The organism is Mesorhizobium calcicola, assembly GCF_042682105.1.
Lineage (GTDB): Bacteria > Pseudomonadota > Alphaproteobacteria > Rhizobiales > Rhizobiaceae > Mesorhizobium > Mesorhizobium calcicola.
In genome coordinates this window covers 172,623-229,493 of record NZ_JBHUGY010000028.1, presented here as the reverse complement: position 1 = coordinate 229,493, position 56,871 = coordinate 172,623, and the positions used below count along the sequence as shown (strand labels likewise).

Sequence of the window (56,871 nt, the reverse complement as noted above, 5' to 3'; positions counted from 1 at the left end):
TCCAACAGGGCCTTGTCGACGAACTGCTGCGACGCTTTGTTGCCGTTGGCGTAGAGCACATAGTTCGACGATTTGGCGATCACTTCCGGCTTCATCATGTAGTTGAGGAATTCGAGCGCCTCGGCGACATGCGGCGCATCGGCGGGGATCGCCATCTGATCGAACCACATCTGCGCGCCTTCCTTCGGCACGGAATAGCCGATTTCGACGCCTTGCTTGGCCTCGACCGCACGGTTGCGGGCCTGGAACACGTCACCCGACCAGCCGACGGCCAGGCAGATATCGCCATTGGCGAGTGCGTTGATGTATTCCGAGGAGTGGAATTTGCGGATGTAAGGCCGGATCTTGAGCAGGGTCTCCTCGGCCTTGGCGATATCGTCAGGCGAGGTGCTGTTGGGGTCGAGACCGAGATATTTCAGCGCCGCCGGTATGATGTCGGCCGGTGAATCCAGCACGTAGACGCCACAGTCCTTCAACTTGGCCAGACTGTCGGGATTGAAGAACACATCCCAGCTGTCGATCTTGTCACTGCCGAGTGCCGCCTGCACCTTCTTGATGTTGTAGCCGATACCGACCGTGCCCCACATGTAGTTGACCGAGTATTCGTTGCCGGGGTCGTATTTGGCGGTTCGCTCCGCAACCGTGTCCCACATATTGGCAATGTTCGGCAGTTTCGACTTGTCGAGCTTCTGGAACACGCCGGCCTGGATCTGGCGCGCGAGGAAGTTGCCGCTGGGCACGACGACGTCATAGCCGCTGCCGCCGGCAAGCAGCTTGGTTTCCAGGATTTCGTTGGAATCGAAGGTGTCGTAGACGACCTTGATGCCGGTTTCTTTGGTGAAATCGTCGATGATCGAACTGTCGATATAATCCGACCAGTTGAAGACGTTGACGACGCGGTCTTCGGCATGGCCGCCGACGGTAAAAAGCGTCAGAAATACCGAGGTCGCCGAAAGCCAGAGCGCTTTGCGGATCATGCTATTCTCCTTTGGTGAGTGTTCCTTCGCCGGCTCTTCGCGAACCCCGCGCGGCCGGGCATTTGTTTCAGACTATTGAGCTTTCCAGAAAGCGACAAGCGCGAACCGCCGACACCATGCAGGCGGTTCGATGAGCGGCAGGTGATGGCTCTGTGTCTCTGCAGCGGCCCGGGTGGCGTGCCGATGCCGTCAAAGGCTTTCGCCGTGGCGCGGGCAGAGATACGACGATGTGATCCGGTCTCGATCTGACCGGCAGGGAGACTTGGCAAGATACGCCTGTCTTGTTGTTGCCGTAGTCTCAGCCTGCCCGCGCGGCAGCGAATTTGTCAATGGCAAAGCTGCACGCCGCATCAATTAGGCGACGGCACCCCGGTGACCCCCGCGCGCTCGGGCCGTGTCTGGCGCTTGAATTCGAGCCCGATATGGACGAGCAGGGCCGTGACCACCACCGCGCCACCAAGGATGGTGCGTCCCGACGGCACCTCGGAATGGACGAGCCAGACCCATATCGGGCCGAGGATCGGTTCGAACGTGCCGAGCAGTGCGCCGACGGCCGCCGGGATCAGCCGCGCGCCGGTGGCGAAGAAGACAAGGCCGAGACCGAGATTGACCACGCCGAAGGCAAAGAGAAAGCCCATGTCGCTGGCTGACACGGCGAATGTCGATGCCTGCGAGGCAGCAAAGCCCGCCGCAAGCATGGTGCCGAGGCAGGTCGCCGGCGTCATGCGCACGCTGGAAAACCGCCGGGTGATGACGGTGGCGATCGAGAACATGAGCGCGATCAAGAGCGCCAGCCCGTCGCCTATCGGCGAGACTGCGCCATCAAGGGATTCCGACACCATGATGGCGACGCCGGCGATGACGGCGGCAATCGCCAGCCAGGTCGCGACAGTCACCCGTTCGCGAAACAACGCCCAGGCAAACAGTGCCGCCAGAAGCGGCACACCCGCCTGCATCAACAGGATATTGGCGACGGTGGTGTAGGCAAGTGCGACGACGAACGCGGTCGATGCGGTGGCGAAGCAGGCTCCGACGGCAAGGCCGGGCAGACCCATGTCGCGGAACAATTTCAGCATGCCGCGCCAGCCGTCGCGCCAGGCCATGAAGCAGATCAGGAAGGCCGCCGCCCAGACGGAGCGCCAGAAAATAACCGTCCAGCTGTCGCCGACGGTGATGAAGCGGGCAATGGTGCCGCCGAAACTCCACATCAGCGCCGAAAAGAACACCAGAAGCATGCCGGCGCGTTCCTCGCGCGGCGAAACGGCTGGCGATGCGATATTGGTCATGGCTGCCACTGTCTGCGTTTCCGGCGCTGCACGATGCGCAATGGACGACAGAACCGTGCCATTTTCGCCTAATGCATCGGCGGCGATCGGGCGTGATCCAGCTGCACGTTCCCTTTGGCGCACTGGCGAGACGCCTGGACCCCCACCTAGAGCGGCTCACCGTTTCACGGAAACGCCGAACCGCTCTATCTGTTTGTTTTGACGCAATTCCCTGAGGGAAAGCGCTACGCGCTTTTCCCGGGAAAACCGTTTCACACTTTTCCTGGAATTGCTCTAGGAGGAAGTGTTCTTGTTGCCTCGAACGAGCCGCCAAAGGCCGGCCAACGGAATCAGGAGAATCAGTCCGAATTTCTTCAGTGCGATGAGCGCTACCGCCAGCAGGCCAGCCTTTGCCGCCAACTTGCCAGCTATGAGGCCTCCAATGCCGACTGCCGCGACCGTGTCGAAGCCCGGCCTGAAATCGACGTACTTCTTGCCGGCATTGAAGGTAGCAAGGCCGAGCACTTCGTCCAGGCTTTGCCTTATCTCCGGCAATTGCTCCACCGTAGCGATATAGCTCATCACGAAAACGCCCTCTCTGCCGAGAAAACGCACATCGTAGTTGAGCGTATGGACAGCTTCGTCGCCGAACTGCAGCTCCTTGGCCCAGTGCAGACGCTTGTTGACGGCATCGTAGACAGGCGGCGAGGCCCAACCGACCAGCGTAACGGGCGGAAAGCCATCCTTCACTCGCTGGTCATTGGCCGACAAGGTGTCCGCCTGCATGCTGCGCAGCAATTCGCCGTAGTCGATGGATTTGGCGTCGTTATCGTCCACGTAGCCTATTTTCTCCCAGCGCAACTCTATTCCCCAATTGTTGTCGGCAATGGGATCGTATGCCGCGGGAAAGATCATGCCGAGCGAGTCGACACCGGAATCGGGTGGGTTGCTCCAGGCCTCGGTCAGGACGGCGACCGTGTCCTTCTTGTTTAGAAGTAGAACTTGCCCTTGAGGTCCAGACGCACACCTTCGGCGAGGTCTATCGCGCCGGTTTTCGGATCGATCTTGTCGAGGAATGCCTTGCCGGCGTCGTTGTACTTTTGGTAGGACTTGAAGAAAGTCGACGACTTTTCCGCGGAGGCAGGTCCGACTGAAAAAGCGAGTGCCAAACTTAGCCAAAAAACTGTCTTGCCCATCGATGATCCCCCGATCTTTATGTGACTGCCTTTTGATATCCTGTCGCCAATGTTCAAGCAATATTGTAACCGTTACGCCGCAATCGACAGCCAGGCGTCTTTCGCAAGTACACACATGGTGTAGTTGTTCCGCGAAGAAATCGTGACTTACTGGAAGTCGAAGGCACTCAAGCCGGTCACCATCTCGTCGAGGCCGAGCGGACGCGTCACCGGCGGCTCGGCGCGCGCCAGGCAGCCGACGCGTTCGCAAAGCCGGCAGGCGGGTCCGACCGGCGTCGCCGCGCCGGGAAGTGCCGCGCCATAGACGATGTCGTCGCGAAAGCCGATGTCGCAACCAAGCAGCAGCGCCGTGCGGCGCGGACGCTCCGAGAAGGCGCCCTGCGGTCCTTCCAGTGTGCGGGCGATGCACAGGAACTCGGCGCCGTCGGGCATTTCCACCGCCTCGACGAAGATCTGGCCGGGCTGGGTGAAAGCGGCATGCACGGGCAGCTTTGGACAGCCGCCGCCGAAGCGGCTTTGCGGAAAGCCCTGACTGCCGGCCTTGCGGAAGCGGTTGCCGGCATTGTCGACCTCCAGCATGAAGAACGGCACGCCGAGCGCGCCCTGTCGCTGCAGCATGGTCAGCCGGTTCGCCGCCTGTTCGAAGGAGACGCCGAAGCGCGAGCGCAGAACGTCGATGTCATAGCGGGCGCGCACGGCAGCCGCATGAAAGGCCTGGTAGGGCATCATCAGCGCGTGCGCCGCATAGCGGCCGAGTTCGAAACGGGCGAGACGGCGGGCCTCGTCCGTGGTCAATTTGAGCGCCTGGATCTCGCCGGCGACCGCAACCGTCATACGGATCAGGCAAGCCTCCATCGCCACCTCGCGCAGCTGGTCGAACGGCGACAGGCGTTCGGACAGGAACAGGCGCTGCGAGTGCCGATCATAGCGGCGGCGCCAGTTCGGCATGGTGGCGACCGGCAGCACCTTGACCACGATGCCGTATTCGCGCTTCAGCCAAGCCTTCAACGCACCGAACAGATCGTCGCCGGGATCGAGCACCGAGGTGAACGCCGCGGCCTCCTCCTCGAGCACAGCGAAATGGTTGGGCCGGCGCTCGAAGATCTCGTGCACCTCGTCGATCGGCAGGCGGGCGCCGGAAAGCGCGGTCGCCCGACCTTCGCGCGCCAAGAGCTCGTTGAGATCGGACAGGCGCTCGGCCTGCTCGCGATAGGCGCGGAACAGTTTTATCACCGCCGCGGACGCATTGGGCGCGGCCTCGGCAAGCTCGATCAGTTCCTGGTCTCCCGGCAACTCGCCGACCAGCAGAGGGTCGGTGAACACTTCCTTCAAGGCAGCGACGGAACCCCTTGCCTCGCCCTGCAGTTCGTGCGGATCGACCTTGTAGACGGAGGCCAGTTTCAGGATCAGCTGCACCGTCAGCGGCCGCTGGTTGCGCTCGATCAGGTTGAGATAGGACGGCGAGATGCCGAGCCCCTCGGCCATCGCCGTCTGCGTCAGGCCCTTGGCGTTGCGGATGCGGCGGATCCGCGGCCCGGCAAAGATCTTCTGGTCAACCATCGACTGTCCTTGACAAGAATTTACACAACTTTCGCGGCAATCTCGCTTCGCCCCAACTTTTACAATCATGACAAATTTACAGCGACCCCCTGTCAAACGCAACACAGGTTTTCTTTTATTCTCAGCGGGTTTTCCTGATTCTCCTGGCCAATTTCGCGTTGCAATGTAAATTCAGTCATATTCCGGCGCGCTGATGATTGGTGCCCGGACACGGGTGCAGCAATCCTTTGGAGTGACCAATGACTGATTTTTACAACCTCGTCCCATCGGCGCCGGAAGGTCGCTTCGACGGCATCGAACGGCCCTACTCTCCGCAGGATGTGAAGCGGCTGCGCGGTTCGGTGCAGATTCGCCAGAGCCTCGCCGAAATGGGCGCCAACCGGCTGTGGAAGCTCATCCATGAGGAAGACTTCGTCAACGCCCTCGGCGCCATGTCCGGCAACCAGGCGATGCAGCAGGTGCGCGCCGGGCTGAAGGCGATCTACCTGTCGGGCTGGCAGGTTGCCGCCGACGCCAACACGGCTGGCGCGATGTATCCGGATCAGTCGCTTTATCCGGCCAATGCAGCGCCCGAACTGGTCAAGCGCATCAACCGCACGCTGCAGCGCGCCGACCAGATCGAGACCTCCGAAGGCAACGGGCTTTCGGTGGAGACCTGGTTCGCGCCGATCGTCGCCGATGCGGAAGCCGGTTTCGGCGGGCCGCTCAACGCCTTCGAGATCATGAAGGCATTCATCGAGGCGGGCGCCGCCGGCGTCCACTACGAGGATCAGCTGGCGTCGGAAAAGAAGTGCGGCCATCTCGGCGGCAAGGTGCTGATCCCGACCGCGGCGCACATCCGCAACCTCAACGCCGCGCGCCTGGCGGCGGACGTGATGGGCACGCCGACCCTGGTCGTCGCGCGCACCGATGCGGAAGCCGCCAAGCTGCTCACCTCCGACATCGACGAACGCGACCAGCCTTTCGTCGACTATGGCGCCGGGCGCACCGTGGAAGGCTTCTATCACGTCAGGAACGGCATCGAGCCCTGCATCGCCCGCGCCATCGCCTATGCGCCTCACGCGGACCTGATCTGGTGCGAGACCTCGAAGCCGGATCTGGCACAGGCCAGGAAATTCGCCGAGGGCGTGCGCAAGCATCACCCCGACAAGCTGCTCGCCTACAATTGCTCGCCATCGTTCAACTGGAAGAAGAACCTCGACGACGCGACGATCGCCAGGTTCCAGAAGGAGCTCGGCGCGATGGGCTACAAGTTCCAGTTCATCACGCTCGCCGGCTTCCACCAGCTCAACTATGGCATGTTCGAACTGGCGCGCGGCTACAAGGCACGGCAGATGGCGGCCTATTCAGAGTTGCAGGAAGCGGAGTTCGCGGCGGAGGCCAATGGCTACACCGCGACCAAGCACCAGCGCGAGGTCGGCACCGGCTATTTCGACGCCGTGTCGATGGCGATCACAGGCGGCCAGTCGTCGACCACCGCCATGCATGAATCGACCGAGCACGCGCAATTCAAACCGGCCGCCGAATAGCGAACAGAAGAGCACTGAGGAAACGCCCAACAGGGCTTGAGACACAAGGAGAAGACCAATGGCATCGATAAGCCGCGTCAAGGAACGCGCCGAAGAACAGTCCACGACGATGAGCGTCGACCAGCAGGCGACGATCCGCATGCTGGCCAACGATCTGCACCGCCTCAACCAATCGGTGATGAAGGCGGTCGAGGCAGGCGTCTCGGTGGAGCTCGTGCGCTCGGCACGGCATCACGGCGGCGACGGCAACTGGGGTGATCTGCTGATCCCGGTGATCGTCACGCAGCAGAGCCGCGGCTGATCGAATTCGTACAACCGACCCTTCACCTGCGCTGTCTCTGCGCAGGTGAATTTTCTTTTTATGAAACTCGCCTGTGGACAGGTCAGTACAGTAGCGTTGCTTGAAATTCACTGCTCACGGGATGATTTCGCGGCCTTTTATTTCAACTTGACATGGGCGGCGATCTCACGCCAATTGCTCCCCAGATTCAACTCTGCATTGAATAGGGGCGAGCTTCTTGGCCGACTTGTGTGCCCGGTGAATCGCGAAGGCGAGACTCCAAGACATCCGAATTTGGTTGCCCGCGGATCGAGCGCCGAGACGATCCGTGATCCGTCGCAGGTGCTTGTCGTCGGGAGATCGCCAATCAATCGCGTGGTGATTTCGAAGATCGTCGAGCGATCCGGGCTCAAGCCAATCTCGGAATCCCCCGACACGGCGGCAAGGATCTTGCGGTCGCTCATTCCCGGTGCCGTTGTCCTTGATGGCGGCGCCGACAACAAGGACTGCGACAATCTGATGTCCAGCATCGACGCGTTGCGGCGGACCTCGGGTACATCGCTGCCGCCAGTGATCCTGCTTTCAACAAAGAACGGCACGCCGGAAAGCCTGGGCCTGTCGAGCGTCATCGACGCGGTGGTCGCCAAGCCGATCACACCCGAAAGGCTGCAACCGGTGATCGATCGCCTGATCAACGGCTAGAGCAATTCCAGAAAAGTGTGCAACGGTCTTCCCGGGAAAAGCGCATAGCGCTTCCCTGGGGAATTGCGCAAAAACAAATAGGCAAGCCCTGCGATCAGCCCGGATTGCCGATGCTCTCGATCAGTCCGGGCAGCTGTCCGAGATCGGATATCTGGCGGAACCGTGGCTCGGCTACCGGAGCTTCGACATGCTCCAGCACCCAGGTCAGTTCATGCGGTACATGGACACCCCAACCGCCGGCCTCGATGGCCGGCACCACGTCCGACTTCAGCGAATTGCCGACCATCATGCTTTTTGCCGGACCATCGCCGTGGCGGCTGAACAGGCGGGCATAGGTGGCGGCACTCTTGTCGCTGACGATCTCGATGGCGTCGAACAGGTCGCCCAGGCCTGACCCAGCCAGCTTGCGCTCCTGGTCGAAGAGGTCGCCCTTGGTGATCAGCACAAGGCGGAATGCGCCGGCAAGCTTCTCGACAGTCTCGCGCGCATGCGGCAGGGCCTCGATCGGATGGCTCAGCATTTCACGGCCGGCGTCGAGAATCTCTGATATGACCGAGGCCGGCACACGGCCTTGGGTGACCTCGATCGCCGTTTCGATCATCGACAGCGTGAATCCCTTGATGCCGAAACCATAGACGGCAAGGTTGCGCCTTTCGGCCTCCAGCAATCGTGCCGAGATCTGCTCCGCTTCGCCATGATCGGCAAGCATAGTCGCGAAGCGCTTCTCCGTCATGCGGAAGAACTGCTCGTTCTGCCAGAGCGTGTCGTCGGCATCGAAGCCGATCGTCGTCAGTTTGCTGTCGTGCCGCATGCAATTTCTCGGTTCTCGATTGAGATTGGGACGGCCGAAACTAAGCCGATTGGCGTGATTTTCAACCGCATCGGCGAATGCTCGGCGCGGCTCCCCTTCCCTTCCATAGGGGCGCACAGCTATACTCGACAATCCGCAACCCCAATCTGGTGAATGATGCCGCCTGCAAAAAAGGAAGTCCGTCCGTCGAGCCGCGGAGGACGGGCGCGCACGCCTGCCTTCGTGAAAAACCGACGTGGCGTCAAGAACTGGAAGGAAGTCAGCGCCTGGCTGGAATGGCGCGGCATCGAGGACATCGAGTGCATCACACCTGATCAGGCCGGCGTCGCACGCGGCAAGATGATGCCATCGAAGAAATTCACCTCCAACACCTCGCTGGCATTGCCGTCGGCCGTGTTCATGACGACGATTTCCGGCGGCTACCCCGAGGATGGCAACGGCTTCCATTATCCCGAGGACGACGGCGACCTTAAGCTGATGCCGGACCTGTCGACGCTGACGGTGGTGCCCTGGGAAGAAGACCCGACGGCCGCGGTCATCTGCGACCTTGTCCATCAGGATGGCCGCTCGGTCGAGTTCACGCCGCGCAACGTCTTGAAGCGCGTGCTTGCCGCTTACGACAGGCGCGGCCTCAAGCCGGTGGTGGCGCCGGAGATCGAATTCTATCTGGTGCGCAAGAACCCCGATCCGGACTATCCGCTGACCCCGCCGGTCGGCCGTTCTGGGCGCGCGATCGGCGGCGGCGCCGGCTATTCGATCGCCGGCGTCAACGAATTCGACGAACTGATCGACGACATCTACCATTTCTCCGAAGGTCAAGGCCTGGAGATCGACACGCTGATCCATGAGGAGGGTGCCGGTCAGCTCGAAATCAATCTGCGCCATGGCGACCCGATCGAGCTTGCCGACCAGGTGTTCATGTTCAAGCGCACCATTCGCGAGGCGGCGCTCAAGCATGAGATCTATGCCACGTTCATGGCCAAACCCATCCAGGGGCAGCCTGGCTCGGCCATGCACATCCATCAGTCGATCATCGACAAGAAGACCGGGCAGAACATTTTTTCGGCGGAGGACGGCTCGGAAACCGAGGACTTCTTCCATTTCATCGGCGGCATGCAGAAGCATGTGCCGAACGCGCTGGTGATGTTCGCGCCCTATGTCAATTCCTACCGCAGGTTGACGCAGGCGGCGTCGGCTCCGGTCAACAACAAATGGGGCTATGACAACCGCACCACGGCATTCCGCGTGCCGCGCTCGGACCCGGCGGCACGGCGTGTCGAAAACCGCATCCCCTCCTCCGATGCCAATCCCTATCTGGCGCTGGCGGCATCGCTTGCCTGCGGGCTGATCGGCATCACCAACAAGATCAAGGCCGAGCCTCCCGTGCTGACCACCGCCAACGCGGCCGAAATCGACCTGCCGCGCAGCCTGCTGGAAGCCGTCGACCTGTTCGAGGGCGATGAGGAGCTCTGCGCGCTCCTGGGCAAATCCTTCGCCGCCACCTATGCCGCGATCAAGCGGGCGGAGTTCGAGACGTTCATGGAAGTGATCAGTCCGTGGGAGCGGGAGTATCTGTTGCTCAATGTTTGAGGGGAATAGGGGAGTAAGGCAGTAGGGCAGTAGGGTGACAGACGATGGGGAAGATCGAGTCGTACAGGGATCTGATCGTCTGGCAGCAGGCAATGGACTTGGCGGTATCAATCTACGAGGCGACAAAGCCTGGCCGAAAGAAGAACTCTACGGAATGACAACTCAGCTTCGTCGGGCAGCTACCTCAGTGCCCGCCAACATCGCTGAGGGTTACGGTCGAGAGAGCCGAGCTTCCTATCAGCAATTTCTGAGGATCGCGCAAGGATCCCTTAAGGAGCTGGAGACTCATCTACTGATTGCGCAGCGCGTTGGAATCGCCTCCCTTGAGGCAGTCGAACCTTTGATGACCCGCAGCGAAAGCGTTGGGACGCTCTTGCGACTTCTGATCCGCAAATTGTCACCTGAATAGCTCCTACCTACTGCCCTACTGCCCTACTGCCCTACTGCCCTACTCCATTGAGAATCATGCCCTACCAATCCCCGATCTCTCCCGGCCGTTCCTGGTATGAAGACACCGCCGGACCACGGCCTGAATACCCGGCGCTGGACGGCGACCGGACATGCGACGTGGTCATCATCGGCGGTGGTTTCACCGGCTTGTCGGCGGCTGCGCAACTGGCCAAGGCAGGCACCAACGTCGTTTTGATCGAAGCGCATCGCTTCGGCGATGGTGCCTCCGGGCGCAATGGCGGCCAGCTCGGCACCGGCCAGCGCGCCTGGGTCGAGGAAATGGAAGCGGAGTACGGCTTCTCCCGCGCCAAGGCGCTGTTCGATCTTGCCGAAGAGGCGAAAGCCCATCTCCTTGAATTCGCCGCCGCCAACCAGATCGATATCGACTATATGCCGGGCCAGCTCTCGGTGGCGCACAAGCCGCGCTATGTCGACGACTACAAGGCGCATGCCGAGATCATGGCAAGCCGTTTTTCCTACCCGCATATTTCCTTCATGGATGCGAAGGAGACGGCGGAGCGGCTGGGCTCGACCGCCTATTTCGGCGGCACGCGCGACACCGGCACCGGCCACATCCACCCGATGAAGCTTGTGATCGGCACGGCGCGGGTGGCGGCGCAAGCCGGCGCGCGGCTGTTCGAAGAGACACCATCGAACGGCATCGTTTCCAGCGGCGGCAAGGTCAAGGTTTCGACACCGAGAGGCACAGTGACAGCGCAGAAATGCCTGATCGCGGTCAACGCCTATGGCGGCACGCTCGAACCGGTGAGTGCCGCGCACATCATGCCGATCGGTTCGTTCATCGGCGCGACGGTGCCTCTGGGCGCGGACTCGAAAGTGCTGCCGGGCGGCGAGTCGGTTGACGATTCCCGCTTCGTTGTGCGCTATTTCCGCAGATCGAAGGACGGGAGGCTGCTGTTCGGCGGACGCGAGGTCTATGGCGTCAACGATCCGAAGGATATCCACATCCACATCCGCCGTCAGATCGCGGACCTCTATCCGGCACTCAGGGATGTCGAAATCACGCATGGCTGGGGCGGCTATGTCGGCATCACGGTGCCGAGAAAGCCGTTCGTGCGCGAAGTGATGCCCAATGTGATCTCGGCCGGCGGCTATTCCGGCCACGGCGTCATGTTGGCGAACTTCTTCGGCAAGCTCTATGCCGAAACCGTCGCCGGCAACCGTGACCGGCTGAAGCTGATCGAGGATCTGAAAATCCCGCCGTTCCCCGGCGGCCGGCGCTTCCGCACGCCGCTGCTGTTCCTGGCGCTCAACTGGTTCGCGCTGCGGGATCGGATCTAATGCATGTCGCGCAAAAGCGCGTCGCCTGAATCCGTTCAAACGCGACTTTAGTCGCTCTGATCCAATGTCATTCCAATGTCATAATGTAATATTTGTTGCCTGAGCGACGCATTGCGGAATTCCCGGCAAAGGCGCAGAATCCGCTATGCTGGCGTACTGATGCCACAATTGCGGGCGAAAGGTGCCGCTTCTGGGCGATTGTTCGGGGATTGCTGCGGGCCTGCCCGCGTTGATTTTGGGACCGATGCTGATCGAACACGCAACTTGCGATATTTGATCGAAAGAACATCGGCCCGCTTATGGAGGTGGCAAGAGTGAAAGAGCCCTTCAGTTTCGGTGCTCCGGAACGTCGGCGCTTTGCCATGCAGTTCGGATACGACATGCGGCCGTCCTTCTGGCAGGAAGTCCGTTCGAACTCGCATCTGGTGATCGCCGCGGTCGGCACCGCCGCACTGCTTGGCGTCGCCGCGGTGGCGCTGTGGCTGGCATTGCCGGCCAATGAAAGGCAAGCGGCAGCGAGCCCCGAGCAGATCATTCCAACCATTCCGGTAAAGACGACGAAAATAGCTCCGGCGGGAGCTGCAGTGGCTGCGGCAGCCGTGCCGCAGGCGGCGCCCAAGTCCGACAAGATTTCACCGACCGTGGCGGCCGCGAAAGCCACCATACCGGCGCTGCCAGCCAATGATCCGCGCTGGACCAGTTCGCAGACGAAAGCCGCGTCCGCCGCCGGTACGGCTGCTCCCGGCCAGGCGGCGAACCAGGCTGAACAAGCGCCGGACAAAGCCGCGGCAGCATTCGCGCAATCGGCAGCCGATACCGATGCCAGCACCGAACTTGCCAAAGTCGCCGCGCCCGCCGCGGCTGCGGGCAGCCATCCCGATAGCGCGCAAACCGCCGCCATCCCCGCGGTGCAGCCGCAAGTGCCGCCCGAGCAGCCCGCAGCGGCGGAAGGCGACGACAGCCAGGCCAAGACGAAGCCACGCAAAGTCGCGACCGCCGGGACCGGACGGATTCTGCGGCCCGTGACCATGCGGAGCGGCCCGAAGAAAAATGCGGCCGCTATCCTCACGGTGCCGGCCAAAACCTCGGTGCAAGTGATGAGTTGCAAGAAGTGGTGCCAGATCACCTACAACGGCAAGACCGGCTGGATCTACAAGAGCTATCTCAAGACCGGCGCCTGACGCCTGTCACGACCCAGCCGAAAGGCTGCACCGTGGGGGCCCTCTGATTTGCGCATGACCCCGAAAATCGGTACCGATTTTCGGGGTCATGCGTTGGCGCTTTCAGATGCAGCGCCCGCCGTCCACTTCCAGCGCCACGCCGGTGATGAAGGCGGCTTCGTCCGACGCCAGCCAGAGTGCGGCGTTGGCGATGTCGAGTGGTGTCGAAAGCCGGCCGAGCGGGATCGATGCGCGGAACTTCTCGCGCATTTCGGGTGTGTCGGCGCCCATGAATTTCTCCAGCATGGCGGTCTCGCCGGCGACCGGGCAGAGGCAGTTGACGCGGATGTTCTTCGGCGCCAGTTCCACCGCCATCGACTTGGTGGCGGTGATCGCCCAGCCTTTCGACGCATTGTACCAGGTGAGGCCGGGCCGCGGCCGCAACCCCGCGGTGGAAGCCGTGGTCAGGATGACGCCGCCGCCTTGCCGATCCATGATCGGCACCACGGCGAGGGCGGCGTGATAGATCGCCTTCATGTTGACGGCGGTGATCAGGTCGAAGGTTTCCTCGTCGATATTGAGCATGTCGCCGTTGCGATGGGTGTAACCGGCATTGTTGACCATGATGTCGATGCGGCCGAAGGCGCTTTTCGCGGCATAGACCATCTCGTCGAATTCGGACCGAAGCGAAACATCGGTCTGGGTCCAGATCGCAGCGTCGCCGATCTCGCCGGCAACGCGCTCCGCGCCCTTGGCGTTGAGATCGGCGACGACGACCCTGGCGCCCTCCTGCGCGAAGCGCCTGGCCATACCCTCGCCAAAGCCCGACGCCGCACCGGTGATGACGGCAACCTTGTTTTCCAGACGCATGCTTTTCCCGCTCATTGCTGGTGACGACCGACCGGCGCGCCGATGGCGCATATCCGCGCAAGGCCAGGGCTTGTGACCGGGTTGGTCGAAAGATGTGCGGCCATCGCCGATTTCTCCTTTGGCTTTCGCTTCGATCCCGCTCTATGCTGCAACTGCGAAGGCTTCCGGAGCCGCGCCTGTCGACAAGCCTCCAGGGTATCGGACTGTCAAGAGGCAGGAGCAACACTCAGATGTGACACCATGGCACTGGAAAATTTAAATCGATTAGATTATATCAGCCGCGTACTCGCGACCGGCGTCAGAGCGGACAGACCATGACCAGCCAGATCATCCCCGTCGACCCTTTCGACTTCATCATTTTCGGCGGCACCGGCGATCTGTCGGAACGCAAGCTTCTGCCGTCGCTCTACCATCGCCAGCGTGATCACCAATTCTCCGAGCCGACCCGCATCATCGGCACGTCGCGCTCGAAGATGACCGACGAGGAATTTCAGGCCTTCGCCAAGCAGGCGATCTCGGACCACGTCAAGGCAGCCGATATCGACGCCAAGGAGTTGAAGACCTTCCTTGCCCGCCTTTCCTACGTTTCGGCCGATGCGACGACCGGCGCCGGCTTCGACAAGCTGAAAAAGGCGATCGGCGACAGCGACCGCATCCGCGCCTTCTACCTGGCCGTGGCGCCGGCGCTGTTCGGCGATATTTCGCACAAGCTCAAAGAGCACAAGCTGATCACGCCGAATTCGCGCATCGTGCTGGAGAAGCCGATCGGCCGCGACCTCGCCTCGGCGCGGACGCTCAACGATCTGGTCGGCGATGATTTCCACGAAAGCCAGGTCTTCCGCATCGACCATTATCTCGGCAAGGAGACGGTACAGAACCTGATGGCGCTGCGCTTCGCCAACGCGCTCTACGAACCGCTGTGGAATTCCGCCCATATCGACCACGTGCAGATCACCGTGGCCGAGACCGTCGGCCTGGAAGACCGCGTCACCTACTACGACAAAGCCGGCGCGCTGCGCGACATGGTGCAGAACCACATACTGCAGCTGTTGTGCCTGGTCGCCATGGAGGCGCCGTCGTCGATGGACGCCGACGCCGTGCGCGACGAGAAGCTGAAGGTGCTGCGCGCGCTGAAGCGCATCAACGGCAACGAAGCGCCGAAACACACCGTACGCGGCCAGTATCGCGCCGGAGCTTCCGCCGGTGGGCCGGTGAAGGGCTATGTCGAGGAGCTTGCCCACGACAGCAACACCGAGACCTTCGTCGCCATCAAGGCCGAGATCGGCAACTGGCGCTGGTCGGGCGTTCCGTTTTACCTCAGGACCGGCAAGCGACTGGCGACCCGGGTTTCGGAAATCGCCATCGAGTTCAAGCCGATCCCGCATTCGATCTTCGGCGACAGCGCCGGACCGATCTTCGCCAACCAGCTGGTCATCCGGCTGCAGCCGGACGAAGGCGTCAAGCAGTTCATCATGATCAAGGATCCCGGTCCGGGCGGCATGCGGCTGCGCCAGATTCCGCTCGACATGAGTTTCGCGCAATCCTTCGACGGCCGCGCGCCTGACGCCTATGAGCGGCTGATCATGGATGTCATTCGCGGCAACCAGACCCTGTTCATGCGCCGCGACGAAGTCGAGGCGGCGTGGAAGTGGATCGACCCGATCCAGAACGCCTGGGAAAGCGCCAGACAGGAGGCGCAAGGCTATACAGCGGGCACCTGGGGCCCCTCGGCCTCGATAGCGCTGATCGAACGTGACGGGCGGACATGGCACGAGAGCAATTGAACAGCACCGCCTACAACTGGAACGGCTTCGCCGGGCGCCAGGAACTGGCGGTGGCGCTTGCCGGTCATGTCGCCGGCCGCCTGACCAAGGCAATCGCCGAGCGCGGCACAGGGTTGCTTGCCGTCTCCGGCGGCACCACGCCGGCAAAATTCTTCGCCGCCCTTTCGGCGATACCCATCGCCTGGGACAAGGTCATTGTGACGCTGGTCGACGAGCGCTTCGTGCCGGCCTCCTCGCCGCGGTCAAACGCCGGGCTGGTGGCCGCCAATCTCTTGCAGAACGCGGCCAAGGCGGCACAGTTCGTGCCGCTCTATCACGAGGCCATCGACATCCGCGATGCGGCGGCGTCCGACGATGCGGCGCTCCGGTCATTGCCCTGGCCGCTCGATGTCGTCGTGCTCGGCATGGGGCCGGACGGCCACACCGCCTCGTTCTTTCCCGATGCCGACGACCTGGCAACACTGCTCGACCCGTCCTCCGACAGGATCGTGCTGCCGGTTCACGCGGCCAGCGCCGGCGAGCCGCGGCTGACCCTGTCGCTGGCGCGTATCGTCGATGCCGGCTTCATCGCGCTGCACATCGAAGGCGAGGACAAGCGCACCGCCTTCGACAGCGCGGTTGCACCTGGACCGCGAAAGCCAATCCGCGCCGTGCTCGACGCTGCACTGAAGCCCGTAGAGGTTTTCTGGGCGCCCTGATTGCAACTTGCTGAGGGTCCCGGCAGACAGCCGGACTGTGTTCCGGGACCTCGCCTGAAAGGACCGACACCATGACCGCCAGACGCGACATCGAAGCCATCACCGAGCGCATCCGCCAGCGCTCCAGACCGAGCCGCGAACGCTATCTCGGCCGCATCGCCGAGGCGTCGAACCGCACCGCCAACCGGGCCGTGCTGTCGTGCGGCAACCTCGCACACGGCTTTGCGGTGTGCAGCCCCTCGGAAAAGCTGGCACTGGGCGCCGACAAGGTGCCGAACCTCGGCATCATCACCTCCTACAACGACATGCTGTCGGCGCATCAGCCGTTCGAGACCTTTCCGGCACTGATCAAGGACGCGGCGCGCGAGGCCGGAGGCATCGCCCAGGTGGCCGGCGGCGTGCCGGCGATGTGCGATGGCGTCACGCAGGGCCAGCCAGGCATGGAGCTGTCGCTGTTTTCGCGCGACGTGATCGCCATGGCCGCCGCGATCGGCCTGTCGCACAACATGTTCGACGCCGCCGTCTATCTCGGCGTCTGCGACAAGATCGTGCCGGGGCTGGTGATCGCCGCACTCACCTTCGGCCATCTGCCGGCGGTGTTCATCCCGGCCGGGCCGATGACCACCGGCCTGCCCAATGACGACAAGGCCAAGGTCCGCCAGCTCTATGCCGAGGGCAAGGCCGGACGAGCCGAACTGCTGGAGGCCGAGTCCAAGTCCTATCACGGGCCGGGGACCTGCACCTTCTACGGCACGGCGAACTCCAACCAGATGCTGATGGAGATCATGGGCCTGCACACGCCCGGCGCCTCGTTCGTCAACCCCGGCACGCCGCTGCGTGAGGCCTTGACCCGCGAGGCGGCGAAGCGGGCGCTGGCGATCACCGCGCTCGGCAATGCCTATACGCCGGTCGGGCGGATGATCGACGAACGTTCGATCGTCAACGGTGTCGTCGGCCTGCATGCCACCGGCGGCTCGACCAATCACACCATCCACCTGATCGCCATGGCGGCGGCGGCCGGTATCGCCATCACCTGGCAGGACATTTCCGACCTTTCGGAAGCGGTGCCGCTGCTGGCGCGGGTCTATCCGAATGGCCTTGCCGACGTGAACCATTTCCACGCGGCCGGCGGGCTCGGCTTCCTGATCCGCGAACTGCTCGACGAAGGCATCCTGCACGAGGATGTGCAGACAGTGTGGGGCGAAGGCCTGCGGCCCTATGCGGTCGAGGCAAAGCTCGGCGCCGGCGGCGGCGTGGTGCGCGAGGCCTCGCCGCGCGAAAGCGGCGACGAGAAGGTGCTGGCGCCGTTCAAAAAGGCGTTCCAGGCAACCGGCGGTCTGAAGGTGCTATCGGGCAATCTCGGCCATGCCGTCATCAAGACCTCGGCGGTCAAGCCGGAGCGACGCATCATCGAGGCGCCGGCCAAGGTCTTCGACAGCCAGCAAGGCCTGAACGACGCATTCAAGGCAGGCACGCTGACCGGCGACTTCATCGCTGTCATCCGCTTCCAGGGCCCGAAGGCCAACGGCATGCCGGAGCTGCACAAGCTGACCACCGTGCTCGGCATCCTGCAGGACCGCGGCCAGCGCGTGGCACTGGTCACCGACGGGCGCATGTCGGGTGCCTCCGGCAAGGTGCCGGCGGCGATCCATGTCACGCCGGAAGCGGTCGAGGATGGACCTATCGCCAGAATCCATGACGGCGACATCATCCGGCTCGACGCCGACGCCGGAACGCTCGAAGTGCTGGTGCCTGCCGGCGAGTTTGCACTGCGCCGGACGGCCGACGCCGACCTCATCGGCAATGAGTTCGGTTTCGGCCGCGAGCTATTCGCCGGCTTCCGGCAATTGGTCGGCCGCGCCGACCATGGCGCCAGCGCCTTCGGCACGGCGTGACGGTATCGCTCTAAACTGGAAAGGGCGGCACATGACCGCCCTTTTTGCTGCCGGTCAGATGGCAGTCACGGCGCGACGGTGATTTCGCTCCGTTCGCCGGGCTTGACCGTCACCGGCATTTCATTGTCATGGCCTTCATCGGACATGTGCCGGACGACCACATAGTCGCCGGCCGCAATGGTCTGCTGCCAGGCATCGCCATAGCTCAGGCCAAGCGCCTTGCGGTTGCCCTGGATGTCCTTTTTCGGCGACAGTATCTCGATCGAGTAGGCGCCGGGGGCCGACATCGCCAGAACGCCGGCATCGAGCGGCACCTTGATGTCCTGGTTGTCGCCGACCTTGATGCTGAACGGCTGCTCGACGACCGCAAGGTCAAGCGTGGTGACAGCCACATAATCGTCCGGCGGCAGCCAGAACTTGCTGTCCGGTCCATAGGAATGCTCGACATCGTCGCGCGAGCCGTCGATCTTCTTCTTCGCCTTGACGATCTGGAAGCCGAGGCCGGAACTGTCGGCCTTGTCGCCGCCGGCAACATAATAGGCGTTGAACACGACATGCCCGACGCCGACGACGACGTCCTTTTCGATCTTCTGGCCGGCGGCCAGTTGGATGGTTTCGGTGGCGGTGCCCACACCGATCTGGACCGTGACCTTCTGCTCACCCGCGGGCACGATGATCTTGGTATCGCCATAGTGGGTGGTGCTGCCGCCGGGATAGGTGAAGTCGACATGGGCCTCGTCACTGACATCGGCGCCCTGGCTTGACCGCGGATGAATGAGCATGGTGCCCGCATTCAAGGTGAACAGCGGTTTGTAGACCTGGCCGGCCTCGATCTTGAATTTCTGCTCCACCTTGGCCTCGTCGTCGCGGGCGACGACGATATAGTCGCCTGGATCGAGATTGCCGCTGTAGGCGCCATATTCAGTGGTGACGGAATCGCCACGCGAGCCGTCGGAGTTCGCCTTGTAGATCTCCCAGGCGTTGCCGTCGGTGATCGGCTCGCCACCTTCGGCCATCACCACCGTCGGCTGGAAGTTGAATTCCGGTTTCGCCGGCTCCGGCGCGGGGGCTGGGGCGGGCGCTGGAGCCGGTTCGGGAGCGGGTGCCGGCGCCGCGACCGTCTCGACTAGCGCCTCCTGTAGCGCCTTCTCGTCGGAGGCCTGGATGTATTTGCCGCCGGTGTTGTCGGCGAGGCAGGCGATCTGCTTGCCTTCATCGGCAGTGAGGCCGAAGCCGACGACGTCGGCGGTGAAATCGACGCCGGACGCTTCGAGCTCCTTGCCAAGTGCGCAAGGGTCGCCGCCGCATGTTTCGAGCCCGTCGGTGATGAGGACGACGGTTGCCTTGTCCTCGGTGTATTTCAGCGCTTCGGCCGCCTGCTTGACGGCGGCGGTCAGCGGCGTCTTGCCGAGGAATTTCAGGCTGTCGGCGGCGGCCGAGATGGCGCTTGCCGAACCTGCCTGTGGCGGCACGATCAACTGAATGTCGTCGCAGCTGCCTTTTTCGCGATGGCCATAAGCCATGAAGCCGATCTCGTCGGCGTCGGGGACCGATTGAAGCACGGTTCTCAGCGATTCACGGGCGATTTCGAGCTTGGGCTTGCCGTCGATCTGCGCCCACATCGAGCCGGAGGCATCGAGAATGATGATGACCTTGTTTGCGGCAAAGCCGACCGTCGTCATCGACAAAAGAAGGATCGCCGCAGCGACGCTCCGCGCAAAGCCCGCCATCGAAATCTCCTCAAATCCGCCCCTGATCCGGGCGGGAAAGCTATTTGACGCGGCGTCAGGATACAAGGCCGGGCGCGGCTGTGAGGGAGCGGAATGTCAAACTTTTGAGCGGCAGCGAAATCCGCTCAGTAGGTCGTGCGCCGCTCTTCGGAAGGCGGCCTGCCGAACTGCAGCCGGTAGCTCTGGGCAAAATAGGAATGCGAGGTGAAGCCCGTGGCGATCGCCACATCGAGGATCGGCATGTTGGTCTGGCGCAGCAATTCGCGCGCCCGCTCCAGCCGCAGCCGCATGTAATAGCGGCCGGGCGTGACGCTGAGATGGCGCAGGAACAGGCGCTCGACCTGACGCACCGACAGGCCGGCGGATTTGGCCAACTGCACCGCCGACAGCGGCTCGTCGAGGTGGTCGGCCATCAGTTCGACGATGCGCCTGAGCTTCTCCGACTTGCCGGTGAGATCGCGTTCCGGTCCGACACGCTGGCGGTCGCCGGCCGAGCGGATGCGTTCGTGCTGGAACTGGTTGGCGACGCCATTGGCGAGATTGGAGCCGAAATCGCCGCGCACGATCTCCAGCATCAGGTCGATCGAGGTGGTGCCGCCGGCACATGTGTAGCGCTTGCGATCGATCTCGAAGACGTTGCCCGTGCAGTTGATGTCGGGGAACCGTTCGACGAAGCCGGCGCGGTTTTCCCAATGGATGGTGCAGCGATAGCCTTCGAGCTGGCCGGCCTCGGCCAGCAGGTAGGATCCGACCGACAGTGCGCCGAGCGCGTTGCCGCGCCGGCCCCAACTGCGCAGCGCCGCCAGCACCTTGCTCTTGCCGGGAAATTCCGTCGTCAGTCCGACCGAGACGAACAGGATGTCGACCGGCGGCAGGTCGGCAACGGCATAGTCGATCTTGAGCGGCAGGCCATTGGAGGCCATCACCGGATCGCCATCGGCCGAGACCGTCGTCCAGCCGTAGAAGTCGCGGCCAAGCAAACGGTTCGCCGAGCGGAACGTGTCGATCGCCGCGGCCAGTGAGAACATGGAGAACTTGTCGACCAGCAGGAAAGCGAACTGCCGGCCACCTTGAACGGGGTCAGTCATGACCGGCCGTTCTACAGGAACAGTTGGGTTCGGCAAAGCTGCGGCTTTCTGGCGGGTCAGAAGGACGGCCGTTTCAATCCGGCCGCAAGGTAGGCTGAGGCTAACGTATTGGCCATCAGCATGGCAATGGTCATCGGGCCGACACCGCCAGGAACCGGCGTGATGGCACCGGCGGCCTCCGCCGCTTCGGCATAGGCGACATCGCCGACGAGGCGCGATTTGCCTTCGCCCTTTTCCGGCGCCGGAATGCGGTTGATGCCGACATCGATGACGGTGGCGCCTGGCTTGACCCAATCACCCCTGATCATCTCCGGCCGGCCGACGGCCGCGACAAGAATGTCGGCGGTGCGGGCAAGTGCCGGCAGATCCCTGGTGCGGCTGTGGGCGATGGTGACGGTGCAGTTGGCCGCAAGCAGGAGGTTGGCCATCGGCTTGCCGACGATGTTGGAGCGGCCGACGACGACCGCGTTGAGGCCGGACAGGTCCTTGCCGCGCACGCGCTCGATCAAAAGCATCGAGCCGGCCGGCGTGCAAGGCACGAAGGCGGTCTCGAGTTCGCCGGTGCCGAGCTTGCCGACATTGATGAAATGGAAGCCGTCGACATCCTTTTCCGGCGCGATGGTCTGGATGATCTTGCCGGCGTCGATATGGGCAGGCAGCGGAAGCTGCACCAGGATGCCGTTGATGGCCGGATCGGCGTTGAGATCGCCGATGATTTTCAGCAATGCCGGCTCAGAGGTTTCGGCCGGCAGCGTGTGCTGAACGGAATGAAAGCCGCACTCCTTGGCGGTGCGAGACTTGGACGCGACATAGACCTGGCTGGCCGGATCCTCGCCGACGATGACCACGGCGAGACCGGGCTTGGCCTTGCCTTTCGCGACAAGTTCGGCCGTCAGGGTCTTGACCGTGCGCACCACGTCTTCGGCGACGCTCTTACCATCAATCACTTCGGCCATGGACCACCCTCAACATCCGTTTCGCCCAAAGCAGCCGCATCCGAAAACGCGTCGCCCTGGATCCTTGTCTGACGCATGCCGCCACCCACGCACCCGGATCAAGCCCGGGGAGCGCATCTTCGGCAGCATGCAGCGCGGCATTTTCACGAAAATTCCAGCACGCAATCCCGTCAAAGCGCCGTCCCATGCCGTTTACGCGAAACCGGCATGTTTTTGTTCGGCAGCGCGAGGTATTTTGTGGCTCAGAAGTAACGGCGGCGCGCGCGGCTCTCGGTAAGTTCGCGGACCGCTTCGCGGAATTCGCGCAGGCTGGCGCGGATTTCCTCGATTGGAGCGTGCTGCTCGACGTCCTCCGCGGCCCGCGACGCCTCCACCGATGGCTCGTGCGGCCGAGATGCCTGCTGCGGCGAGGTGGGCTGCCGCGGATAGGCCGGAGAAGCGGGCTGAGGCGGATAAGGCATCGGCCCTGGCTGGAGCGCCGGCATGGGCTGCGGATAGGGATAGCCAGGTTGCTGCGGCACCGGCCAGGGCTGCGCCTGCGGATAGCCCATCGGCTGCGCGTAGGGATAGGCCTGCGGCCCCGGATACGGCCGCAGCGGCACCATCTGAGGAGGCAATGGCGGCGGCGCCATCTGCTGCGGATAGGGAACATGGGTACCGGGCCGGAACGGCGGTGGCGGGTAGGCTGCCGCAACCGGCTGCCGAGGCGCAAAGGCTGCCGGCGACCGGGAATAGAGGCTTTCCGTCGGTTTCACGTCGGTAAAGGGTGAAACCCATTCGACAGTATCGACGGTGTCCTCCTGCGACGGCTTGCCGGACACGGCCTTGCGCAGCGTCGACAGCAGCGCACTGATCCGACCGGGACCTTCGGGCGGCGTGACGTCAGCCTGCTGAGCAGGCGATGCAGGCGGTTGCGGCGCAGGCGGTGGCGGGGCCGCCGGCTGCGGTGCCGGTGGTTTTGGTGGCGGTGCTGCCTGATATGCCCTGTCTTCGCAAGGCGTCCGGCGTTCGTCCATGCCGCGGTCGCCGCGTGAACGCGATGTCGCCGTCTCACGCAGGCTCTCATAGGCGCCACGCATGGCGCCGAGGCCTATGCCGGAGGCAAAGCCCAGCAACAGGCCGGCAAGCGCCACCACGACCCGCGACGGCCCGTTCGGCTCTAGCGGCGCGAAGGCCTTCGAGATCACATTGATGTTGGCGGTGTTGATGTCCTTCTGCTCGCCGGTCTCCTTGGCGCGCAGCAGATACTGTTCATAGACGGAGCGCTTGGCGGCAGCCTCGCGCTCCAGTTCGCGCATCGACACCAGATCGCTGTTGACGTCGCCGCTGCGCACCTTCAGCTGCGCCAGGCGGGAGGCGAGATCCTGTTCGAGTTGGACCGCTCGCTTCAGGTCGACCTGCAGCGACGAGCCGATGCGATGCAGCTCCGTGGCGATCCGGTCGCGTGCACCGGCAAGCTGGGCATTGAGCGCCTGGAGTTCGGGGTGACGCGGGCCGAAGCGGATGGCGGCACGGTCAGCTTCCTGCTTGAGCGACGCATATTGCGAACGCAGATCGCTCATCGTGTTGGAGTTGATCTCCTCCGGCAAGGTGCCGGTGAGAACCGAGTTGACGTCGACCGAACGCGCCGAAGCGGCCCGGGCGTTGAGTTCCAGCGTACGGGCGCGTGCGACCGACAGCTGCTCGTTGAGCTTCAGCATCTCGTCATCGCTGATCAGGTGGCCCTGCGCGTCGACAAGGTCGTGCGTGGCCCTGAAATCCTCGACCTTGCGTTCGGCCGCCTCGACGCCCTTGCGCAACTCGTCCAGCCTTCCCGTCAGTTCGTCGGTGGCGCGGCCGGCGGTATCGGACTGGATCTGGCCGAAGGTCTGCAGGAAGACATCCGTCATCGTGTTGGCGATGAGCGCCGATTTCTCGCCATTCTGCGTGGTGGCGCTGACGGTGATGACGAAGGTCTTGCCGCCGCGCTCGACCGAGAGGCTCTCGCCCAGATTGCCGACGGTAAGCGCCCGGCGGCGGGCGTCGTCGACACCGCCCGGCCCGTCATGGCGCGACAGGATGGAGCGGACGAGCGACATGACGCCGAGGCCGCCGCTGCCTTGCCCATTGAATTCCGGGTCGTTGACGAGATTGAGCTTGTCGACGACCTTGTTCAGAACGGTACCGGACGTCAGCACGCGGACCTGGTTTTCGACGATGGCCAGCGTGGCGTCGGAGGCGACGACCGACTGGGTGAGGTCGCGGTCCGTGAGCTTCAGGTCGCGCGGATCGACGATCAGTTCGGTGGTGGCTTCGTATTTCTTCGGCGTCGACAGCGCGATGGCAATGCCGAGACCGGCGCCCAGTATCGTCGTCGTCACGATCAGCAGCTTCGACTTGCCAACACCGCGAACGACCTGCATCGGATCGATCAGCGGCTTCCATTGCTGGCTGTCCGCGCCGTCGTTGTGGGGCGCCCGCGCGTCGCCTGAATGGTAAGGTTCGGATGCGCGATCGGGACGATAGCTGCCTGCGGTTTCGGCGGCAACAGACCCTGTCCGTGACGTGGTTTGTGCGTAGCCCGATGACGCCGATCCGGTTGCTGAAAAATCGGCGGCGGATGGACCGCGCTCGGGCGACATCTGCACAGACGAAGCAGCCTCATGGCCAGCCTGATACCCGTCTGTTGCGACAGCATCCGGCAGCTTCGGGTTCGACCGCGGCTCGCGCCGTGAGCGGGCGAGGCGATGGCGCGCGGCGGCATCCTCGCGCCATGACCGGTCCGCCCGATCCCCGATCTTGACCAGGGACGCATCGGGTTCGTCGTCGCCGCGCACAGCCTGGCCGAGCGCCAGCAACGAGCGCTCGCGCTTCCAGTCTTCACGGTTTTCCCTGTCGACCATCGTCTGGAGCTTTACTCTTGGCGGCGTGCAAAACGGCGGTTGGCCATTCGTTAAGCCACGCTAAACAGGCATGGAAAACAAAAGGTTAATTTTCGCGCGCCGGAGCCGCGCTTTCTTCTCCCCGCTTGCGCCTATTTTCAACGCGTCCCTCAGGCTCCAGAACGGCACGTTAAGTTTTCCGCCCTAGGCTCTCCCTGGAGACATGACACAGGCCAGTGACATACCGCAAAGGCGGCCCCTCGCCCGGATCGGCATTTTTGTTGCCGAACGACGGGGGCTGCTTCTCGACTATCTCTCGGCGATCAGCGGCGCCGGCGGGAGACTGGTGTTTTCACTCGCCTATTTCATCGCGCTGGCCAACACGCTGTCCATTTCCGAGTTCGGCATGTTCGCCACCGCATCGGCGGCCGGCGTCATGCTGTCGCGCATCCTCGCCTTCGGTTTCATCTCGGCGCTCTACCGCACAGCCGCCATCCGCCCCAATCTGATCGGCACCTTCACCGCCGGCTTCCTGCTGCTCGGCGTGCTGTCGCTGCCGCTGCTGGCCGCGGCCTCGTTCGGCGTCTATCTGATTTTCTTCGCCGACACCGTGCCGCTGTCGGTGTTTGCGGCAATCGTCTTTGCCGAAGCGCTGTTGTGGCGGCCGGTGGAGGTGGCGCTGATCGTCAACAACGGCCTGGGCAAGTTCGGCCGCGCCGCGCTGCTGGCCATCCTGGCGACGGCGCTGCGGGCGCTCGGCGCGGTGCTGTTCATGTTCGGGGCGCAACACAACGTCTGGATATGGTCGTGGTTCTATATCGGCGCCAATGCCGCCTCGCTGCTGATTGCGTTCGGCTTCTTCTACCCGCGCCAGCGGTTGCGGCTGCGCATCGAGCTTTATCTCCGGCGGCTGGCCGATTCCATCTATGTGGCCGGTGCCGAAGTGCTGTTCTACCTGCAAATGGAGTTCGACAAACTGCTGGTTCTGGCGATCGGCGGGCCGCATCTGGCCGGTATCTACGCCATCATCATGCGGCTGGTCGACCTGACGGCCATCCCGATCCGCACCTTCTCGATGATGCTGGTGCAGCGCATGATGCGCGCGCCGGAACTGCTGTCGCGGCTGGCGGTCAAGAGCGGCATCGAAGGCGGCGTGTTCCTGGTCTCGACGCTGGCGCTGCTGACGCTTGGCATCGTGCTGCATTTCTTCCCCAACGCACTCGGCAAGAACGTCGCCGAGGCCGCCCCGCTGGTGGCGCTGGCGATCTGCGTTCCGGGACTGCGCAATCTGGTCGAATACCAGGCCGAGCTTTTGTTCGCCCGCGGCCAGACGCTGGTGCGGGCGCTCAATCTCGGCCTGCTCGCCGGGCTGAAGGCACTGTTGCTGACCTATGTGCTGACGACCATCCTCGACACGCCGAACCTGGTGCTGTCGCTCAACGTCGTCTTCCTGCTTCTGTATCTTGCCTCGGCGCTGCTCACCTATTCGGCGATGCGCAAGCCGGCAAAGCCGGTTTAGGTACCGTCGACAGTCAGCAGTCAAGCCCGATCAGACGGCGGATGCGGCCGATGTCGGTGCCGATGAAAGACTGCATTCCGATCGCCACCTGCTCCGGCGCCATCTCCGCAACGAAGCGACGGAACTCGTCATCTGACAGGGCCTCGCCTGTCCAGTGGACGCGGCAGAACTCCTCCGAGCCGTGGAAGTGGCCCGCACCCTCCAGCAGGTCGTCGACGTAGCGGCCGTAGATCATGCATTCGGAGAATTTGCGCGCCGAGCCGACGACCTCGACCCAGCCCCGCGCATGGACCTTCTCGATCTCGCCGCACATGGCCAGCACGGTGTCGCGCCGCCACGCAATCAGCGTCGAGATATAGTCATGGACCGATGTCCGGGACGGGTCGATGCCGAGCGCCGCACCGGCGTTGCGCGACCAGATGCGATGCTCGTCATGCCCTTCGTCCGCAAGCACCCCATCGCGGCGAAACAGCCGCGCCTTGCCGTCGCGCCAGAAGGCGCCGCAGTCGAAAGGTTTGACGAAGGCGACGTCGGAATCGCAGAAGATCAGCACGTCTTCCCCGGCGTGCGCTGATATCGCGATGCGGCGCAACTGCTGCACGTGCCAGCCGCGCAGCGGCTGGGTCTTCAGGCTGAGCCAGACGCGCCGGCGAAACAGGCTGAGCGGATCGTCGAAAGCATGCAGCCAGCGCGGCAGCAATTCCCGTTCATCGACGACGCTGCGGCGGCCGGTTTCCAACTGACGGAAAAGCCTGACATCGCGATGTTCGACCAGGATATAATGGTGCGCCGCGCCGGAAACATGGCGGTCAAGCGTTTCGCACAACAGGCGGCAACGCTCGAAATCGGGCGCATAGCTTGCCGTCACTATCGCCGCCGTCGGCATCTGCCGAAGCAGGCTTGGCTCGACGACGGCGCCTGGAACGAACCGGCTGTTCAATGGATGTCTCCCGCCGCTTCGGAGGCGCGCGAGAATTTCTGCCTGACGACGCGCAGCAGGAACAGTGGATTGCCGACCACATAGCGGCGCCACAGGCGGCCCGGTTCGACAGCCAATCGAAACAGCCATTCGAGGCGCAGCCGGCGCATCCACAAGGGCGCGCGCGGCACCGCGCCGCTGAGGAAATCGAGCAGCGCGCCGACAGCGATCGGCAGTGTGCAGTGGCGCGCGTCGATGTGGCGCGCGATCCACAATTCCTGGCGCGGTACGCCCATGGCGACGAGCAGCACGTCCGGCCGCAGGGTCGCAATCCGTTCGACGATCTCCGGCTCCTGCGCGGCGGAGAAAAAGCCGTCGTGGATGACTACGAAATTATGTTGGACGGCAATCGCCGCCAGTTTCTTCGACGCCGCTTCGGCATTGACGCGCGTGGCCCCGAGCAGAGCCACAGTCAGCGGCCGGGTTGAGGCCTGCAGGAAGGCCGGCACGAAATCGGTACCATTGAGATTGTCCGGGAACGGCGCGCCGTAGAGGACTTTCGCCGCGAGATCGACACCGATGCCATCAGGCAGGATGAGAAAGTCATCCAGCGCCTCGGCGAAGACCGGATCCGTGCAGGCCATGTTGGCATTGTGGGCGTTGAGGAAGGTGACCTTGGTAAAACGGCGCTCTCTGGTCAACCGCGTCAGCAGGGCCATGGCCTCGTCCCAACGGATCGCGAGCACCGGGATGCCGAGGATCGTTCGCAAGGTGTCGCGCCCCGAAGCGGCGCGGGTGGAATGCATGTTCATGCAAACGCCTCCAGCCTGACGGGCCCGAGGTTTTCGAGACCGAGCCGGATGGCGGCATCGAGCGCCTTCACCTGCGAACGGCGGAATGCGCTGCCGTCAACGTCCCGAATGTCGGCCGCCGCGGCCTCCAGGGCGCTGGCGAAGGCGGCGGGATCGTCGGTGACGACGCAATTGGCCGGGCGATGGTCGATGCCGCGCAGCGAGCGGCTGGTGGCGACGGACGGCAGACCGAGCTCGAAGGTTTCGATGGTCTTCAACTGGACGCCGCTGCCGGCGGTGCTGATCAGCGGGATGACGGCAGCGCCGCGCACGAAAGCCTGCGCGTCGGGCACGCGGCCGACGAATTCGACACCCGGATGCTTCGACGTGACGCCCGACGGCATGCTGCCGGCGATACGGATGCGGAAACCGGGCCGCAGGTGCGGCACCACCTTGCCCAGGAACCAGTCGAGGCCGATGCGATTCGGCTGCCAGGTCCAGGTGCCGATCAAGGCCGCGTCGCAGTCGATGCGGCGATGGCCTTTCGGTTCGGCCACCTTGGCGCCGGTCACCAAGGGCAGCACCGCCGAGCGGTCGTCGGAGGCGACGCCAAGGGCCGCGCGATCTTCCTCGGCCAGCGTGAAGACGAAGCGTGCGCGCCGGCAGAGACGCTCTTCCATGGCCTTGAGCAACCTCGCCTCTCGGCGAAACAACAGGCGCTGGAAAAGGCTGCCGGCGGCAGCGGCGTTCTCCCGCGCCGAAAGATGTTCGACATTGTGGGCGACGAAGATCGAAGGCCGCTCAGTGAACAGCTTGTCGAAGGCGCCGGCGAACTGGACGGAATTCAGCACATAGCCGTCGACCGGACCGGCACGTTCGACAGCGGCGAGGACTTCGCTGTCGGGCACGGCGCGCAACTTGACCGACGCGAAGGTGAGGCCCGAGAGCAGCGCCTTGCCGACCCAGGCCAGCTTCTGCCGCGCGGAGGCATTGTCCGTGCGCACGTCGATCGCACCCAGCACCACGGTGTTTTCAGGATCGGCCGCGGGTTTTCCCGGCCAGGTGAAGCCGATGACGGTGACGCGTGCGCCGGCGCGCCGCAAAGCAGCGATGATTGCGGCGTTGGCGATCTCATAGCCCGAGGCGAGAGCGCCGTCGGGCACGATCGATGTGGCGAACAGCAGATGCATCTCACCTATCCTATGGGTGTAGCCGGTAGCAAAGTGCGGTGAACCCTTGATTAAGCGAGCACGATCAGCGACCGAAAGCCCCTGCCTGGCGGGCTTCTCCGTGCAAGGTGATTAACGAAACCTTATCACCGTGGTGCTACCAGAACCCAACTCACCATGTGGCTGGACACGTATGATCCCTTTGCCATCGGACGCTTCGGTATCCATCGCGGGACGCTCGCCCCGGCTTGCCGCCGAGGCTGTCGAAGCTGTCGTCACCTTGCCGACCTTCAAGCGGCCCGAGCAGGTGCTGGAAACGCTGGCGTCGCTGCGCGCGCAGCGGACCGCCAGACGCTTTGCCGTCATCGTCATGGAAAACGAAGCCGAGGCACGTGCCGGGGCCAAGGCGGCGCTGCCGCTGTTCGAGCGCGGCGAGATGTCAGGCATGGTCATCATCGCGCATGAGCGTGGCAATTGCAGCGCCTACAATGCCGGCTGGCAGACGGCGATCCTGCAATTCCCGAACTTCAAGCATCTGCTGGTCATCGACGATGACGAGATCGCCGATCCGCTGTGGCTGGAACGGATGTGCGGGGCAGCCGAAACGCTCGGCGCCGATATCGTCGGCGGTCCGCAGGTGCCGGACTTTGCCGACCCGACCCATTCGAGGTGGGCGGAGCATCCGGTGTTTGCGCCGCCCTATCCGGAGACGGGGCGCGTGCCGGCGCTCTATTCGTCCGGCAATCTTTTGATCGGGCGCAACGTCCTGACCGCCATGGGGCCACCCTTTCTCGATCTCAAATTCAATTTCATGGGCGGCGGCGATTCCGATTTTCTCAGCCGGGCGGCGCAGCGCGGCTTCGTGCTTGGCTGGTGCGCCGAAGGACAAGTGCGTGAGACCGTTCCTGCCCGGCGTGTCGAAGCCGACTGGATCCGTGCCCGCAGCCTGCGCAACGGCGTGATCTCGACACTGGTCGAAAAGAAGAAACGCGCCGGCACGCCGCTGGCCGGCGCAAAGGTGTTGCTGAAGAGCCTGGCGCTGCTTGCCGCCTCGCCGTTTCGCGGCGTGCTCCGGTTGGCGCGGACAGGATCGCCGGCGATCGCCATCTACCCCGTCCATGTGGCGTTGGGCCGCGTGCTGGCCGAATTCGGATATGCCAATGAGCAATACCGCCAGCCTGAGAAAAACTGAGCGCGCCCCGCTCAGCGCGGCGTTCACGCGCGAAGGCGTGGCGACGACGATCGCAGCCCTGCTGTTCACCGTCATCATGGTGTCCTTCCGGCCGTTCCAGCCGGCCGGCGCCGAACTGACCGGCGAAGGCGGCGACATCGTCAACCAGCTTGGCTTCGGCTCGCTCGGCGCCATGTCGATCTTCTCGCTGATGGCCTTTGCCGATCCGCGCGTGGTGCGCTCGCTGCTCAGCCCGTCCTGGATGCTGATGCTGGGCTTCTTTTTCCTGTCGGTGGTAATGGCGACCGACCCGCCCTCGGCGATGCGCGCCGCCTCTTTCACGCTGATCGGCATTTTGACGATGGCGACGATCCTGGTCTTGCCGCGCGACGCCGAGGCCTTCTCAAAGGTCATCATCTTCACCGCCGTCGTGGTCATGGGCCTGTCCTATCTCGGCCTCATCGTCTTTCCGCACGAGGCGATGCACACCGCCGACTCACAGGAGCCCGAACATGCCGGCCTGTGGCGCGGCGTGTTCACCCACAAGAACATCGCCGGGCCGATCATGGCCTGTTTCAGTTTCGCGGGCTTGTATCTCTACCGGCGCGGGCAGCGGCTTTGGGGCGGGGCGATCTTTGGCGCGGCGATGATCTTCATGCTGCACACCGGTTCCAAGACGACGGCCGGGCTGGTGCCGTTCTCGATCCTGATCGTGATGTTTCCGAGCCTGATGGGCATGCGGCTCGGCACGCCGATCCTGTTTGCGCTGGCGATCATCGGCACGGCGGTCGGCACGCTGGGCATCGTCTTCCTGCCGCCGGTGAAACATCTGGCGGCGATCTATTTCCCCGACCTCACCTATACCGGGCGAACGACGCTGTGGGAATTCGCCGGCAGCATGCTGGCAAAGAAACTATGGACCGGTTACGGCTATGAAAGCTTCTGGGGAACGCCGCTGCTGCTCAACCAGGACCAGCCCTTCGACCGGCCGTGGGACATCAGAACCATCGTGCATGGCCATGACGGCTATCTCGACATCGCCGTGCTGATGGGCATTCCGGCACTTTGCGTCGTCGCCTACACCTTCCTCATCGCGCCGTTGCGCGACTACATGCGCATCCCACTGCGCAAGGAAAACATCTATCTCGGCGACTTCTTCATGATGGTGGTGCTGTTCACCGCGCTGAACGCTTTCCTCGAAAGCTTCTTCTTCCATCGCGGCGACCCGGTCTGGCTGTTCTTCGTGCTCGGCGTGCTTGGCCTGAGGCAAGTGTCGCTGCGGCCAATGGCAGTGCGCGATCCCGATCGCGGCTCGCGGTCTTCCCGTCCGACCTGACGGGGCTTCCCCACTGAACCGCGAGCGTCTATGTGAAGGCCTTCCTTCGGAGGGTTCCATGACGATCAGCCTCGTTCTCGCCGGCTGCGGCAATATGGGTTACGCCATGCTCTCGGGCTGGCTGAAATCCGGCAAGCTTCACCCATCGGCGGTTTTCGTGGTCGAGCCCAATGCCGACCTGCGCGATCGGGCGGCAGTGCTGGGTTGCGGTACGGCCGCCGATGCCGGCGGCATTCCAGCCGACGCCGTGCCCGATCTCGTCGTCATCGCGGTGAAGCCACAGGTGATCCGAGACGTCACCGCCGCCTACAAGCGCTTCGGCGACGGCCGCACCACCTTCGTCAGCATCGCCGCCGGAACGCCGGCCGCCACCTTCGAGGAGATCCTGGGCAACCGCGCGCCGGTTGTGCGCTGCATGCCCAACACGCCCGCTTCGATCGGCAAGGGCATGATGGTGGTGTTTTCCAACAGGCTGGTCTCCGACGACACCAAGCGTTTCGTCGCCGATCTTTTGTCGGCGAGCGGCGAAGTGGCCACCATTGACGATGAAGGCCTGATGGATGCGGTGACCGCCGTGTCCGGATCGGGACCGGCCTACATCTTCCATTTCATCGAAGCCCTGACCGTGGCAGCCGAAAAAGCAGGCCTGCCGGCCGCGACCGCCAGGCTGCTCGCCATGCAGACCGTCTACGGTGCTGCCTCGCTGGCCGCCGAAAGCGGCGAGGAGCCGGGCGTGCTGCGCCAGCAGGTCACCAGCCCCAACGGCACCACGGCAGCCGCCCTTGGCGTGCTGATGGGCGAGGACCGGCTGACCAATCTGCTTACCCAGGCGGTGGAGGCGGCGCGGCTGCGGTCGATCGAACTGGGGAAGTAAAAACTCAGTTCGTCCCGTAAAGCATCTCGTCCTGCAGCCGCCGCAAGGCGAACAGCCTGGTCGTCTGGTCGGGCATGGCATTGTCGGCGGTCAATAAGTCGCCTTTCCTGACCGGCTTCAGCACCTTGCCGCCCTCGAGCAGGCCGACCGGCACGGCGCGCTGGGCGCGAGCTTCGCCGACGGTCATGGTCCAGGAGCGGTAGCAGGTCTCGCCGATCGCATCGAAGGTCTCGCCGGCGGCGAGATCGCGTTTGGCAACGGCGCACACCTCGGCCACCGGCTTTGGCAGCGGCACCATGTCGGGCTTGCCGAAAAGCACGATGCGGGCCGCGGTCAGCGGCACTTCCAGCGAGGTCAGATGATAGGGCCGGAACAGGCTGTAATAGGGGCCGTGGCCGATATGCAGATCGTCCATGCGCTCGATGATGCGCGGATGCGTCGCCTCGACGATGACGAAGACGCCGGGCGCGACGCCCTTGCCGACCGTGTAGTCGACGACACCTTTCTTCAACAGGAGCCCACCATCCTCGCGCGGAATGAGCACCTTGGCGAGATCGTCGCGATCGGCCTTCGGGCCATGCATGCCGGGCACATCGGGCACCAGCCCGGTGGCGTTGGCGATGGCGCACATCTCGACCATGGTTTTCGAGCCGTCGACGAACTCGACCAGCATGCGCGGGTTCATGTTGCGGCGGATCGCTTCCTCGCGATAGTCGTCGGGAACGGCATCGTGGTTGAGCGGGTTGTTCTTGCCCTTGCCGGCCGAGACGATGGTGTAGCCAAGCGCGGTCGCAAACTCGATCAGTTCCATGCAGCTCGACGGCTCGTCGCCGGCGCCGACCGAATAGACGACGCCAAGCCGGTCGGCCTGCTGCTTCAGGTAGCAGCCGATGGTGACGTCGGCCTCGACGTTCATCATCACCAAGTGCTTGCCGTGCTCCATCGCCATCAGGTCGAAATCGGCGGCGACACCCGGCTTGCCGGTGGCATCGATGACGACGTCGATCAGCGGATTGGTCACCAGCATCTCGTTGGAGGTGATGGCGATCCTGCCGCTCTCGATGGCGCCGGTGACTTTCGACGCGGTGTCGGCTTCGACCGCCATGGCTTCATCGCCATAGGCAATACGAATGGCCTCGCGCGCGGTGTGCGGGCGGCGTGTCGAGACGGCGCAGACCGAAATGCCCTGCATCAACATGCCTTGCGTGACCAGATCGGTGCCCATCTCGCCCGAGCCGATCACGCCGATGCGCACCGGGCGGCCCTCGGCGGCGCGCCTGGCGAGATCGCGGGCAAGCCCGGTCAGGGCGACATTGGTCATGCAGGGTTGTCCCATGGTTTTTTGATTGGAGGCGGCAATAGCAGGGAACCGCCCCCTTTTGCCAACAAAACCGCAAGCCGGCGGCAATTTCTCGTCGGTCAATGCGGGCGCAGGCAGGCATGACGATGGTGGACAGAGGACGACACGTCGATCGCGTCGTCGGCAGGCTGGGCTTCAGACCACCCTGACATAGCTCGTCATTCCCGACTTCTGGTGCTCGATGATGTGGCAGTGCAGCAGCCAGTCGCCAGGATTGTCGGCGACGAAGCCCAGGCTGACCTTCTCGTTGGGCTGGATGAGATAGGTATCCGAAATCAGCGGCTGAACCTGGCGCGTCGAGGACGACAGAACCTTGAAGCTCATGCCGTGCAGATGCATCGGATGCGATTGCGGCGTCAGGTTTTCCATGTCGATGACATAGCTTCTGCCGAGCTTCAGTTCTGCCAGCGGCGCGGTCGGATCGGGCGTGTCGCCTGGCCACGGCACCTTGTTGATGGCCCAAAAACTGTAGCCAAGCGAACCGCAGATGCCATCGCTCGGAACATTTTCCGCCGTGGCGCTGAGCGCCAGGGAAATATGCTGGGCGCTGGCAAGATCCACCTCCGCCACCGGATTGACCTCGAGGGGTGCGACATCCCGAATGGCACGCTTGAGCGAGCTTCCAACCGCGCGCAGGGTCGCTAGCACCTTGGGCTTGGTGCCCCTGACGTCTCGCAGGCCGACGATCGCGCCCTCGTCGTCGGGCATGCGGATGGCCAGTTCCATGCGCTGGCCGGGCCCAAGCAGCAGGGCATCGGGAGCAAACCGCTGCGGCACCGGATTGCCGTCGAGCGCCATGACGGTGGCCTCCGCGCCATCGACGAGAAAAGCATAGATCCGCGTGACGTCGGTGATGGCGACCCTGAGCCGCACCAGCCCGCCGGCCGGCGCATCATATTGCGGCTGATCGAGCCAGTTGGCGGTGCGCACGGTGCCGTAGGTGCCGGTTCTTGCCGCATCGCGCGGCCGGAACTGGTCGATGAACTGGCCGTCGTCGCCGAGGCGCCAGTCGCGCAGATTGATGACCATTTCGGCATCGAATTGCGGATCGCCGGGGTTCTCGACCACGATCACGCCTGTCAAACCGTGGCCCATCTGGGTCAGCGTGTTGCAATGCGGGTGGTACCAGAAGGTGCCGGCGTCGGGCGGCGTGAAGGCGTAGTCGAAATGATCGCCGGTATAGACGTAGGGCTGGACCAGAAACGGCACGCCATCCATCTTGTTCGGCACGCGAATGCCGTGCCAGTGGATCGTCGTCGGATCGTCGATGGCGTTGACGAGACGCGCGGCGAAGGGCTCGCCTTTTTTCATTCTGAGCACCGGTGGCATTCCGGCGTCGCCATAGCTGAGCACATCCCTGGTCTGGCCGACATCCATCAGCTTGGCCTGGGTCTTGGCCGTCCGCAGCACCACCGGCTCAGGCCTGGCAGCGGCCCAGCCGCCAAACCTGCCCATGACTGAGAGCCCTGCCCCGCCAGCGCCGGCAATCGCTGCCGTTTTTAAAAGTCGGCGGCGTGTGAGTACGGTCATTTGGCGCTCCAACTGCAAAGACGACTGCCCAGAATGCCGCCGTCATGCCATGGATCACAAGCCGGAAACCAGCGCAAATGCTGCGTTCGGTATGGTGTGTACCAGGGTCGGCCACCTGCGCGCCCCGAGTCCCGTCCATACGAAAACGACGCGGGGTCGGAGCGAAAAGACGACGGAGCCCTCCGCCGCTATTCAGCCGCCTCGGCTTGGTGTGCCGGTACATAGTTGAGGATCGGTCCGAGCCAGCGCTCGACCTCGGCCAACGGCATCGCCTTGCGGCGTGCATAGTCCTCGACCTGGTCGCGTTCGACCTTGGCGACGCCGAAATAATAGCTTTCGGGGTGCGACAGATAGATTCCCGACACCGACGAACCCGGCCACATCGCATAGCTTTCCGTCAGGCTTACCCCGGCATTGCCCTCGCCGTCGAGCAGCCGGAAAAGCGTCGCCTTCTCGGTGTGGTCCGGTTGCGCCGGATAGCCGGGCGCCGGGCGGATGCCGCGATAGGGCTCGCCGATCAGTTCGTCTGGCGCCAGATCCTCGTCTGCCGCATAGCCCCAGAATTCCTGGCGCACTTTCTCATGCATGCGCTCGGCGAAGGCCTCGGCGAAGCGGTCGGCCAGCGCCTTGACCATGATCGAGGAATAATCGTCGTTCGCCCGCTCGAAACGCTCGGCGATCGCCACCTCCTCGATGCCGGCGGTGACGATGAAGCCGCCGATGTAGTCTCGTTTGCCGCTGTCCGACGGGGCGATGAAATCCGACAGTGCGACATTGGCCTTGCCGTCGCGCTTGGTCAGCTGCTGGCGCAAGGTGAAGAACGTCGCCAGTTCCTGCGATCGCGTATCATCCGTGAATAGTCTGATATCGTCGCCGGCGGCATTGGCCGGCCAGAGGCCGATGACGCCGCGAGGCGCGAACCATTTCTCGGCGATGATCCTCTTCAGCATCGCCTGCGCATCCTCGAACAGTTGGCGCGCCGCTGGTCCCTGCGCCTCGTCTTCGAGGATTTTGGGATAACGCCCCTTCAGCTCCCAGGTCTGGAAAAACGGTGTCCAGTCGATGTAGCGGGCCAGTTCGGCGAGATCCCAGTTTTCGAACACCTTGACGCCAGTGAAGGACGGCTTCGGCGGCTCATAGGCAGACCAGTCGATCCGGTGCGCATTGGCACGGGCCTTGGCCAGCGGCAGCCGCTGCTTGTCGGCTTCGGAGCGGGCGTGCGCCTCGGCGACCTTCTTGTATTCGGCACGCACGGTGTCGACATAGCCGGCCTTGGTCTCGTTCGACAGCAGGGAGGACACGACACCGACCGCCCGGCTGGCGTCGGTGACATAGACGGTCTGGCCGCTGGTGTAGCGCGGGTGGATTTTCACCGCCGTGTGCACACGGCTGGTCGTCGCGCCGCCGATCAACAGCGGGATGTCGAGGCCTTCGCGCTCCATTTCGGAGGCCATGTGCACCATCTCGTCGAGCGACGGCGTGATCAGGCCGGACAGGCCGATGATGTCGACATGCTGCTCGCGCGCCGTCTGCAGGATCCTGGCCGGCGGCACCATGACGCCGAGATCGATGATCTCGTAATTGTTGCAGGCCAGAACCACGCCGACGATGTTCTTGCCGATGTCATGGACATCGCCCTTCACCGTCGCCATCAGGATCTTGCCTGCCGTCTGGCGCTCGCCATTGTCGATGCCGTTGGCGGCGTTCGCCACCTTCTCGGCCTCCATGTGCGGCAATAGTCCCGCGACGGCTTGTTTCATCACCCGCGCGGACTTCACCACTTGCGGCAGGAACATTTTGCCGGCGCCGAACAGGTCGCCGACGATATTCATGCCGGCCATCAGCGGGCCTTCGATGACGTGCAGCGGGCGCTCGGCCGCCAGCCGCGCTTCCTCGGTGTCGGCGTCGATGAATTCGGTGATGCCGTTGACCAGCGCATGGCTGATCCGCTGTTCGACCGGCAATTCGCGCCAGGCGAGATCGCGCTCCCTGGCCTCCTGGCCGGCCGTGCCCTTGAAGCGTTCGGCGATCTCCAGCATGCGTTCGGTGGCGGTGCCGCCGGCCTTGGGCACGCGGTTGAGCACGACATCCTCGCAGGCCTCGCGCAGTTCCGGCTCGATCGTGTCGTAGACCGCAAGCTGGCCGGCATTGACGATGCCCATGTCCATGCCGCGCTGGATGGCATGATAGAGGAACACGGCGTGCATCGCCTCGCGCACCGGCTCGTTGCCGCGGAACGAGAAGGACAGGTTCGACACGCCGCCGGAAATATGGACATGCGGCAGCGTCGCGGTGATCTCGCCCGTCGCCTCGATGAAGTCGACGCCGTAATTGTCGTGCTCCTCGATGCCGGTGGCGATGGCGAAGACGTTGGGGTCGAAGACGATGTCTTCCGGCGGAAAGCCGGCCTGTTCGGTCAGGAGCTTGTAGGCGCGGGTGCAGATCTCGACCTTGCGCGCTTTGGTGTCGGCCTGGCCGTCCTCGTCGAAGGCCATGACGACCACCGCAGCACCATAAGCGCGCACCAGCCTGGCATGATGCAGGAACGCCTCCTCGCCTTCCTTCATCGAGATGGAGTTGACCAGCGGCTTGCCCTGCACGCATTTCAGGCCGGCCTCGATGATCTCCCATTTCGAACTGTCGACCATCACCGGGACGCGGGCGATGTCCGGCTCGGCGGCGATCAGGTTGAGATAACTGACCATCGCCTTTTTCGAATCGATCAGCCCCTCGTCCATGTTGATGTCGATGATCTGGGCGCCGTTGGCGACCTGGTCGCGCGCCACGTCGAGCGCGGCGACATAGTCGCCCGCCGTGATCAGCTTCCTGAACTTGGCCGACCCGGTGACATTGGTCCGCTCGCCGACATTGACGAACGGGATCTCGTCGGTCAGCGTGAACGGTTCCAGCCCGGAAAGGCGCATCTTCGGCTCGATATCCGGAATGACACGCGGCGGATATTTCCGCACCGCCTCGGCAATCGCGCGGATGTGATCCGGCGTCGAGCCGCAGCAGCCGCCGACGACGTTGACCAGCCCCTCGCGGGCGAAATCCTCGATCTGCGCGGCCATGTATTCCGGGCTCTCGTCATACCGGCCGAATTCATTGGGCAGGCCGGCATTCGGATAGGCGCAAGTGAATGTGTTGGCGACGCCTGAAATCTCGGCCAGATGGGCGCGCATGGCCTTGGCGCCGAGCGCGCAGTTGAGGCCGATGGTGAAGGGGCTTGCATGGCGCACAGAGTGCCAGAAGGCCGTCGGCGTCTGGCCCGACAGCGTGCGGCCGGACAGGTCGGTGATCGTGCCGGAGATCATCACCGGCAGGCGCACGCCCTTCTCGATGAAGATCTCTTCTGCTGCGAAGATCGCCGCCTTGGCGTTCAGCGTGTCGAAGATGGTCTCGATCAGGATGATGTCGGCGCCACCGTCAATGAGGCCGCGCAACTGCTCGCCATAGGCCAGGCGCAGATCGTCGAAAGTCACGGCGCGGTAGCCGGGATTGTTGACGTCGGGCGACATCGACGCGGTGCGGTTGGTCGGCCCAAGAGCGCCGGCGACGAAACGGCGCTTGCCGTCCTGCTGCTGGGCTCGCACCGCCGCGCGCCGCACCAGCCGCGCACCATCGCGGTTCAGCGCGTAGACGGCATCCTCCATGCCGTAATCGGCCTGCGCGATGGAGGTCGAGGAGAAGGTGTTGGTCTCGAGGATGTCGGCGCCTGCCATGGCGTATTGGTAGTGGATTTCCTCGATCGCCCCGGGCTGCGTCAGGATCAGCAGGTCATTGTTGCCCTGCTGGTGGCAGGCGCAGCCAGCGAACGCCTCGCCGCGAAACTGGCTTTCGTCGAACCCCAGGCCCTGGATCTGCGTGCCCATGGCGCCGTCGAGGATGAGGATACGTTCGCGCGCCGCCGCCGTCAGCGCCGCAAGCACTTCCGAACCGTCGGGCTTCGCCGCGACGGGGCCGAACAATGCGTCCAGCGATGCAGAGTTCTGCGACATTTTTTATCCCTTTGGCGACAAGCCTATTCATGTCACATAAGGATATCTTTATGTCAATATACGACAGATGATCGACCGTGTCACGCGACAACCGACGCGGCAGTCGTTCTTCAGTGCAATCCGGCCAGCAAGGCTTGCGCCTCGGCAAGATTCTTTTCCGAGCCAGCGGTGAGGTCGTCCATCTTGCGGTCCCAGAAGATGACCAGCGCATCCTGGCAGGCAGCGATGGCTTCCTCGGCATGCGCTTTCTCCTTGCGGGCGGCGCCGAGATCGGTCAGCACGTCGCACAGGCTGTGCTGCGTGAAGGCGACGCCCGGCACCGAATTGATCATCTTCTACGGCGATGGCCTCGCGCAGGATCGGCACGGCTTCCTCGAAACGGGCGACGTTGTTTTCGGCGCGGCCGGCAAGCGTCAGCGCATAGCCGACCTCGTTCTGCAGGCTGGCCCAGCGGTCGGGGTCGCGGTCGCGGCCAGCCTCGCCGGCCAGAACCCGGTTCACGGCAATCGCTTCGTCGAACACTGCCGGTTCTGGCGCCTTCGCGCCGATCATGCCGAGCACCCCGGTCTGTCGGGAACTGGCCCAGAAGCCGGCTGGCTTTCACGCCGCGAGCGGATAGTGTCAGCAAGGAGGCCGTCATGCTTAAACCAGAGAGGAGCCTTTCAGGGGAGGTTGCGATGACAGAATTCACGCCTAAATTCGATCTGGCCGGCAAGGTGGTGCTGGTCACCGGCGCCTCGCGCGGCATTGGCCGCGCCTGCGCGCTGGCCTGTGCCGGCTCCGGTGCCGACATGATCGTCGGTGTGCGCAGCAAGGCCGACGGGGCGGACCTTGTCGCCGAGATCAAGAGCTTGGGCAGGCGGGCGCTTGCCGTGCAGGTGGATTTGACCGATCTCGCCACGGTGCGAAAGGCCGTCGCCGACGCGCACGCCGCCTTCGGCCGCATCGACGTGCTGGTCAACAATGTCGGGCTCGGGCCAGAAAACCTGGCCGAAAACGTCACCGAGGAAGATTTCGACCTGACGGTGAACGTCAATCTCAAGGGCACGTTCTTCACCACCCAGGCGGTCGGCCGGTTGATGATCGCGCAGAAATCCGGGCGCATCATCAACATCAGCTCACAGGCCGGCACGGTGACGCTGAAGGGCGAGGCGATCTACTGCATGAGCAAGGCGGCGATCAACCATTTGACGCGCTGCCTGGCCGCAGAATGGGCGCAGCACAAGATCGCCGTCAACAGCGTGGCGCCGACGTTCATCTGGACCGACGGCACGCGGCCCTCGCTCGCCGAGCCGGACTTTCACGCCCATGTGCTCGGCCACATTCCGCTCGGCCGTATCGGCGACCCGATCGATGTCGCGGGGACCGTGGTGTTCCTGGCCTCGCCGGCGGCGTCGATGATCACGGGGGCGAATATATTGGTGGATGGCGGGTGGTCGGTGGCGTAGGTCAGCCGCAGGTTGTGAGCGAATTCGAAAGATGCGCGTATACTTTTCGAAAGGAAGGCGGCATGTCCATCAATCGCAAGCTCAAAGAGGCGGGCAACTTCACGCCGTCCGAGATGGGACTTCTAGGGCGTGTCTTCGAGCAGGCGAAGCGCGAGGGCGACTCCGACGCCAGCCGAGAAGCACTGGCCTCTCGCATCATCGCCAACTATATGGCCGGAATCACCGACGAGGCCGAGCTTCTCGCCTTGTCACGGCAGCCGCTTGGTCGGTGAAGCGGCAAATGGGATAGCTCGTTGAACGTCCCTCAGAAAAGCCCCGGCCTCGCGACCCGGGGTTTTCGCTTCAAGGAAATGAGAGGTCCTCCCCGCCGGTCCGCTCGCCAGCCGGCTTCGATCGCCCGTTCACGGCACAGTGTGGGCGGTCAGGCCATCTTTGCCATTATCTTGGCCATATCCGCCGTGTCGAACGCCCTCAATGTCTGCGTTCTGATGTTGCCCAGCGATGCGATCGACAAGGCCAGTGCAGTCGCAGCAATGTCGTCGTCGGCCTCGGCAATCGCCACGACATCATATTGACCAAGCGTCCACAACAAGGTGTGCACCTTGATGCCGTTCTTGCTGGCCATCGCCTTGAAGGCCTCAGCACGCTTCTGGGTATCCTTTATGGTCTTGATACCCTGGTCTGTGAAATTTGACAGCAATACGTAATAGGCCATTGGTTCCTCCCATGGGTGGAAGCGGGCGGGCACTCACGGCGCGTCCGCCGTCTCCCGGAACCACCATAACACGAGTCAGGTGCGTGAACCACTTGCGGCAAAGAAGGCCATCGAGCGCCGTTGTCGCTTCAACCAAACAAGACCAAAGTGGAGTTCGTCGACATTCCCCGAGGCGGCCAATTGCGTGGCCACGATCTTGATGTGCGAGCTCCATGCCGCCGGCGCGTGCCAAGCCGGCTATCGGTTCATCTCGGATCCGGTTTCGTGGCCCAGGAAGTTTGCCTCGGCCCCAACCGGCCCAGACAAGTTCACCTGAAAAACGCAGATCAGTCCTGACTTTTCGAACGTCAGCCTCACGCCACCCGCGGATTCGGATTTGAATATGCGCTCCAGTAGCTGCGTGCCAAATCCCTTGCGCTCAATAGGTCCCACGGTTGGGCCGCCAATCTCTCGCCATTCGAGCTCAAGTCGGGGGTGCCCGTTTTCAATCCCAAGCCGCCACGATATCGAAACTCTGCCGTTTGCATTCGACAGCGCCCCATATTTTATCGCGTTCGTCGTCAGCTCATGAAGCGCGAGTGCAAATGAGAGAGCTACGTGTGGCGGAAGCCAGACCTTCTCTCCGCGAATTTGAACGCGATCCATCGCCGCATGCGGCTTGATCGACGCAGCGACCAGATCATTGAGATCGGCACCACTCCAGTTCTTCTGCGTAAGGACGTCGTGCGCCTTCGCCAGGGAGATGAGCCGGCTGGAGAGGGTCCGTCCTGCCTCAGGCAAAGTGGTGGCGTTCCGGATCGTCTGGCTGGCAATGGCCTGGACCACAGCAAGCGTGTTCTTGACGCGGTGGTTCAGTTCATTGACCAGCAATTTGCGATGTTCTTCGCCGCGTTTGCGGTCCGTTATGTCAAGGCTGATTTGCACGGCGCCAATGATGTTGCCGGCTGGGTCGCGGATTGGGCGCGCGCTGGAGAGCAGGAAGCGCTCGACTCCCGACGGAAGGGTGTATGCGAACTCTTCATTGTCGGTCAGTTCCCCACGCATTGCCCGGCTTAGAGGCCGGTCCTCCCGGCTCACTGTGTGACCGTCCTTGACCGCCACCGTGTCGATCACGCGGTCGGGGGTGCCAAAGGATTTGCGGACGTCGGTCGGCAAACCCATGAGTTCCGCCGCGAAGCGATTGCGGATAACCTGCAGGGCTTTCGGGTCATAGGTAAACCAGACGGCCGCCGGCACCGTCTCCAACACCGTCTCCAACTCATACCGGCGCTCGGCGATGGCACGCTCTGCGGCAACCAGCGCCCGCGCAACGGCGGCAAACTCCTTGACCGAGGTTGACATGGGTTCAACCGCGCGGCCGTGACCCAGTGCCTCGGCGCGAGCCGCAAGGTCTGCGGTGGCCCTCGTGAAATGTTTTCCTACGACATAGGCAAGCGCCGCGGAGACAAGAAGCGCCAAGATGCCGATCCCGCAGACTGCCGCAAGCGAACGCCAAAACGGCGCCTGCACCTCCGAAAGCGGGACGTTGGCGGTGTAGAACCAATCGGAATATGGGGATCGGTAGTAGCCCGCGAGCAACGTTGTTCCCTCGTAGTTCCTCGATGTGAAGCTGCCGGAGCGGCCAACGATCTTTTCCAGATACTCCGGCAAACCTGGCTTGCCGGTCATCTCCTCGTGCGCCCTGGAGCGCGCCACGTAATTTCCGTCGTGATCCCCGATGCCGACCGTCCAGCCCTCGGGCACGGCTGGCATCATCACGTTGCGTATGCGCGCGGTTGGCACGGAAATCGAAAGAAGCAGGTCTTCGCCCTTCGGGGCCGGCACCCGTATGGCAACGGCAATGCGGTAGTTTTTGGCATTGTTGCCGGTGAAGACATTGCTGACGAGAATGCCGGACGCTTTGAGCCTCTCCCGATCCGCGGCCGACATCGGTTCCACTGGTGGAAGGTCTGCGCCGTAGCCGATCTCCGTATTCAAGAGTTGATTGCGACCCAAATCGCGAAGGACAATGATCCGGTCCGTCCCTTGAACCAGGCGCTGTGCCTCGCCATGAAATGCTTCCAGATTGCCGTTGGCGAGAGCGGCCGATTTCGACAGAGCGTTGAGAGTCGTTTGGAGATTGGCAAGTTCGCCCTCGACGACCAGCGAAACCTGCCGGGCCGTTTGCAAGGCATCGTGTTCGAAGCGGGATCGCTCATGCAGAGCATATTGGACCAGCAGATAGGCCGCGAAGAGCCACACGGGTATCACCGCGGCAGCGATCAGACCAAGCAGGTGCGATCGAGCTGATCGACGAGGCAAAATCGTTTCCCCCTGCCGCCTCAGGAATTCGGCAACCATAGCTGCAAGCCGGGGAACAGCAAGTGCTAGTTAGCGCGAACGCAGCGCCCACCAGATCATCAGCCTGCAGGTTCCGGCCGCGCATGACGATCCAACCAAGCCGAACGTCGGTGCATGGTCAAGACGCGCTGTTCCCGTAGCTCTGCCCACCCCGCTCGATTGGCGGGACTGACCGAACATGCGCTCCATTCTCGGCGTCATTTCCGGACATCGGCCAGCGGCGCCTAATCCCATTAGGGCGCGTCGTTTCCAATGAGTGTCACGAAGTGCTCTAATACGTCCTGCGCAGTTCGCTCCGCAGTATGTCCAGCGACTGCCCATTGCGCAAAGTGTCCATCAATGCACATGCGTGCGAGCCCGTAGACGAGCGCCCTCGCAGCTATCTGGGTCTCTGCTATATCGGTTGAACGGAGCATGTTTCGTCGCTGTGCTTCCACCACCGACTCTTCCATCAACGAACGCACCGCTTCGTTGTCGTTACGCAGCGACTCCGAACTGTCCCAATCAATAAGACTGCGCGTCGAAATGATCTGGAAATGGGTGGGGTTTCGCATTGCCCAGCGCAAATAGGCGATACCAACGGCGGCAAATCGCTCAATCGGATCGTCGGAAGCGAGGCTTTCGACCGCTTTCGTAATCTCTGAGCGGAACCGGCTCATTGCCTGCTCCGCGACAGCCGTCATCAATGCGGTCTTGTTGCTGAAATGACGAAAGGGGGCGCCTGGAGAAACGCCGGCCCGCTTTGCGGCTTCGCGCACGCTCACATTGTCGGGGCCGCCCTCCTCGACAAGTTGAACCGCAGCGTCAATCAGCGCATCCCGCAAATTGCCATGGTGATAGCCGGTGCGGCCAGGTGTCTTGGCTTTTGGCATATCATTCCCTTCGTTCGATACAGCTGCACCCCTCCCTTATATCACGATCCGCGAAGTATGTAATCACTGTTTACAACCCATCTTGGCCGATATAAGCAGTGATTACATTCAGAATCGGAACGGGCCGCGGTCTTCGCGGCTCCCAAATTCCTGGATGGAGGAGAAGAACATGCTTGACGCAAACGTCGAACCCTGCCGCCCTCAAATTATGTCGTTCCCGAGTTCATCTAATGCGCCCGATGTTCGGACTGTTCAGTCGAGCGAAGCCGTGTCCAACGTCATGCTCTACCGGCTTGCATCCATGGCCGGAGCGGGAAGCGCGCTCATCCTTCTGGTCAACGCCGCAAAAAGGAGCGCACTCATCGCGACCACCGATTTCACGCAGCTCCTCGCGCCACTCGCCGAGATATTGGCGCTCGGTCTTATCGTAGGCTTGTTCCTTGCCTTCGGTCGGCGCGCGGGCCCGCTGGGCACGATTGCGTTCGTCGTCAACTTCATCGCACTCGCAAGTCTGGAAGGGGTGGAAGTGGTGATCAATCTCGTTTTTTCCAAACTTCCGCTGACGACCATCATGGACCTGCGAGCCGGGCCCCTAGGCTTGGCATTGGTGGCAAGTTCGTTACTTTTTCTGGTCGGGACGCTGGCGTTTGCGATCTCTCTCGCCGTTAGGAAAGGCGTGCCGCGCGTTCCGCTCGCTCTCTATTTCATGGGTGCGGTGCCAATTGCGCTGCGTGCGCTCGTTCCGGAGTGGACACTCGACGTGGGCCTCGTGGTTCTCGCGACGGCGATCGCGTGGCTGGCCGGCTCGCTGTGGATACGCGCGAGCACCATCGATGATGTCAGGCCGGAAAGTGTCATGCACCTATCGCGCGGTGCATAAGTCAGGATCGCATTGCCAGTCTGCTTTTGGGTCAGAAACGACTGAAAGTCACTAATGCCCTAATACGGAAGTCGGGTTCTGCTGCCATCCGTTGACGAGCGTTCTGCTCGCCGAAGGCCACTCGGTCCGGTCGGCGATACGCTCCCACCAATCGCTCATCATGCGTGTGGCCGAAGGCGGCTGACGAGCGTGGCGAGTTCCGCCTGACGGTATGTGTTGTTCTTGGCGAATACCGCTCTGAGCTGGGTGCGCGCGGTTTCGCTACTGATGTCGAGTGCAATTGCGCCGCATTAATGCCATCGCCCGACGCAAGGCGAGCGGCCAGCCTGGCCTCGGCTGCCGTCAAGCCAAATGCAGCGCGCAAGCGCAGTGCATCCGGACGCGCCAGAGACCTATATTCGTGGAAATCTGGCGAAAACGGCTGGTGCTGCGAGAGAGGATTGAACTCTCGACCTCTCCCTTACCAAGGGAGTGCTCTACCACTGAGCTACCGCAGCCGCCGATGGCGGGGCTTCTGCCATATCGAACCGGCAAGCGCAAGGCCAAGTGCAACGCTTCTGTGAATGCCTTTGCCGGATCGCTTTTAATGACATGGCGGCGCCACAATGTTGGCTATCCCTGATTGGCGGGCTGGCTGGTCGCCGACCGGGACGGGACGATGAACGACAAGACAATTCCAGTGAAAAAGGGCGGCACGGACCGCAAGGACCGGCTCGCCGAACAATTGCGCGCCAATCTGCAGAAGCGCAAGGCGCAGTCGCGCTCGCGGCGCACCGGGGACGCTGACAAGCAGCGCACCGGGGACGCCGACCAGAGGCCGGACGGGCTCGGCGCGGCAAGGGAAATACAAAAAGATTAACGCAAATCGGCCACTCTTGGACCGGATACCAGGAAATCCTATTTCTTGAACCAGACCGGCCAATGGTCTAGACGGGCCGATACTCAAACGATTGAAGCGGCCTTTTTGGCCGAGAGGGACGTTCTTCCATGGATCGCATCAGAATTGTCGGCGGCAACAAGCTTGCCGGAAGCATCCCGATCTCGGGCGCGAAAAACGCCGCCCTGCCGCTGATGATCGCCTCGCTTTTGACCGACGACACGCTGACGCTGGAAAACGTGCCGCATCTGGCCGATGTCGAGCAGCTGATCCGCATCCTCGGCAATCACGGCGTCGACTATTCGGTCAATGGCCGCCGCGAGAAGCAGAATGAGGGCTATTCGCGCACCATCAATTTCTCGGCCCGCAACATCGTCGACACCACGGCCCCTTATGAGCTGGTGTCGAAGATGCGCGCGTCGTTCTGGGTGATCGGCCCGCTGCTTGCCCGCATGGGCGAGGCCAAGGTGTCGCTGCCGGGCGGTTGCGCCATCGGCACGCGCCCGGTCGACCTGTTCCTCGACGGCCTGCAGGTGCTGGGCGCCGATATCGACGTCGACACCGGCTATGTCATCGCCAAGACCCGTAATGGCCGGCTTGTCGGCAACCGCTACGTGTTCCCGAAAGTCTCGGTCGGCGCCACCCATGTGCTGATGATGGCGGCAGCGCTGGCCAAGGGCGAGACGGTGCTTGAAAACGCCGCCTGCGAGCCCGAAATCGTCAACCTCGCCGAGTGCCTCAATGCCATGGGCGCCAGGATTTCCGGCGCCGGCACGCCTGTTATCACCATCGATGGCGTCGAATCACTCTCCGGCGCCCGCGTCCGCGTCATTCCCGACCGCATCGAGACCGGCACCTATGCCATGGCGGTGGCGATGACCGGCGGCGACGTCGTGCTTGAAGGCGCACGCCCCGAACTGCTGCAGACCGCGCTCGACGTGATCGCCCAGACCGGCGCCGAGATCACGCCGACCAATTCCGGCATCCGGGTCAGGCGCAACGGCGCCGGCATTTCGCCGGTCGACGTGACGACGGCACCGTTCCCGGCGTTCCCGACCGATTTGCAGGCGCAGTTCATGGGCCTGATGACGATGGCCAAGGGCAAGTCGCGCATCACCGAGACGATTTTCGAAAACCGCTTCATGCACGTGCAGGAACTGGCCCGGCTCGGCGCCCACATCACGCTTTCGGGTCAGACGGCGATCGTCGACGGCGTGCCGAAGCTGAAGGGCGCGCCGGTCATGGCGACCGATCTTCGCGCCTCCGTCTCGCTGGTCATCGCCGGCCTGGCGGCCGAAGGTGAGACGACGGTCAACCGCGTCTACCATCTCGACCGCGGCTTCGAGCGGCTGGAAGAAAAGCTGTCCAATTGCGGCGCGGTGATCGAGCGGATTTCGGCGTAGGCAACTGCCTTCCAGCGTTGCTGGCTGGCGAAAGCCGAAGCAGCATCCACTCTTCCCCTTTTGCGGGGGAGGTCGGCAGCTTCGTCGGCGACCCCTGTAGCAGTCGCGGTTGCACGGAGCGGAAAGACCGCCTAGAGCCTGTTTCATCTCGACCAGGGTCGAGATGAGGCTCCAGATTCCTGCTTGAGCATGATCTTTTCCGAAAACCGGTTTCCACTTTTGGGGATCATGCTCTAACAGAAGGCTGAACATCAACCTTCAGGTGCGAAATCCGCATGACCGCCCTTAAGCTTATCGCACTCGACGACCAGGACCTGAGCATCGTCTCGGCGCATGTCCAGGATGCCGTGATGAAGGTCTCGGACCTCGAATTCCTGCCTTCGGCCAAGCGTTTCGTGTTGACCATGAACCGCTTCGTCTGGGAGGCCAAGTCAGGCCTGTTTCGCCAGCACAATGAGCGGCGGCAGGCGGTGCTGCATTTCGACCGCGTGCTTGGCGCCAAGACCAATGGCATTGCCCGCGACAAGCCGGCCGAGACCCTGTCGCTGCTGGCGATCAGTTTCATCGAGATCAACAAGCCGGCCGGCATCGTCGAGCTGATCTTTTCGGGCGGCGGCACCATCATGCTCGATGTCGAGTGCATCGAGGCCCGCCTTGCCGACATCGGCGGCGCGTGGGAAGCCACCTCGCGCCCCGTCCACAAGGCTTGAGCGTCCGATGGCCATCACGCTTCGTCAGTCCGACGCCGATTTCGAGCAGCGTTTCGCCGCCTTCCTTTTGACCAAGCGAGAGGTGTCGGCCGATGTCGATGCCGCGGTGCGCGACATCATCGCACGCGTGCGCGCCGAGGGCGACGCGGCGCTGATCGACTACACCAGGAAATTCGACCATGCCGACCTCAGGGAGCTCGGCATTGCCGTATCAAGGGACGACATCGCCCAAGCTTACAAGGCCGCCGACCCAAAGACGATCGAGGCGCTGGAATTCGCACGCGACCGTATCCGCTCGCATCACGAGCGGCAGCGCCCCCGGGACGATCGCTATACGGACGCCGCCGGCGTCGAGCTCGGCTGGCGCTGGACGGCGATCGAGGCGGTCGGTCTCTATGTGCCGGGCGGCACGGCGAGCTACCCAAGCTCGGTGCTGATGAACGCCATCCCGGCTGGGGTGGCCGGCGTCGAGCGCATCGTCATGGTCGTGCCGGCGCCCGGCGGCATCATCAATCCGCTGGTGCTGGTGGCGGCCGATATCGCTGGCGTGTCGGAGATTTATCGCGTCGGCGGCGCCCAGGCGGTCGCGGCACTTGCCTATGGCACCGAGACCATAAAGCCAGTGGCCAAGATCGTCGGCCCAGGCAATGCCTATGTCGCGGCGGCCAAGCGCCAGGTGTTCGGCACCGTCGGCATCGACATGATCGCCGGGCCCTCGGAAGTGCTTGTCGTGGCCGACGGCAGCAACGACCCGGACTGGATCGCCGCCGACCTGCTGGCCCAGGCAGAGCATGACGCGTCGGCGCAGTCGATCCTGGTCACCGACGATCCGGCCTTCGGTCGTGCCGTCGAACAGGCCGTGGAACGCCAGTTGCAGAGCCTCCCGCGCGCCGAGACAGCAGCGGCGAGCTGGCGCGATTTCGGCGCGGTGATCGAGGTCGCCTCGATCGACGCCGCGCTGCCGCTGGTCAACCGCATCGCCGCCGAACATGTCGAACTCGCCATCGACGATGCCGAGGGGTTCCTGGCGCGGATGCGCAATGCCGGTGCCGTCTTTCTCGGCCGCCACACGCCGGAAGCCATCGGCGACTATGTCGGCGGCTCCAATCACGTGCTGCCGACGGCACGCTCGGCGCGCTTCTCGTCGGGGCTGTCCGTGCTCGATTTCGTCAAGCGCACCTCGATCCTGAAGCTTGGACCGGAGCAGTTGCGGATTCTGGCGCCGGCGGCCATTGCGCTGGCCAAGGCGGAAGGCCTCGATGCGCATGGACGCTCCGTCGCCATACGGCTGAACATGTAGGCCATCATGTCGGACTACGATCGAACCCGCGCCAGGCTGATCGATGTCGAACTCGATGAATCGATCGGCCGTTCGACGCCCGATGTCGAGCATGAACGCGCGGTGGCGATCTTCGACCTGATCGAGGAAAACAGTTTTCAACCCGTCAATGACGGCGGCGACGGCCCCTATCGGCTGAAACTGTCGCTGGCCGAGCAGCGCCTGGTCTTTGCCGTGGCGCGCGAGGACGGGGCTGCCGTCGTCACCCACATCCTGTCGCTGACGCCGCTCAGGCGCATCGTCAAGGACTACTACATGATCTGCGAGAGCTACTACGACGCCATCCGTACCTCGACGCCGAGCCACATCGAGGCGATCGACATGGGCCGCCGCGGCTTGCACAATGAGGGCTCGCAGACGCTGATGGACCGGCTGGCCGGCAAGATCGACATCGACTTCGATACGGCGCGCCGGCTGTTCACGCTGGTCTGCGTGCTGCACTGGCGGGGTTAGTCCTGGCTACCCTGCCCCGCTCGATCCTATTCCTGTGCGGCATGAACGCCGTGCGTTCGCCGATGGCGGAGCAGATGGCGCGGCGGGCGCTGCCGGCCACCATCTTCGTCGCCTCGGCCGGCGTTCGCGCCGGCGAGCGCGATCCGTTCGTCGATGCGGTGCTGGCAGAGGAAGGCCTGTCGCTGGGCGAGCGTCACCCAAGGACGATGGACGATCTCGAGGACGACTATTTCGACCTCATCGTCACGCTGGCGCCGGAAGCGCACCATGCGGCGCTCGAACTCACCCGCTCGCTCGCCGTCGAGGTCGAATACTGGCCGACGCCGGACCCGACCGATGCCGCCGGCACGCGCGAACAGATCATGGCCAGTTATCGGGACGTACGCGAGCGGCTGAAAACGCGGATCGGCCGCCGTTTCGCCGAGATAGAGCCTGTTCCATCCCGATAGAATCGGGACGGCTCCAATTCTCTCTGTTTGAGCATGATCTCGGACAAACGGTTTCCGTTTGTCCGGGAAAACCGGGTTCCACTTGTCGGGATCATGCTCGCGAGCCCACCGATTAAGCGTGTTCACAAGCGGACGATTATCATATAGGTTCCGCCGAAATTCCGGCCGGGGCGCTGGAACTACCATCCAAGCAAAGGTATCGAATGCCGAAGGAAGAAGTCCTCGAGTTTCCGGGTGTCGTGACGGAATTGTTGCCCAACGCGATGTTCAGGGTGAAACTCGAAAATGAACACGAGATCATCGCCCATACTGCCGGCCGCATGCGCAAGAACCGCATCCGTGTGCTGACCGGCGACAAGGTTCTGGTCGAGATGACGCCATACGACCTGACCAAGGGCCGCATCACCTATCGTTTCAAGTAAGCAAAGTCCGACTGGTCCGCGATGAGCATTTTGCAGAAGCTGGTGCTTGCCTCGGGTTCGCCGCGCCGGATCGAGCTCTTGCAGCAGGCCGGCATCGAGCCGGACCGCGTGCTGCCGGCCGATGTCGACGAGACGCCGCTGCGCGCCGAGCATCCGCGCTCGCTGGCCAAGCGGCTGTCGAAGGAAAAGGCCGAGAAGGCATTCGCTTCGCTGAAGGCCGAGACCGACTATGCGCCGGGCTTCGTGCTGGCGGCCGACACGGTGGTCGCCGTCGGGCGGCGCATCCTGCCCAAGGCCGAAACCCTCGACGACGCCGCCAACTGCCTTGGGCTGTTGTCCGGCCGTTCGCACCGGGTCTATTCCGGCATCTGCCTGATCACGCCGGGCGGCAAACTGCGCCAGCGGCTGGTCGAGACGCGGGTGCGCTTCAAGCGACTGCCGCGCGAGGAGATCGACGCCTACGTCGCCTCGGGCGAATGGCGCGGCAAGGCCGGCGGCTATGCCGTCCAGGGACTCGCCGGCGCCTTCGTCGTCAAGCTGGTCGGCTCCTACACCAACATCGTCGGCCTGCCGCTCTATGAGACGGTGGCACTGCTTTCCGGCGAAGGCTTCAAGGTGCATGGCGGCTGGCTGGCGGGAGCCCGGCTTTGAATTCCGACCCCAAAGTCACGCCACTGCGGCCAAAGCGCCCCTGCCCCGAATGCGGCAAGCCGTCGGCGCGCGACACCTTTCCGTTCTGCTCGACGCGCTGCAAGGACATCGACCTCAACCGCTGGCTGAAGGGCGCCTATGTCATCCGGGCCCGCGACGACGAGGAAGAAACGGACGCCGACGAGCCTAAATGAGGCTGGGCCGCCGGGAGCGGTTCATCAGGCGGCTTCAGTCTTGCGCCCGACACGTGCCCAGGCCGGCAGCCAGTCGCCATGAGCGGCCAAGAGATCATCGACCAGTGACCAGATCTGGTCGAGATCGAGCTCGGCGGCGGTGTGCGGATCCATCATCGCGGCATGGTAGATGTGCTCGCGGTTTTCCGTCATCAGCGCCCGCACCGTCAGCTCCTGAACGTTGATGTTGGTGCGGATCAGCGCCGTCAATTGCGGCGGCAGGTCGCCGATATAGGTCGGCTGGATGCCGGAGGCGTCGACCAGGCACGGCACTTCGGCGGCGCAATCCCGGGGCAGCGAGGTGATGCAGCCATTGTTGCGGACATTGCCGTAGATCACCGAGGGTTCGCCCGTCCATACCGAATTCATGATCGAGGAAGCATACTCCCTGGACTCCTCGACCTCGATGCGCTGGGCCGAGCGGTAGGCCTGCGCCTGGTCTTTCCAGCGCTCGATCTGCTCGATGCAGCGTTTGGGATATTCGTCGAGCGGAATGCCGTATTTCTCGATCAAATCGGGGCGGCCTTCCTTGATGAAATAGGGCGTGTATTCGGCGAAATGCTCGGAGCTTTCGGTGACGAAATAGCCCAGCCGCGTCAACATCTCGTAGCGCACCTTGTTGGGGCAGCGCGGGTTCCAGCCGGGCTTGGGCGCGCGGCCTTCGCGATAGGCACGCACGAGATCGGGATAGAGGTTGCGGTAGGAACCGTCCGGCTGGCGATGCTCGAAGCTGAGGTAGAAGGCCATATGGTTGATGCCGGCCGAGCGATAGCGGATCTCTTCGTAGGGAAGGTCGAGGTCGTGCGCCAGCTCCATTGCCGTGCCCTGCACCGAATGGCAGAGCCCGACCTGCCTGATCTCAGGGTATTTCTCTGATATCGCCCAGGTGTTGATCGCCATCGGGTTGACGTACTGCAGCATGATCGCCTGCGGGCAGACGGCAAGCATGTCCTCGCAGATCTTCCACAGATGCGGCACGGTCCTCAGGCCGCGCATGATGCCGCCGACGCCGAGCGTGTCGGCGATCGTCTGGCGCAGGCCGTATTTCTTCGGCACTTCGAAGTCGGTGACCGTGCAGGGCTCATAGCCGCCGATCTGGAAGGCGACGACGACGAAGTCTGCGCCCGCCAGCGCCTTGCGCTGGTCGGAATGGGTCTCGGCCTTCGCCTTGACGCCGAGCGTCGCGATCAGCTTGTTGACGACGATGGCGCTCTCTTCGAGCCGCTGCGGATTGATGTCCATCAGCGCGATCGTCGCGCCTGAAAGCGACGGGCGCTGCAGCACGTCGCCGACAATGTTCTTCATGAACACCGTCGAGCCGGCGCCGATGAAAGTGATCTTGGGATTTCTTGCCACGCTAACCTCCGGCATATGTTCAGGCCACATCGAAAGCGGCCCTGACGAGCCGTTCGGTGTAGGCGGTCTTGGGATTGGACAGGACCTCGTCGACGGGGCCCTGTTCGACGATCTTGCCGTGCTGCATAACGATGACGCGGTGGCACAGCGCGCGCACCACCTTGAGGTCGTGCGAAATGAAGAGGTAGCTCAAGCCACGCTCGTCCTGCAGCTTGCGCAACAGGTCGATGATCTGCGCCTGGACGGACAGGTCGAGCGCGGATGTCGGCTCGTCGAGCAGGATGAATTCGGGCTCGAGCGCGATGGCGCGGGCGATCGCAATGCGCTGCCGCTGGCCGCCGGAGAATTCGTGCGGGAACCGGGAAAGAATGTCACCCGGCATGCCGGCGCTGACCAGCGCCTCGCGCACCCGGTCGACCCGCTCGGCCCGCGTCGCGCCGATGCTGTTGACGATCAGCCCTTCCTCGATGATCTGGCCGATCGTCATGCGCGGATTGAGCGAAGAGAACGGATCCTGGAAAACGATCTGCATGCGCGAGCGCAACGGCCGCATCTCGTTGCGCGATAGGTCTTGGATCGGCTTGCCGTCGAAACGGATTTCGCCGCGCTTGGTGTCGATCAATCTCAGCAGCGCCTGGCCGAATGTGGTCTTGCCGGAACCGGATTCGCCGACCAGCCCCAGCGTCTCATGGCGGCAAAGCTTGAGGCCGAGATCGTCGACGGCGACCAGCTCGCGCCAGTCCGGTTTCAGGAAACTGCCGTGGCGCAGCATGAAGCAGACGCGCACGTCATTAGCCTCGAGGATGGCGCCGCTGCCCTCAGGAAGCGGTTGCGGACGCCCGCGCGGCTCCGAGGCGAGCAGCCGCTGGGTGTAGGGATGCTGCGGGTCCGCAAACAACCGTTCGGTGACGTTGTGCTCGCACATCGCGCCATGCTGCATGACATAGACGTAGTCGGAGAATTTGCGCACCACGGTGAGATCGTGGGTGATCAGGATCACGGCCATCCGCAGCTCTTTCTGCAGATTGCGGATCAGGTTCAGGATCTGCGCCTGGACGGTGACGTCGAGCGCGGTGGTCGGCTCATCGGCGATCAACACGTCGGGATCGTTGGCGAGCGCCATGGCGATCATCACGCGCTGCCGCTGACCGCCCGAAAGCTGGTGCGGATACTGTTTGAGCCGCGCCTCCGGCTCGGGGATCTGGACATGCCGCAGCAGCTCGAGCGCCCGTGCCCAAGCTTGCCTGCGGCTCACCTTGCGGTGCACCCGGATCGCCTCGACGATCTGGCTGCCGACCGTATAGATCGGGTTGAGCGAACTCATCGGCTCCTGGAAAATCATCGAGATGCGGTTGCCGCGCAGCTTGCGCCGCTCGCTCTCGGGGAATTTCAGGATGTTCTGGCCGTCGTAACAGATGCTCGATTTCGGCGACACGGTGGCGCGCCGCGACAGCAGCCCCATGACGGCGCGCGCCGTCACCGACTTGCCGGAGCCGGATTCGCCGACGATGGCAATCGTCTCGCCGCGATAGAGCTGGAACGAGATGTCCTTGACCGCTTCGACAACGCCGTGCTCGACCTTGAAGGCGACCTCGATGTTGCGGGCGTCGATGATGGGCTGGTCCTGGCGCCCGTCATGGTCAAGACGAACGATGGGTGCGAAGGACCCGGCGAGTAAGACGGTCATCCCAGCCACCTCAATACGGATCGACGGCATCGCGCAGGCCGTCGCCCAGCGCGTTGAAGGCAAAAACGGTGGCGAGCACGAAACCGACCGGCGACAGGATCCAGGGATAAGTGCCGATGACGGAATAGGTCGCGGTGTCCTGCAGCATCAGGCCCCACGAGATCAGCGGCGGCTTGACCGCGAAGCCGAGGAACCCCAGGAAGGATTCAAGCAGCACCACCGTCGGGATCGCCAAGGTGACGGCGACGATCACGTGGCTCATCACATTGGGCAAGATGTGCTGCAGGATGATGCGCCGGTCGGTGGCGCCGACCGCCATGGCGGCGCGCACATATTCGATGCGCGCCAAAGCCAGCGTCTTGCCGCGCACTTCGCGCGACATCTGCGCCCAGCCCAGCGCCGACATGACGATGATGACGAAGGCGAGGAAGACGTTGGTCGGCGCAGTGACGGGGATCAGCGTCGTCAGCGCCAGATAGAGCGGCAGCTGCGGGAAGGCCAGCACCAGTTCGACGAAGCGCTGCATCCAGACGTCGAACCGGCCGCCGAAATAGCCGGAGACCATGCCGACGGTGGTGCCGATGACGGTGATGATGAAGACGACAGTCAGCGCGATCATCAGCGAGACCCGTGAGCCGTGGATGGCGCGCGACAGCACATCGCGGCCAAACTTGTCGGTGCCTAGGAAATGCACCGGCTGGCCGTCCGTCGAGGCAAAGAAATGCCGGTCCGCCGGGATCAGCCCGAAGAGCTTGTAGGGCGCGCCCTCGACGAAGAAGCCAAGCAGCCTCGGATGGTCGTAGTCGAGGCCGACGACGGGCTGGAAGGTGACCGGATCGAGGTCGGCCGAATCGGCCAGCGCATAGACCCGCGGCCGCGCGACGAAATTGCCGTCCTTGTCGTGGAAGGAAGGCAGTTGCGGCGGGGCGAAGCCGACATCGGTCGCCTTCGGATCCATCGGCGCCAGGAATTCGGCGAACACGGCCATCACCAGCAACAGCACGACGAGCCAAAGCCCTGCCATGCCGGTCCAGGAGCGCTTCAGCCGGCGCCAGACGAGCGCGATATAGCTCTCATTGCCGCGCGCCGGTTTGGCGACGATAGGTCCTTCGGCCGGCAGCGGTGCGGGTGATGGATCGCGGGCAAGCATCTAGCTCTCTCCGTATTGGCGGATGCGCGGGTCGAGCAGGACGAGCAGCATGTCGGCGATGATGTTGCCGACGATCAGCGTCGCCGACAGCACCATCATGAAGGTGGCGGTGACATAGACATCGCCGACCGCCATCGAACCGACGATCGCCGGGCCGACGGTCGGCAGCGCGAAGATGATCGCCGTCTCGATCTCGCCGGTGAGCATGTAGGGCAACACCACGCCCTGATACATGACGAGGGGATGCAGTGCATTGGGCACGGCATGGCGCATGACGACAGCGCTGCCGGTCAGACCCTTGGCTCTCGCCGTCTCGACATATTGGGCGTTGAGCGTATCCAGCAGATTGCCGCGCATGACGCGCATATTGTAGGCGAGGCCGCCGAAGGTGGCGATCGCCACGACCGGCCAGACATGCTTGACCAGGTCGACGAACTTCGCCCACGACCACGGCGCGCCGCCAAATTGCGGCGAGAAGAAGCTGCCGATCTCCGACACGTTGAACTGGAAGACGA

51 protein-coding genes, 1 tRNA gene and 1 pseudogene (2 of these 53 running past the window's edge) are annotated in these 56,871 nt (G+C 63.4%); 27 read left to right on the top strand and 26 right to left on the bottom strand.

Going from position 1 to position 56,871, the window contains the following annotated elements:
• From ACFSQT_RS19500 to ACFSQT_RS19480, 5 genes are all read right to left on the bottom strand, one after another.
• Positions 1–977 carry the 5' portion of a polyamine ABC transporter substrate-binding protein gene (locus ACFSQT_RS19500; RefSeq protein ID WP_379021140.1) on the bottom strand. It extends 121 nt beyond the left edge of the window, so the window shows 977 of its 1,098 coding nt (coding positions 1–977); it begins with the start codon at positions 975–977; the stop codon falls past the left edge of the window.
• A 350-nt stretch (positions 978–1,327) separates the two neighbouring features.
• Positions 1,328–2,263, bottom strand: a complete 936-nt coding sequence (locus ACFSQT_RS19495) for a DMT family transporter (protein WP_379021138.1) — start codon at positions 2,261–2,263, stop codon at positions 1,328–1,330.
• A gap of 273 nt (positions 2,264–2,536) precedes the next feature.
• Complete coding sequence (locus ACFSQT_RS19490) at positions 2,537–3,208, bottom strand: DUF2167 domain-containing protein (protein ID WP_379021198.1); 672 nt, start codon at positions 3,206–3,208, stop codon at positions 2,537–2,539.
• Positions 3,209–3,231: 23 nt separating this feature from the next.
• Positions 3,232–3,438 (bottom strand): hypothetical protein, encoded by a 207-nt coding sequence (locus tag ACFSQT_RS19485; protein ID WP_379021200.1) that lies wholly within the window; start codon positions 3,436–3,438, stop codon positions 3,232–3,234.
• 147 nt (positions 3,439–3,585) lie between these two features.
• Positions 3,586–4,998, bottom strand: a complete 1,413-nt coding sequence (locus ACFSQT_RS19480) for a helix-turn-helix domain-containing protein (protein WP_379021136.1) — start codon at positions 4,996–4,998, stop codon at positions 3,586–3,588.
• Between the two features lie 239 nt (positions 4,999–5,237).
• On the opposite strand from ACFSQT_RS19480, the gene aceA reads away from it, so the two are divergent.
• The 3 genes from aceA (at position 5,238) to ACFSQT_RS19465 (ending at position 7,509) form a co-directional block, all read left to right on the top strand.
• On the top strand, positions 5,238–6,527 hold the full coding sequence (gene aceA, locus ACFSQT_RS19475) for an isocitrate lyase (protein WP_379021134.1): 1,290 nt from the start codon (positions 5,238–5,240) through the stop codon (positions 6,525–6,527).
• 58 nt (positions 6,528–6,585) lie between these two features.
• Entirely contained in the window at positions 6,586–6,828 is a 243-nt protein-coding gene (locus tag ACFSQT_RS19470) for an SMc00767 family acetate metabolism repressor (RefSeq protein ID WP_379021132.1), read from the top strand.
• 228 nt (positions 6,829–7,056) lie between these two features.
• The gene (locus tag ACFSQT_RS19465; protein WP_379021196.1) at positions 7,057–7,509 is read left to right on the top strand and encodes a response regulator; all 453 of its coding nucleotides are present in this window, start codon (positions 7,057–7,059) and stop codon (positions 7,507–7,509) included.
• Positions 7,510–7,603: 94 nt separating this feature from the next.
• On the opposite strand, the gene ACFSQT_RS19460 is transcribed toward ACFSQT_RS19465, so the two are convergent.
• Positions 7,604–8,320, bottom strand: coding sequence for an HAD family hydrolase (locus ACFSQT_RS19460; RefSeq protein WP_379021130.1), 717 nt, complete (start codon positions 8,318–8,320; stop codon positions 7,604–7,606).
• A 153-nt stretch (positions 8,321–8,473) separates the two neighbouring features.
• Here ACFSQT_RS19460 and ACFSQT_RS19455 point away from each other — a divergent pair, with 153 nt between their 5' ends.
• The 4 genes and pseudogenes from ACFSQT_RS19455 (at position 8,474) to ACFSQT_RS19440 (ending at position 12,843) form a co-directional block, all read left to right on the top strand.
• Positions 8,474–9,910 carry a glutamine synthetase family protein gene (locus ACFSQT_RS19455; RefSeq protein WP_379021128.1) on the top strand — a complete coding sequence of 479 codons (1,437 nt, stop codon included), beginning with the start codon at positions 8,474–8,476 and terminating at the stop codon, positions 9,908–9,910.
• Between the two features lie 44 nt (positions 9,911–9,954).
• Positions 9,955–10,319 (top strand): annotated as a pseudogene (locus tag ACFSQT_RS19450) (four helix bundle protein).
• Between the two features lie 56 nt (positions 10,320–10,375).
• On the top strand, positions 10,376–11,662 hold the full coding sequence (locus ACFSQT_RS19445; protein WP_379021126.1) for an NAD(P)/FAD-dependent oxidoreductase: 1,287 nt from the start codon (positions 10,376–10,378) through the stop codon (positions 11,660–11,662).
• 314 nt (positions 11,663–11,976) lie between these two features.
• Entirely contained in the window at positions 11,977–12,843 is an 867-nt protein-coding gene (locus ACFSQT_RS19440) for an SH3 domain-containing protein (RefSeq protein ID WP_379021124.1), read from the top strand.
• 102 nt (positions 12,844–12,945) lie between these two features.
• On the opposite strand, the gene ACFSQT_RS19435 is transcribed toward ACFSQT_RS19440, so the two are convergent.
• Positions 12,946–13,692 carry an SDR family oxidoreductase gene (locus ACFSQT_RS19435; protein ID WP_379021122.1) on the bottom strand — a complete coding sequence of 249 codons (747 nt, stop codon included), beginning with the start codon at positions 13,690–13,692 and terminating at the stop codon, positions 12,946–12,948.
• A 314-nt stretch (positions 13,693–14,006) separates the two neighbouring features.
• Here ACFSQT_RS19435 and zwf point away from each other — a divergent pair, with 314 nt between their 5' ends.
• The 3 genes from zwf (at position 14,007) to edd (ending at position 18,069) form a co-directional block, all read left to right on the top strand.
• Positions 14,007–15,476: a glucose-6-phosphate dehydrogenase gene (gene zwf / locus ACFSQT_RS19430; protein ID WP_379021120.1), complete on the top strand. Its 1,470-nt coding sequence runs from the start codon at positions 14,007–14,009 to the stop codon at positions 15,474–15,476.
• Entirely contained in the window at positions 15,458–16,174 is a 717-nt protein-coding gene (gene pgl / locus ACFSQT_RS19425; RefSeq protein WP_379021118.1) for a 6-phosphogluconolactonase, read from the top strand. Before zwf ends, pgl begins: the two co-directional genes overlap by 19 nt.
• A gap of 71 nt (positions 16,175–16,245) precedes the next feature.
• Positions 16,246–18,069, top strand: coding sequence for a phosphogluconate dehydratase (gene edd / locus ACFSQT_RS19420; RefSeq protein WP_379021116.1), 1,824 nt, complete (start codon positions 16,246–16,248; stop codon positions 18,067–18,069).
• A gap of 65 nt (positions 18,070–18,134) precedes the next feature.
• On the opposite strand, the gene ACFSQT_RS19415 is transcribed toward edd, so the two are convergent.
• The 4 genes from ACFSQT_RS19415 to ACFSQT_RS19400 all read right to left on the bottom strand — a co-directional run bounded on the left by ACFSQT_RS19415 (position 18,135) and on the right by ACFSQT_RS19400 (position 24,725).
• Positions 18,135–19,799, bottom strand: a complete 1,665-nt coding sequence (locus tag ACFSQT_RS19415) for a vWA domain-containing protein (RefSeq protein WP_379021114.1) — start codon at positions 19,797–19,799, stop codon at positions 18,135–18,137.
• A 125-nt stretch (positions 19,800–19,924) separates the two neighbouring features.
• Positions 19,925–20,887 (bottom strand): GlxA family transcriptional regulator, encoded by a 963-nt coding sequence (locus ACFSQT_RS19410; RefSeq protein ID WP_013530232.1) that lies wholly within the window; start codon positions 20,885–20,887, stop codon positions 19,925–19,927.
• Between the two features lie 56 nt (positions 20,888–20,943).
• Complete coding sequence (gene folD, locus ACFSQT_RS19405; RefSeq protein WP_379021112.1) at positions 20,944–21,843, bottom strand: bifunctional methylenetetrahydrofolate dehydrogenase/methenyltetrahydrofolate cyclohydrolase FolD; 900 nt, start codon at positions 21,841–21,843, stop codon at positions 20,944–20,946.
• A 242-nt stretch (positions 21,844–22,085) separates the two neighbouring features.
• Positions 22,086–24,725 carry a Wzz/FepE/Etk N-terminal domain-containing protein gene (locus ACFSQT_RS19400; protein ID WP_379021110.1) on the bottom strand — a complete coding sequence of 880 codons (2,640 nt, stop codon included), beginning with the start codon at positions 24,723–24,725 and terminating at the stop codon, positions 22,086–22,088.
• Between the two features lie 202 nt (positions 24,726–24,927).
• Between ACFSQT_RS19400 and ACFSQT_RS19395 the strand changes: the two genes are divergently transcribed.
• Positions 24,928–26,223, top strand: coding sequence for a lipopolysaccharide biosynthesis protein (locus ACFSQT_RS19395; RefSeq protein WP_379021108.1), 1,296 nt, complete (start codon positions 24,928–24,930; stop codon positions 26,221–26,223).
• A gap of 13 nt (positions 26,224–26,236) precedes the next feature.
• Here the strand turns inward: ACFSQT_RS19395 and ACFSQT_RS19390 are convergent, their stop codons facing one another.
• Genes ACFSQT_RS19390 through ACFSQT_RS19380 form a run of 3 tightly spaced genes read right to left on the bottom strand, consistent with a single transcriptional unit; the run spans position 26,237 to position 29,123 of the window.
• Complete coding sequence (locus ACFSQT_RS19390; RefSeq protein ID WP_379021106.1) at positions 26,237–27,163, bottom strand: DUF6492 family protein; 927 nt, start codon at positions 27,161–27,163, stop codon at positions 26,237–26,239.
• Positions 27,160–27,954, bottom strand: a complete 795-nt coding sequence (locus tag ACFSQT_RS19385) for a WecB/TagA/CpsF family glycosyltransferase (protein ID WP_379021104.1) — start codon at positions 27,952–27,954, stop codon at positions 27,160–27,162. The genes ACFSQT_RS19390 and ACFSQT_RS19385 overlap by 4 nt, the downstream gene beginning before the upstream one ends.
• Positions 27,951–29,123, bottom strand: coding sequence for a glycosyltransferase family 4 protein (locus ACFSQT_RS19380; RefSeq protein WP_379021102.1), 1,173 nt, complete (start codon positions 29,121–29,123; stop codon positions 27,951–27,953). The genes ACFSQT_RS19385 and ACFSQT_RS19380 overlap by 4 nt, the downstream gene beginning before the upstream one ends.
• Before the next feature lie 172 nt (positions 29,124–29,295).
• Here ACFSQT_RS19380 and ACFSQT_RS19375 point away from each other — a divergent pair, with 172 nt between their 5' ends.
• The 3 genes from ACFSQT_RS19375 to proC are packed head-to-tail and all read left to right on the top strand — an operon-like array spanning position 29,296 to position 32,483.
• Entirely contained in the window at positions 29,296–30,294 is a 999-nt protein-coding gene (locus ACFSQT_RS19375; RefSeq protein ID WP_379021100.1) for a glycosyltransferase family 2 protein, read from the top strand.
• The gene (locus ACFSQT_RS19370; protein ID WP_379021098.1) at positions 30,263–31,609 is read left to right on the top strand and encodes an O-antigen ligase family protein; all 1,347 of its coding nucleotides are present in this window, start codon (positions 30,263–30,265) and stop codon (positions 31,607–31,609) included. Before ACFSQT_RS19375 ends, ACFSQT_RS19370 begins: the two co-directional genes overlap by 32 nt.
• 58 nt (positions 31,610–31,667) lie before the next feature.
• Positions 31,668–32,483: a pyrroline-5-carboxylate reductase gene (gene proC, locus ACFSQT_RS19365; protein ID WP_379021096.1), complete on the top strand. Its 816-nt coding sequence runs from the start codon at positions 31,668–31,670 to the stop codon at positions 32,481–32,483.
• 4 nt (positions 32,484–32,487) lie between these two features.
• On the opposite strand, the gene ACFSQT_RS19360 is transcribed toward proC, so the two are convergent.
• The 4 genes from ACFSQT_RS19360 to ACFSQT_RS19345 form a co-directional block, all read right to left on the bottom strand.
• Positions 32,488–33,804 carry an NAD(P)H-dependent oxidoreductase gene (locus tag ACFSQT_RS19360; protein ID WP_379021094.1) on the bottom strand — a complete coding sequence of 439 codons (1,317 nt, stop codon included), beginning with the start codon at positions 33,802–33,804 and terminating at the stop codon, positions 32,488–32,490.
• Positions 33,805–33,978: 174 nt separating this feature from the next.
• Positions 33,979–35,373, bottom strand: a complete 1,395-nt coding sequence (locus ACFSQT_RS19355; RefSeq protein ID WP_379021092.1) for a multicopper oxidase family protein — start codon at positions 35,371–35,373, stop codon at positions 33,979–33,981.
• A 188-nt stretch (positions 35,374–35,561) separates the two neighbouring features.
• Positions 35,562–39,371, bottom strand: coding sequence for a methionine synthase (gene metH, locus ACFSQT_RS19350; RefSeq protein WP_379021090.1), 3,810 nt, complete (start codon positions 39,369–39,371; stop codon positions 35,562–35,564).
• A gap of 110 nt (positions 39,372–39,481) precedes the next feature.
• A complete protein-coding gene (locus ACFSQT_RS19345) occupies positions 39,482–39,703 on the bottom strand; it encodes a hypothetical protein (protein ID WP_379021088.1) in 222 nt (73 codons plus the stop codon).
• On the opposite strand from ACFSQT_RS19345, the gene ACFSQT_RS19340 reads away from it, so the two are divergent.
• The 3 genes from ACFSQT_RS19340 (at position 39,696) to ACFSQT_RS19330 (ending at position 41,091) form a co-directional block, all read left to right on the top strand.
• The gene (locus ACFSQT_RS19340; protein WP_379021086.1) at positions 39,696–40,052 is read left to right on the top strand and encodes a hypothetical protein; all 357 of its coding nucleotides are present in this window, start codon (positions 39,696–39,698) and stop codon (positions 40,050–40,052) included. The genes ACFSQT_RS19345 and ACFSQT_RS19340 overlap by 8 nt on opposite strands.
• Positions 40,049–40,819: an SDR family NAD(P)-dependent oxidoreductase gene (locus tag ACFSQT_RS19335; RefSeq protein WP_379021084.1), complete on the top strand. Its 771-nt coding sequence runs from the start codon at positions 40,049–40,051 to the stop codon at positions 40,817–40,819. Before ACFSQT_RS19340 ends, ACFSQT_RS19335 begins: the two co-directional genes overlap by 4 nt.
• 62 nt (positions 40,820–40,881) lie before the next feature.
• On the top strand, positions 40,882–41,091 hold the full coding sequence (locus tag ACFSQT_RS19330; RefSeq protein WP_379021082.1) for a hypothetical protein: 210 nt from the start codon (positions 40,882–40,884) through the stop codon (positions 41,089–41,091).
• Between the two features lie 149 nt (positions 41,092–41,240).
• On the opposite strand, the gene ACFSQT_RS19325 is transcribed toward ACFSQT_RS19330, so the two are convergent.
• From ACFSQT_RS19325 to ACFSQT_RS19315, 3 genes are all read right to left on the bottom strand, one after another.
• A complete protein-coding gene (locus ACFSQT_RS19325) occupies positions 41,241–41,534 on the bottom strand; it encodes a GYD domain-containing protein (RefSeq protein WP_379021194.1) in 294 nt (97 codons plus the stop codon).
• A gap of 237 nt (positions 41,535–41,771) precedes the next feature.
• Complete coding sequence (locus ACFSQT_RS19320) at positions 41,772–43,874, bottom strand: sensor histidine kinase (protein WP_379021080.1); 2,103 nt, start codon at positions 43,872–43,874, stop codon at positions 41,772–41,774.
• Positions 43,875–44,107: 233 nt separating this feature from the next.
• Positions 44,108–44,746, bottom strand: a complete 639-nt coding sequence (locus tag ACFSQT_RS19315) for a TetR/AcrR family transcriptional regulator (protein WP_379021078.1) — start codon at positions 44,744–44,746, stop codon at positions 44,108–44,110.
• Positions 44,747–44,915: 169 nt separating this feature from the next.
• On the opposite strand from ACFSQT_RS19315, the gene ACFSQT_RS19310 reads away from it, so the two are divergent.
• Complete coding sequence (locus ACFSQT_RS19310; RefSeq protein WP_379021076.1) at positions 44,916–45,626, top strand: hypothetical protein; 711 nt, start codon at positions 44,916–44,918, stop codon at positions 45,624–45,626.
• Positions 45,627–46,048: 422 nt separating this feature from the next.
• On the opposite strand, the gene ACFSQT_RS19305 is transcribed toward ACFSQT_RS19310, so the two are convergent.
• Positions 46,049–46,123: transfer RNA gene (locus ACFSQT_RS19305), tRNA-Thr, on the bottom strand.
• 161 nt (positions 46,124–46,284) lie between these two features.
• Between ACFSQT_RS19305 and ACFSQT_RS19300 the strand changes: the two genes are divergently transcribed.
• The 9 genes from ACFSQT_RS19300 (at position 46,285) to yacG (ending at position 52,124) form a co-directional block, all read left to right on the top strand.
• Positions 46,285–46,485, top strand: coding sequence for a hypothetical protein (locus tag ACFSQT_RS19300; protein WP_379021074.1), 201 nt, complete (start codon positions 46,285–46,287; stop codon positions 46,483–46,485).
• Between the two features lie 128 nt (positions 46,486–46,613).
• Positions 46,614–47,906 carry a UDP-N-acetylglucosamine 1-carboxyvinyltransferase gene (gene murA / locus ACFSQT_RS19295; protein WP_379021072.1) on the top strand — a complete coding sequence of 431 codons (1,293 nt, stop codon included), beginning with the start codon at positions 46,614–46,616 and terminating at the stop codon, positions 47,904–47,906.
• A gap of 275 nt (positions 47,907–48,181) precedes the next feature.
• Positions 48,182–48,616, top strand: coding sequence for a DUF2948 family protein (locus ACFSQT_RS19290; protein ID WP_379021070.1), 435 nt, complete (start codon positions 48,182–48,184; stop codon positions 48,614–48,616).
• Positions 48,617–48,623: 7 nt separating this feature from the next.
• On the top strand, positions 48,624–49,916 hold the full coding sequence (gene hisD / locus ACFSQT_RS19285) for a histidinol dehydrogenase (RefSeq protein ID WP_379021068.1): 1,293 nt from the start codon (positions 48,624–48,626) through the stop codon (positions 49,914–49,916).
• Between the two features lie 6 nt (positions 49,917–49,922).
• Positions 49,923–50,408 carry a UPF0262 family protein gene (locus tag ACFSQT_RS19280; RefSeq protein ID WP_379021066.1) on the top strand — a complete coding sequence of 162 codons (486 nt, stop codon included), beginning with the start codon at positions 49,923–49,925 and terminating at the stop codon, positions 50,406–50,408.
• The gene (locus ACFSQT_RS19275) at positions 50,396–50,857 is read left to right on the top strand and encodes an arsenate-mycothiol transferase ArsC (protein ID WP_379021192.1); all 462 of its coding nucleotides are present in this window, start codon (positions 50,396–50,398) and stop codon (positions 50,855–50,857) included. Before ACFSQT_RS19280 ends, ACFSQT_RS19275 begins: the two co-directional genes overlap by 13 nt.
• A gap of 203 nt (positions 50,858–51,060) precedes the next feature.
• Positions 51,061–51,279, top strand: a complete 219-nt coding sequence (gene infA, locus ACFSQT_RS19270; protein ID WP_006200926.1) for a translation initiation factor IF-1 — start codon at positions 51,061–51,063, stop codon at positions 51,277–51,279.
• Between the two features lie 21 nt (positions 51,280–51,300).
• Positions 51,301–51,930: a Maf-like protein gene (locus ACFSQT_RS19265; protein WP_379021064.1), complete on the top strand. Its 630-nt coding sequence runs from the start codon at positions 51,301–51,303 to the stop codon at positions 51,928–51,930.
• Entirely contained in the window at positions 51,927–52,124 is a 198-nt protein-coding gene (gene yacG, locus ACFSQT_RS19260; RefSeq protein ID WP_379021062.1) for a DNA gyrase inhibitor YacG, read from the top strand. The genes ACFSQT_RS19265 and yacG overlap by 4 nt, the downstream gene beginning before the upstream one ends.
• 24 nt (positions 52,125–52,148) lie before the next feature.
• Here yacG and melA read toward each other — a convergent pair whose 3' ends face one another.
• The 4 genes in view from melA to ACFSQT_RS19240 are tightly spaced (at most 19 nt apart) and all read right to left on the bottom strand, a layout consistent with a single transcriptional unit that may run on beyond the window.
• Entirely contained in the window at positions 52,149–53,519 is a 1,371-nt protein-coding gene (gene melA, locus ACFSQT_RS19255) for an alpha-glucosidase/alpha-galactosidase (RefSeq protein WP_379021061.1), read from the bottom strand.
• 19 nt (positions 53,520–53,538) lie between these two features.
• Positions 53,539–55,206 carry an ABC transporter ATP-binding protein gene (locus ACFSQT_RS19250; protein WP_379021059.1) on the bottom strand — a complete coding sequence of 556 codons (1,668 nt, stop codon included), beginning with the start codon at positions 55,204–55,206 and terminating at the stop codon, positions 53,539–53,541.
• A gap of 10 nt (positions 55,207–55,216) precedes the next feature.
• A complete protein-coding gene (locus ACFSQT_RS19245) occupies positions 55,217–56,356 on the bottom strand; it encodes an ABC transporter permease (protein ID WP_379021057.1) in 1,140 nt (379 codons plus the stop codon).
• Positions 56,357–56,871, bottom strand: partial view of an ABC transporter permease gene (locus ACFSQT_RS19240; RefSeq protein WP_379021055.1) — the 3' portion only. 493 nt of this gene lie beyond the right edge of the window; only the last 515 of its 1,008 coding nucleotides appear in the window; its start codon lies off the right edge, out of view; its stop codon occupies positions 56,357–56,359.

Bases quoted from the DNA above. Each gene is read 5' to 3' on its own strand.
- ACFSQT_RS19485 (WP_379021200.1), bottom strand. From the start codon at position 3,438: ATGGGCAAGACAGTTTTTTGGCTAAGTTTGGCACTCGCTTTTTCAGTC.
- hisD (WP_379021068.1), top strand. From the start codon at position 48,624: ATGGCCATCACGCTTCGTCAGTCCGACGCCGATTTCGAGCAGCGTTTC.
- folD (WP_379021112.1), bottom strand. From the start codon at position 21,843: ATGGCCGAAGTGATTGATGGTAAGAGCGTCGCCGAAGACGTGGTGCGC.
- ACFSQT_RS19245 (WP_379021057.1), bottom strand. From the start codon at position 56,356: ATGCTTGCCCGCGATCCATCACCCGCACCGCTGCCGGCCGAAGGACCT.
- ACFSQT_RS19330 (WP_379021082.1), top strand. From the start codon at position 40,882: ATGTCCATCAATCGCAAGCTCAAAGAGGCGGGCAACTTCACGCCGTCC.
- ACFSQT_RS19445 (WP_379021126.1), top strand. From the start codon at position 10,376: ATGCCCTACCAATCCCCGATCTCTCCCGGCCGTTCCTGGTATGAAGAC.
- ACFSQT_RS19290 (WP_379021070.1), top strand. From the start codon at position 48,182: ATGACCGCCCTTAAGCTTATCGCACTCGACGACCAGGACCTGAGCATC.
- infA (WP_006200926.1), top strand. From the start codon at position 51,061: ATGCCGAAGGAAGAAGTCCTCGAGTTTCCGGGTGTCGTGACGGAATTG.
- ACFSQT_RS19360 (WP_379021094.1), bottom strand. From the start codon at position 33,804: ATGACCAATGTCGCCCTGACCGGGCTTGCCCGCGATCTCGCCAGGCGC.
- ACFSQT_RS19410 (WP_013530232.1), bottom strand. From the start codon at position 20,887: ATGACTGACCCCGTTCAAGGTGGCCGGCAGTTCGCTTTCCTGCTGGTC.
- ACFSQT_RS19370 (WP_379021098.1), top strand. From the start codon at position 30,263: ATGAGCAATACCGCCAGCCTGAGAAAAACTGAGCGCGCCCCGCTCAGC.
- ACFSQT_RS19310 (WP_379021076.1), top strand. From the start codon at position 44,916: ATGCTTGACGCAAACGTCGAACCCTGCCGCCCTCAAATTATGTCGTTC.
- ACFSQT_RS19435 (WP_379021122.1), bottom strand. From the start codon at position 13,692: ATGCGTCTGGAAAACAAGGTTGCCGTCATCACCGGTGCGGCGTCGGGC.
- ACFSQT_RS19320 (WP_379021080.1), bottom strand. From the start codon at position 43,874: ATGGTTGCCGAATTCCTGAGGCGGCAGGGGGAAACGATTTTGCCTCGT.
- ACFSQT_RS19325 (WP_379021194.1), bottom strand. From the start codon at position 41,534: ATGGCCTATTACGTATTGCTGTCAAATTTCACAGACCAGGGTATCAAG.
- ACFSQT_RS19300 (WP_379021074.1), top strand. From the start codon at position 46,285: ATGAACGACAAGACAATTCCAGTGAAAAAGGGCGGCACGGACCGCAAG.
- ACFSQT_RS19470 (WP_379021132.1), top strand. From the start codon at position 6,586: ATGGCATCGATAAGCCGCGTCAAGGAACGCGCCGAAGAACAGTCCACG.
- ACFSQT_RS19415 (WP_379021114.1), bottom strand. From the start codon at position 19,799: ATGGCGGGCTTTGCGCGGAGCGTCGCTGCGGCGATCCTTCTTTTGTCG.
- ACFSQT_RS19280 (WP_379021066.1), top strand. From the start codon at position 49,923: ATGTCGGACTACGATCGAACCCGCGCCAGGCTGATCGATGTCGAACTC.
- ACFSQT_RS19480 (WP_379021136.1), bottom strand. From the start codon at position 4,998: ATGGTTGACCAGAAGATCTTTGCCGGGCCGCGGATCCGCCGCATCCGC.
- ACFSQT_RS19375 (WP_379021100.1), top strand. From the start codon at position 29,296: ATGATCCCTTTGCCATCGGACGCTTCGGTATCCATCGCGGGACGCTCG.
- ACFSQT_RS19315 (WP_379021078.1), bottom strand. From the start codon at position 44,746: ATGCCAAAAGCCAAGACACCTGGCCGCACCGGCTATCACCATGGCAAT.
- ACFSQT_RS19460 (WP_379021130.1), bottom strand. From the start codon at position 8,320: ATGCGGCACGACAGCAAACTGACGACGATCGGCTTCGATGCCGACGAC.
- metH (WP_379021090.1), bottom strand. From the start codon at position 39,371: ATGTCGCAGAACTCTGCATCGCTGGACGCATTGTTCGGCCCCGTCGCG.
- ACFSQT_RS19380 (WP_379021102.1), bottom strand. From the start codon at position 29,123: ATGCATCTGCTGTTCGCCACATCGATCGTGCCCGACGGCGCTCTCGCC.
- proC (WP_379021096.1), top strand. From the start codon at position 31,668: ATGACGATCAGCCTCGTTCTCGCCGGCTGCGGCAATATGGGTTACGCC.
- ACFSQT_RS19455 (WP_379021128.1), top strand. From the start codon at position 8,474: ATGATGCCGCCTGCAAAAAAGGAAGTCCGTCCGTCGAGCCGCGGAGGA.
- edd (WP_379021116.1), top strand. From the start codon at position 16,246: ATGACCGCCAGACGCGACATCGAAGCCATCACCGAGCGCATCCGCCAG.
- zwf (WP_379021120.1), top strand. From the start codon at position 14,007: ATGACCAGCCAGATCATCCCCGTCGACCCTTTCGACTTCATCATTTTC.
- ACFSQT_RS19335 (WP_379021084.1), top strand. From the start codon at position 40,049: ATGACAGAATTCACGCCTAAATTCGATCTGGCCGGCAAGGTGGTGCTG.
- ACFSQT_RS19495 (WP_379021138.1), bottom strand. From the start codon at position 2,263: ATGACCAATATCGCATCGCCAGCCGTTTCGCCGCGCGAGGAACGCGCC.
- ACFSQT_RS19265 (WP_379021064.1), top strand. From the start codon at position 51,301: ATGAGCATTTTGCAGAAGCTGGTGCTTGCCTCGGGTTCGCCGCGCCGG.
- ACFSQT_RS19400 (WP_379021110.1), bottom strand. From the start codon at position 24,725: ATGGTCGACAGGGAAAACCGTGAAGACTGGAAGCGCGAGCGCTCGTTG.
- ACFSQT_RS19385 (WP_379021104.1), bottom strand. From the start codon at position 27,954: ATGAACATGCATTCCACCCGCGCCGCTTCGGGGCGCGACACCTTGCGA.
- aceA (WP_379021134.1), top strand. From the start codon at position 5,238: ATGACTGATTTTTACAACCTCGTCCCATCGGCGCCGGAAGGTCGCTTC.
- ACFSQT_RS19355 (WP_379021092.1), bottom strand. From the start codon at position 35,373: ATGACCGTACTCACACGCCGCCGACTTTTAAAAACGGCAGCGATTGCC.
- murA (WP_379021072.1), top strand. From the start codon at position 46,614: ATGGATCGCATCAGAATTGTCGGCGGCAACAAGCTTGCCGGAAGCATC.
- ACFSQT_RS19250 (WP_379021059.1), bottom strand. From the start codon at position 55,206: ATGACCGTCTTACTCGCCGGGTCCTTCGCACCCATCGTTCGTCTTGAC.
- pgl (WP_379021118.1), top strand. From the start codon at position 15,458: ATGGCACGAGAGCAATTGAACAGCACCGCCTACAACTGGAACGGCTTC.
- ACFSQT_RS19395 (WP_379021108.1), top strand. From the start codon at position 24,928: ATGACACAGGCCAGTGACATACCGCAAAGGCGGCCCCTCGCCCGGATC.
- ACFSQT_RS19345 (WP_379021088.1), bottom strand. From the start codon at position 39,703: ATGATCAATTCGGTGCCGGGCGTCGCCTTCACGCAGCACAGCCTGTGC.